Source organism: Vibrio sp. D173a, assembly GCF_030248475.1.
The window spans coordinates 57672-109143 of sequence record NZ_JAHGAH010000007.1; the positions used below are offsets into that span (position 1 = coordinate 57672).

49 protein-coding genes and 1 other RNA gene (1 of these 50 running past the window's edge) are annotated in these 51472 nt (G+C 46.3%); 14 read left to right on the forward strand and 36 right to left on the reverse strand.

Annotation, left to right across the window (positions count from 1 at the left end; all coding sequences use genetic code 11):
- On the reverse strand, positions 1–1290 hold the 5' portion of the coding sequence (locus tag KIV40_RS01315) for a site-specific integrase (RefSeq protein ID WP_140272598.1). It extends 51 nt beyond the left edge of the window; 1290 of the gene's 1341 nt are visible here — the first part of the coding sequence; its start codon is at positions 1288–1290; its stop codon lies beyond the left edge, outside the window.
- A 172-nt stretch (positions 1291–1462) separates the two neighbouring features.
- Here KIV40_RS01315 and mutS point away from each other — a divergent pair, with 172 nt between their 5' ends.
- Positions 1463–4048, forward strand: a complete 2586-nt coding sequence (gene mutS / locus KIV40_RS01320) for a DNA mismatch repair protein MutS (RefSeq protein ID WP_285347765.1) — start codon at positions 1463–1465, stop codon at positions 4046–4048.
- 89 nt (positions 4049–4137) lie between these two features.
- On the opposite strand, the gene rpoS is transcribed toward mutS, so the two are convergent.
- The 13 genes from rpoS to rlmD all read right to left on the reverse strand — a co-directional run bounded on the left by rpoS (position 4138) and on the right by rlmD (position 18396).
- Entirely contained in the window at positions 4138–5121 is a 984-nt protein-coding gene (gene rpoS / locus KIV40_RS01325) for an RNA polymerase sigma factor RpoS (RefSeq protein WP_285347766.1), read from the reverse strand.
- An 80-nt stretch (positions 5122–5201) separates the two neighbouring features.
- Positions 5202–6125, reverse strand: a complete 924-nt coding sequence (locus tag KIV40_RS01330; RefSeq protein ID WP_285347767.1) for a peptidoglycan DD-metalloendopeptidase family protein — start codon at positions 6123–6125, stop codon at positions 5202–5204.
- Between the two features lie 14 nt (positions 6126–6139).
- A complete protein-coding gene (locus tag KIV40_RS01335) occupies positions 6140–6766 on the reverse strand; it encodes a protein-L-isoaspartate(D-aspartate) O-methyltransferase (RefSeq protein ID WP_134976379.1) in 627 nt (208 codons plus the stop codon).
- Complete coding sequence (gene surE, locus KIV40_RS01340) at positions 6766–7542, reverse strand: 5'/3'-nucleotidase SurE (protein ID WP_005531673.1); 777 nt, start codon at positions 7540–7542, stop codon at positions 6766–6768. The genes KIV40_RS01335 and surE overlap by 1 nt, the downstream gene beginning before the upstream one ends.
- Positions 7542–8585, reverse strand: a complete 1044-nt coding sequence (gene truD / locus KIV40_RS01345; RefSeq protein ID WP_285347768.1) for a tRNA pseudouridine(13) synthase TruD — start codon at positions 8583–8585, stop codon at positions 7542–7544. The genes surE and truD overlap by 1 nt, the downstream gene beginning before the upstream one ends.
- A 45-nt stretch (positions 8586–8630) precedes the next feature.
- Complete coding sequence (gene ispF / locus KIV40_RS01350) at positions 8631–9107, reverse strand: 2-C-methyl-D-erythritol 2,4-cyclodiphosphate synthase (RefSeq protein ID WP_005425365.1); 477 nt, start codon at positions 9105–9107, stop codon at positions 8631–8633.
- Between the two features lie 14 nt (positions 9108–9121).
- A complete protein-coding gene (gene ispD, locus KIV40_RS01355; RefSeq protein ID WP_285347769.1) occupies positions 9122–9832 on the reverse strand; it encodes a 2-C-methyl-D-erythritol 4-phosphate cytidylyltransferase in 711 nt (236 codons plus the stop codon).
- Between the two features lies 1 nt (position 9833).
- Entirely contained in the window at positions 9834–10115 is a 282-nt protein-coding gene (gene ftsB / locus KIV40_RS01360; RefSeq protein WP_005452106.1) for a cell division protein FtsB, read from the reverse strand.
- A 426-nt stretch (positions 10116–10541) separates the two neighbouring features.
- Positions 10542–11843 (reverse strand): phosphopyruvate hydratase, encoded by a 1302-nt coding sequence (gene eno / locus KIV40_RS01365; RefSeq protein ID WP_005425372.1) that lies wholly within the window; start codon positions 11841–11843, stop codon positions 10542–10544.
- Between the two features lie 78 nt (positions 11844–11921).
- On the reverse strand, positions 11922–13562 hold the full coding sequence (locus tag KIV40_RS01370; protein WP_285347770.1) for a CTP synthase: 1641 nt from the start codon (positions 13560–13562) through the stop codon (positions 11922–11924).
- A 151-nt stretch (positions 13563–13713) separates the two neighbouring features.
- Positions 13714–14511 carry a nucleoside triphosphate pyrophosphohydrolase gene (gene mazG, locus KIV40_RS01375; RefSeq protein ID WP_285347771.1) on the reverse strand — a complete coding sequence of 266 codons (798 nt, stop codon included), beginning with the start codon at positions 14509–14511 and terminating at the stop codon, positions 13714–13716.
- 218 nt (positions 14512–14729) lie between these two features.
- Complete coding sequence (gene relA / locus KIV40_RS01380; RefSeq protein WP_285347772.1) at positions 14730–16949, reverse strand: GTP diphosphokinase; 2220 nt, start codon at positions 16947–16949, stop codon at positions 14730–14732.
- Between the two features lie 127 nt (positions 16950–17076).
- Positions 17077–18396: a 23S rRNA (uracil(1939)-C(5))-methyltransferase RlmD gene (gene rlmD / locus KIV40_RS01385; protein WP_285347773.1), complete on the reverse strand. Its 1320-nt coding sequence runs from the start codon at positions 18394–18396 to the stop codon at positions 17077–17079.
- Between the two features lie 192 nt (positions 18397–18588).
- Here rlmD and barA point away from each other — a divergent pair, with 192 nt between their 5' ends.
- Positions 18589–21387: a two-component sensor histidine kinase BarA gene (gene barA, locus KIV40_RS01390; RefSeq protein ID WP_285347774.1), complete on the forward strand. Its 2799-nt coding sequence runs from the start codon at positions 18589–18591 to the stop codon at positions 21385–21387.
- A gap of 90 nt (positions 21388–21477) precedes the next feature.
- Here the strand turns inward: barA and acpS are convergent, their stop codons facing one another.
- The 11 genes from acpS to rpoE all read right to left on the reverse strand — a co-directional run bounded on the left by acpS (position 21478) and on the right by rpoE (position 30698).
- Positions 21478–21858, reverse strand: a complete 381-nt coding sequence (gene acpS, locus KIV40_RS01395; protein WP_005449797.1) for a holo-ACP synthase — start codon at positions 21856–21858, stop codon at positions 21478–21480.
- Between the two features lie 12 nt (positions 21859–21870).
- Complete coding sequence (gene pdxJ, locus KIV40_RS01400; protein WP_005426507.1) at positions 21871–22602, reverse strand: pyridoxine 5'-phosphate synthase; 732 nt, start codon at positions 22600–22602, stop codon at positions 21871–21873.
- The gene (gene recO, locus KIV40_RS01405; protein ID WP_005426504.1) at positions 22599–23330 is read right to left on the reverse strand and encodes a DNA repair protein RecO; all 732 of its coding nucleotides are present in this window, start codon (positions 23328–23330) and stop codon (positions 22599–22601) included. Before recO ends, pdxJ begins: the two co-directional genes overlap by 4 nt.
- Before the next feature lie 128 nt (positions 23331–23458).
- Complete coding sequence (era, locus tag KIV40_RS01410; protein ID WP_005531651.1) at positions 23459–24421, reverse strand: GTPase Era; 963 nt, start codon at positions 24419–24421, stop codon at positions 23459–23461.
- A complete protein-coding gene (gene rnc, locus KIV40_RS01415; protein ID WP_005449793.1) occupies positions 24414–25091 on the reverse strand; it encodes a ribonuclease III in 678 nt (225 codons plus the stop codon). The genes era and rnc overlap by 8 nt, the downstream gene beginning before the upstream one ends.
- Positions 25092–25112: 21 nt before the next feature.
- Complete coding sequence (gene lepB, locus KIV40_RS01420; RefSeq protein WP_005426502.1) at positions 25113–26012, reverse strand: signal peptidase I; 900 nt, start codon at positions 26010–26012, stop codon at positions 25113–25115.
- 104 nt (positions 26013–26116) lie between these two features.
- Complete coding sequence (gene lepA / locus KIV40_RS01425) at positions 26117–27910, reverse strand: translation elongation factor 4 (protein ID WP_285347775.1); 1794 nt, start codon at positions 27908–27910, stop codon at positions 26117–26119.
- A 127-nt stretch (positions 27911–28037) separates the two neighbouring features.
- Positions 28038–28508: a SoxR reducing system RseC family protein gene (locus KIV40_RS01430; protein ID WP_045384556.1), complete on the reverse strand. Its 471-nt coding sequence runs from the start codon at positions 28506–28508 to the stop codon at positions 28038–28040.
- A complete protein-coding gene (gene rseB, locus KIV40_RS01435; RefSeq protein WP_285347776.1) occupies positions 28505–29470 on the reverse strand; it encodes a sigma-E factor regulatory protein RseB in 966 nt (321 codons plus the stop codon). The genes KIV40_RS01430 and rseB overlap by 4 nt, the downstream gene beginning before the upstream one ends.
- Positions 29467–30093, reverse strand: coding sequence for a sigma-E factor negative regulatory protein (locus KIV40_RS01440; protein ID WP_285347778.1), 627 nt, complete (start codon positions 30091–30093; stop codon positions 29467–29469). Before KIV40_RS01440 ends, rseB begins: the two co-directional genes overlap by 4 nt.
- A gap of 26 nt (positions 30094–30119) precedes the next feature.
- Positions 30120–30698, reverse strand: coding sequence for an RNA polymerase sigma factor RpoE (rpoE, locus tag KIV40_RS01445; RefSeq protein WP_134976362.1), 579 nt, complete (start codon positions 30696–30698; stop codon positions 30120–30122).
- Between the two features lie 600 nt (positions 30699–31298).
- On the opposite strand from rpoE, the gene nadB reads away from it, so the two are divergent.
- Positions 31299–32906, forward strand: a complete 1608-nt coding sequence (nadB, locus tag KIV40_RS01450; protein ID WP_285347780.1) for an L-aspartate oxidase — start codon at positions 31299–31301, stop codon at positions 32904–32906.
- A 33-nt stretch (positions 32907–32939) separates the two neighbouring features.
- Here the strand turns inward: nadB and KIV40_RS35545 are convergent, their stop codons facing one another.
- Entirely contained in the window at positions 32940–33380 is a 441-nt protein-coding gene (locus tag KIV40_RS35545) for a protein YgfX (protein WP_309145832.1), read from the reverse strand.
- Positions 33328–33588, reverse strand: a complete 261-nt coding sequence (locus tag KIV40_RS01460) for a succinate dehydrogenase assembly factor 2 (RefSeq protein WP_005429937.1) — start codon at positions 33586–33588, stop codon at positions 33328–33330. Before KIV40_RS01460 ends, KIV40_RS35545 begins: the two co-directional genes overlap by 53 nt.
- A 236-nt stretch (positions 33589–33824) precedes the next feature.
- Between KIV40_RS01460 and ygfZ the strand changes: the two genes are divergently transcribed.
- From ygfZ to KIV40_RS01475, 3 genes are all read left to right on the forward strand, one after another.
- On the forward strand, positions 33825–34793 hold the full coding sequence (gene ygfZ, locus KIV40_RS01465) for a tRNA-modifying protein YgfZ (RefSeq protein WP_285347781.1): 969 nt from the start codon (positions 33825–33827) through the stop codon (positions 34791–34793).
- On the forward strand, positions 34786–35259 hold the full coding sequence (locus KIV40_RS01470; RefSeq protein ID WP_038891909.1) for an aminoacyl-tRNA deacylase: 474 nt from the start codon (positions 34786–34788) through the stop codon (positions 35257–35259). The genes ygfZ and KIV40_RS01470 overlap by 8 nt, the downstream gene beginning before the upstream one ends.
- 652 nt (positions 35260–35911) lie before the next feature.
- Positions 35912–36118 (forward strand): DUF1107 domain-containing protein, encoded by a 207-nt coding sequence (locus KIV40_RS01475; protein ID WP_005531630.1) that lies wholly within the window; start codon positions 35912–35914, stop codon positions 36116–36118.
- Between the two features lie 79 nt (positions 36119–36197).
- Here KIV40_RS01475 and KIV40_RS01480 read toward each other — a convergent pair whose 3' ends face one another.
- From KIV40_RS01480 to KIV40_RS01490, 3 genes are read right to left on the reverse strand one after another with little or no spacing between them, the layout of a single operon-like run.
- The gene (locus KIV40_RS01480) at positions 36198–37406 is read right to left on the reverse strand and encodes an FAD-dependent 2-octaprenylphenol hydroxylase (RefSeq protein ID WP_285347782.1); all 1209 of its coding nucleotides are present in this window, start codon (positions 37404–37406) and stop codon (positions 36198–36200) included.
- 28 nt (positions 37407–37434) lie between these two features.
- Positions 37435–38613, reverse strand: a complete 1179-nt coding sequence (gene ubiH / locus KIV40_RS01485) for a 2-octaprenyl-6-methoxyphenyl hydroxylase (protein ID WP_285347783.1) — start codon at positions 38611–38613, stop codon at positions 37435–37437.
- 40 nt (positions 38614–38653) lie between these two features.
- A complete protein-coding gene (locus KIV40_RS01490; RefSeq protein WP_010650321.1) occupies positions 38654–39232 on the reverse strand; it encodes a YecA family protein in 579 nt (192 codons plus the stop codon).
- A 250-nt stretch (positions 39233–39482) separates the two neighbouring features.
- Here KIV40_RS01490 and KIV40_RS01495 point away from each other — a divergent pair, with 250 nt between their 5' ends.
- The 5 genes from KIV40_RS01495 (at position 39483) to serA (ending at position 42787) form a co-directional block, all read left to right on the forward strand.
- Positions 39483–39791 carry a cell division protein ZapA gene (locus KIV40_RS01495; RefSeq protein ID WP_285347784.1) on the forward strand — a complete coding sequence of 103 codons (309 nt, stop codon included), beginning with the start codon at positions 39483–39485 and terminating at the stop codon, positions 39789–39791.
- 8 nt (positions 39792–39799) lie between these two features.
- A non-coding RNA gene (gene ssrS, locus KIV40_RS01500) (6S RNA) lies at positions 39800–39984 on the forward strand.
- Between the two features lie 5 nt (positions 39985–39989).
- Positions 39990–40583 (forward strand): 5-formyltetrahydrofolate cyclo-ligase, encoded by a 594-nt coding sequence (locus KIV40_RS01505; RefSeq protein WP_012128929.1) that lies wholly within the window; start codon positions 39990–39992, stop codon positions 40581–40583.
- Between the two features lie 58 nt (positions 40584–40641).
- A complete protein-coding gene (gene rpiA, locus KIV40_RS01510; protein WP_005436473.1) occupies positions 40642–41298 on the forward strand; it encodes a ribose-5-phosphate isomerase RpiA in 657 nt (218 codons plus the stop codon).
- A gap of 259 nt (positions 41299–41557) precedes the next feature.
- Entirely contained in the window at positions 41558–42787 is a 1230-nt protein-coding gene (gene serA, locus KIV40_RS01515) for a phosphoglycerate dehydrogenase (protein WP_285347786.1), read from the forward strand.
- A 75-nt stretch (positions 42788–42862) separates the two neighbouring features.
- Here serA and KIV40_RS01520 read toward each other — a convergent pair whose 3' ends face one another.
- Both KIV40_RS01520 and KIV40_RS01525 read right to left on the reverse strand, forming a co-directional pair.
- Positions 42863–43558 carry an oxidative stress defense protein gene (locus KIV40_RS01520; RefSeq protein ID WP_005429927.1) on the reverse strand — a complete coding sequence of 232 codons (696 nt, stop codon included), beginning with the start codon at positions 43556–43558 and terminating at the stop codon, positions 42863–42865.
- Positions 43559–43812: 254 nt separating this feature from the next.
- On the reverse strand, positions 43813–44709 hold the full coding sequence (locus KIV40_RS01525; protein WP_285347787.1) for a LysR family transcriptional regulator ArgP: 897 nt from the start codon (positions 44707–44709) through the stop codon (positions 43813–43815).
- 172 nt (positions 44710–44881) lie between these two features.
- On the opposite strand from KIV40_RS01525, the gene KIV40_RS01530 reads away from it, so the two are divergent.
- Together KIV40_RS01530 and KIV40_RS01535 are read left to right on the forward strand one after the other, a co-directional pair.
- Complete coding sequence (locus KIV40_RS01530; protein ID WP_005429924.1) at positions 44882–45511, forward strand: LysE/ArgO family amino acid transporter; 630 nt, start codon at positions 44882–44884, stop codon at positions 45509–45511.
- 24 nt (positions 45512–45535) lie between these two features.
- Positions 45536–46018, forward strand: coding sequence for a YbaK/EbsC family protein (locus KIV40_RS01535; protein WP_045451138.1), 483 nt, complete (start codon positions 45536–45538; stop codon positions 46016–46018).
- Between the two features lie 71 nt (positions 46019–46089).
- Here KIV40_RS01535 and mscS read toward each other — a convergent pair whose 3' ends face one another.
- The 4 genes from mscS to epd all read right to left on the reverse strand — a co-directional run bounded on the left by mscS (position 46090) and on the right by epd (position 50995).
- Positions 46090–46956, reverse strand: a complete 867-nt coding sequence (gene mscS / locus KIV40_RS01540; RefSeq protein WP_005531607.1) for a small-conductance mechanosensitive channel MscS — start codon at positions 46954–46956, stop codon at positions 46090–46092.
- Between the two features lie 458 nt (positions 46957–47414).
- On the reverse strand, positions 47415–48491 hold the full coding sequence (gene fbaA, locus KIV40_RS01545; RefSeq protein WP_012128936.1) for a class II fructose-bisphosphate aldolase: 1077 nt from the start codon (positions 48489–48491) through the stop codon (positions 47415–47417).
- 152 nt (positions 48492–48643) lie between these two features.
- Positions 48644–49804 carry a phosphoglycerate kinase gene (locus KIV40_RS01550; protein ID WP_005436484.1) on the reverse strand — a complete coding sequence of 387 codons (1161 nt, stop codon included), beginning with the start codon at positions 49802–49804 and terminating at the stop codon, positions 48644–48646.
- Positions 49805–49957: 153 nt separating this feature from the next.
- On the reverse strand, positions 49958–50995 hold the full coding sequence (gene epd / locus KIV40_RS01555) for an erythrose-4-phosphate dehydrogenase (protein WP_005531601.1): 1038 nt from the start codon (positions 50993–50995) through the stop codon (positions 49958–49960).
- 198 nt (positions 50996–51193) lie between these two features.
- On the opposite strand from epd, the gene KIV40_RS01560 reads away from it, so the two are divergent.
- Entirely contained in the window at positions 51194–51430 is a 237-nt protein-coding gene (locus KIV40_RS01560) for a hypothetical protein (RefSeq protein WP_134976350.1), read from the forward strand.
- The last annotated feature ends 42 nt before the right edge of the window (positions 51431–51472 follow it).

Here is a 51472-nt window from a genome sequence, read left to right on the forward strand (position 1 = left end):
ATCAAGAAAATTGGCCCAACGCTGAAGCCACTCTCGGCACTCATTCTCATAACGGTGCAAATTATATGTTCCCTCAATTCCCTTAGGACTGTGACCAAGAACAGCCTCCGCAACTGAAGTAGGGCAACCAAGTCTAGCAAGCTCAGTTCGAACGGTGCGCCTAAGATCATGGGCAGTCCATTGAGGGATTGAGAGCATTGTATTATTTTGTCGCATTCGCCACATATTTTCAGATAGTTGCTTTTGAGCAACATGTCGCCTTTTCCAATCACTTCTCAATGGAAAAACTAAAGGAGACTTTGATGGCAATCGCGTATGTTGCCATTGTTTCAACCAAACAAGAGCTTGAGAGACTAACTGTACATATCTTGAATTACCATTTTTGGTTTCTTCAAGAAAGATTGTACCTTTGTCAAAATCGATCTGGTTCCATTTTAATCCACACAGTTCCCCCGTTCGACAACCAGTCCATAAAGTTAACTTTAGAATTCCCTTTTGATTGTCGGTGAATCCAGACGTAGGTAACCAATGAAGGACTTTAATCAACTCAGAGTGATCCAGTACCCTTTTTCCCTTTGAACAAGTTAACTTAACTTTCCTCATTTTAAATGTATTCAATGCAAGGAGCGCAGGGTTAACAAAATCTTCAGGTAAAAAATCCATACTGATAGCAAAGTCATAAGCACTAGATAGTTCTCTAATCACTGAACCAGCTTGCACAGGAGCACCACGGTCTATAATGCCTTGAATCAGAGAAACAACATCATTCTTCTTGAAATTGCTGACAGAACAATTCCCAACAGCATTAACTACATCAACATATAGTGTCCGTCGCACCTCTTTTTGACCTTTAGGTTTTCTAGCTCCAGAAATTCTTTTTCCTACCGCATTTACCCTATCTTCAATGTATTGCTCCAAGTATAGATCAACGATATCTTTAACCTGAATTTGCTTTACTGTACCTTTTTGTTCACTTTTCCTACGCTCTTCTTCTATTCTATCAAGCTCAGCTTTAGGGCATATACCTGCATCACGCATAGCCTTAAACTCTCTTAGCTTGATCCTAGCTTGTTCTAACGACAACTCGGGAAAAACGCCTAGCTTAATTTGAGTAATCTTTCCTTCATTCTCTGGACTTCGAAAACGATAAGTAAATGTTTTCCTTCCTGTCTTACCGCAGGCGATCCTTAAGCCTCGGTTTTCGCCAACGTCAGCCACAACTCCTTTCTTAGTAGTTAATGTCTCAATTGCTCTATTAGTTAGAGGTTTGCTATTCTTACTCTCTGCCATTTCTGGCTCCCATATCGCTAGGTGATTTGACAATTCTATTCCGTTGTATAGGAAATAAAAACCTACACTTTTACCTACACTAATTGCTGCGCTTAGGTGGAATTCTTTGAAATCTAGTGGGATTTAATGGGATCTTCATAATTTTCATAACTTATTGAAAAGATAGAATTAAATGAAAAAAAACACCACAAAAAACAAAGATTTAAGCCAAACGCATACCCCTATGATGCAGCAATATCTCAAGCTAAAGGCTGAGAACCCAGAAATCTTGCTGTTTTACCGCATGGGCGACTTCTACGAACTCTTCTACGACGATGCTAAACGCGCATCTCAATTGCTTGATATTTCGTTGACCAAACGTGGTGCATCGGCAGGTGAACCTATCCCGATGGCTGGTGTTCCATTCCATGCGGTAGAAGGTTATCTGGCTAAACTTGTTCAACTAGGTGAGTCTGTTGCGATCTGTGAACAGATTGGCGATCCAGCGACAAGCAAAGGTCCAGTTGAGCGTAAAGTAGTGCGTATCGTCACCCCTGGTACGGTGACAGACGAAGCTCTACTATCTGAGCGTATCGATAACCTGATTGCATCGATTTACCATCACAACGGTAAATTCGGTTACGCGACATTGGATGTAACTTCGGGTCGTTTCCAACTAGTCGAGTCGGAAACCGAAGAAGCGATGGCCGCTGAGCTGCAACGCACCGCACCTCGTGAGTTACTCTTCCCAGAAGATTTTGAACCCGTACATTTGATGTCGAACCGCAACGGTAACCGTCGTCGCCCAATCTGGGAGTTCGAGCTAGATACCGCTAAACAGCAATTGAACCAACAATTTGGTACGCGCGATTTGGTAGGCTTTGGGGTTGAGCATGCTTCACTCGGTCTGTGTGCTGCGGGTTGTTTGATCCAATACGTAAAAGATACTCAGCGTACTGCCCTACCGCACATTCGTTCATTGACGTTTGATCGCCAAGATCACTCAGTCATTCTTGATGCTGCTACACGTCGCAACTTAGAGCTGACGCAAAACCTATCAGGCGGCACTGATAACACGCTAGCTGAAGTGCTCGATCACTGTGCGACCCCAATGGGCAGCCGTATGCTAAAACGTTGGTTGCACCAGCCAATGCGCTGTGTTGATACCCTTAACAACCGTCTTGATGCGATTGGTGAAATCAAAGATCAAAGCTTGTTCACCGACATTCAACCAATCTTCAAACAAATAGGTGATATTGAACGTATCCTTGCTCGTTTGGCACTTCGCTCGGCACGTCCGCGCGATATGGCTCGTCTGCGCCATGCGATGCAGCAACTGCCAGAGTTGGAAGCTGTGACTTCTTCTCTAGCTCACCCATACCTTAAAAAGCTGGCTCAGTTTGCTGCGCCATTAGATGTGGTATGTGATTTACTCGAGCGTGCAATCAAAGAAAACCCGCCAGTGGTTATTCGTGAAGGTGGCGTGATTGCAGAGGGCTACAATGCTGAGCTTGATGAATGGCGCAAACTTGCAGACGGTGCAACCGAGTATCTAGAAAAACTCGAAGCTGACGAACGCGAACGTCATGGTATCGACACCCTAAAAGTTGGCTACAACGCTGTACACGGTTTCTTCATTCAGGTTAGTCGTGGTCAAAGCCACTTGGTTCCACCACACTATGTACGTCGCCAAACGCTGAAAAACGCAGAACGCTACATCATTCCTGAGTTGAAAGAGCACGAAGACAAGGTGCTGAACTCTAAATCAAAAGCGCTAGCAGTAGAGAAAAAACTGTGGGAAGAGCTGTTTGATTTGTTGATGCCAAACCTTGAGAAGATGCAAAACCTTGCTTCAGCGATTTCTCAGTTAGACGTACTACAAAACCTAGCCGAGCGTGCAGATTCACTTGATTACTGCCGCCCAACTTTGGATAAAGAAGCGGGCATCAGCATTCAAGCCGGCCGTCACCCTGTCGTTGAACAAGTGACTAGCGAACCATTTATTGCCAACCCGATTGAGCTTAGTTCAAACCGTAAAATGCTGATCATCACTGGTCCAAACATGGGTGGTAAATCGACCTATATGCGCCAAACCGCGTTGATTGCTTTGATGGCTCACATTGGTTCATACGTACCTGCAGAATCGGCTCATATCGGCTCTTTGGATCGTATCTTTACTCGTATCGGTGCGTCTGATGATTTGGCCTCTGGTCGCTCAACCTTCATGGTAGAAATGACTGAAACAGCCAACATTCTTCACAACGCAACTAAGAACAGCTTGGTGCTAATGGATGAGATCGGTCGCGGAACCAGTACTTACGATGGTCTTTCTTTGGCATGGGCAAGTGCTGAATGGCTTGCAACTCAAATTGGCGCTATGACGCTGTTCGCAACCCACTACTTCGAACTGACTGAGCTACCAAACCTACTGCCAAACTTAGCCAACGTTCACCTTGATGCGGTAGAACACGGAGACAGCATTGCCTTTATGCACGCAGTTCAAGAAGGCGCGGCAAGCAAATCTTACGGTCTAGCGGTTGCTGGTTTAGCGGGTGTTCCAAAACCAGTGATTAAGAATGCGCGTAACAAGCTGTCGCAACTTGAGCAATTAGGTCAAGGCAATGATTCAGCTCGTCCTAGTACCGTCGATGTGGCAAATCAACTCAGCCTAATTCCTGAACCTAGTGATGTTGAACAAGCATTGTCGAACATCGATCCTGATGATCTAACACCGCGTCAGGCATTGGAAGAACTTTACCGCTTGAAGAAGATGCTCTAGTTTCTGAAGTGATCCTGTAAAACGCAAAAAGGCTATGGTCACCCATAGCCTTTTGTTTATTCTGAATTCGCCTCTACAGCGGTCTTTGTTTAGTCGTATTCTACGTTGAACAGGTTTTCCATATTCAGACCTTGTTTGATCAAGATCTCGCGTAGTCGACGTAAACCTTCCACCTGGATCTGACGAACACGTTCGCGTGTTAGACCAATCTCACGTCCCACTTCTTCAAGTGTTGATGGCTCATAGCCAAGCAGACCAAAACGACGCGCTAGCACTTCTTTCTGTTTTGGATTCAGCTCTTCTAACCAATGGATCAATGAAGATTTGATGTCATCGTCCTGAGTAGAAACTTCCGGATCCGAGTTGTTGGCATCAGGAATAATATCCAGTAGCGCTTTCTCGCCGTCACCACCAATCGGTGTATCGACAGAGCTAATGCGCTCATTAAGGCGAAGCATTTTGCTTACGTCTTCTACTGGGATATCTAACTGTGCAGCAATCTCTTCTGCTGTTGGTTCATGGTCGAGCTTCTGAGAAAGTTCACGAGCAGTACGCAGATAAATGTTCAGCTCTTTAACCACATGAATTGGCAGACGGATTGTACGAGTTTGATTCATCAACGCACGTTCGATCGTTTGGCGAATCCACCACGTCGCGTAAGTTGAGAAACGGAAGCCTCTTTCTGGATCAAACTTCTCTACCGCACGAATCAGACCTAAATTACCTTCTTCAATTAGATCAAGAAGTGCTAGACCACGATTGCTGTATCGACGAGAGATCTTCACTACAAGACGCAAGTTACTTTCGATCATACGTTTGCGAGCAGCTTCATCGCCACGCAGCGCACGTCGAGCATAAAGTACTTCTTCTTCTGCCGTAAGTAGAGGTGAAAAACCAATTTCGCCTAAGTAAAGTTGAGTAGCATCTAGGCTCTTGCTGCTCGCGTCGAATTCTTCGCGCGCCGCTGATTTGGTTCCAGTAGATGTTTTTGCAGGTTCGTTTGAAATGCCTTCCGATTGTGCATTGTCGTAGTCGAACTCTTCAACTTTGGTTACTGTGTTGCTGATACTCATAACGCCTCCCCCTGGCGAGTTAGCAAGACATGACAACTCAATATGCCGCTAAATGATGTCGCAAGTTGTTATTCAAAGTTTTACGGTAAATAGCGCTTTGGATTCACTGACTTACCTTGGTAGCGAATTTCAAAGTGAAGTTTGACGGATTTAGAACCTGAACTACCCATGGTCGCAATTTTTTGTCCGCTCTTAACACTTTGTCCTTCTGAAACCAGCAATCTGTCATTGTGTGCGTATGCGCTTAAATAATTGTCGTTATGCTTCACTATAATTAGGTTGCCATAACCTCGTAGCGCGTTACCTGAGTACACAACTGTGCCGGCTGCGGTTGAAACGATAGGCTGACCACGCTGTCCTGCGATGTCGATGCCTTTATTTCCCTGTTCTCCCGCTGAGAAGTTCTTGATTACTCTCCCTTTTGTTGGCCATAACCACTTAGATACTTTGTCGTTTTTCGCCGTAGTTACTGGTGGTTTTGGTTTAACATTTTGGTTACCTTTTGACCCAACATACTCCTTTGGTTTGGATTGTTCAACCTTCTTTGGCGGCTGTTTGTGTGCAACTTGAGTCGTAGTTGGCTTAGGCTGTTGAGTAGAGCTTTTACTTGAATTTGACGACTTTGACGCTGTTGATGTTTTAGTCACTGGAGCAGGTTTCGCCGCAACTACCGGAGCGACAACGGGTTCCACTTTGTGACCATATTTAGGTGCGACATATTTCGGGGCCCAAAGTTTTAGCTTCTGCCCCGGAAAAATCGTGTAAGGCGCAGACAATTCATTGTAACGAACAAGATCATTTACATTCTTATCTGTGACGTAGGCAATAAAATAAAGGGTATCACCTTTCTTTACTTCGTAATAACTCCCTCTATAGCTGCCACGTTCAACCGCTGAGTAATCTTTGTTTAAGCTAGAAACAGGTGCAGGTGAGTGAGCCGCGCAACCAACCAGTCCCGCAGCCAACAAACAGCTAATACCAAAACGATGTAATAACTTCTTCACCTAGTCTTTAACCCTTAAGCTAAATCACCTGCAACTAATGGCACAAATCTTACCATTTCTACCACGGTCGACAGATATTGTTCACCCTGACGTTCAATTTTTAATAGTTGTTGCTCTTCTTCACCAACAGGAATGATCATCTTACCGCCCTCTCTCAGCTGGGATAAAAGTGCTTGGGGAACACTTTCCGCTGCCGCAGTGACGATAATCGCATCAAACGGGCCTTTCGCTTCCCATCCGAGCCAACCATCTCCGTGTTTAGTAGAGACGTTATAGATATCCAGTTGTTTCAGACGACGCTTAGCATCCCATTGCAGAGACTTAATGCGTTCAACTGAATAGACATGATCAACAATTTGAGCAAGGACTGCTGTTTGGTAGCCCGAGCCCGTGCCAATCTCTAAAACATTGCTGTCCGATTTCAAATCGAGCAGCTCTGTCATTTTTGCAACGATGTAAGGCTGAGAAATGGTTTGCCCCTGACCAATCGGCAACGCATTGTTGTCGTACGCTTGGTGCATCATTGCTTGTGAGACAAAGCTCTCACGCGGCAGTCGATAAATCGCATCCAACACTCGTTGATCACTGATGCCACTGGAGATAAGAAACGCTATCAACCTGTCAGCATGTGGGTTAGTCATTAATTCTCTTCCTTTAACCAACTGTCCATTGCGCGCAGCGACTCATGAGCAGTGAGATCGACTTGCAGTGGCGTGATTGAAACAAAGCCATGTTCAATGGCATAAAAGTCCGTACCGATGCCAGCATCTTGCTCTTTACCCGGAGGACCGAGCCAATAGATATCATGTCCACGCGGATCTTTCTGCTTGATCATATTCTCAGCGTGATGACGCGCACCTAAGCGAGTCACTTCAATCTCACCAAGCTCTTCAAACGGAAGATCAGGGACGTTCACATTCAATAGACGGTTGGTTGGAATTGGGCGAATCAGATGCTGCTCAACCAACTGGCGAGCAATTTTAGCAGCCGATTCAAAATGTTGTTTACCGACTAGAGAAAAAGCGATCGCCTGCACGCCCAGGAAATGTCCTTCCATCGCAGCAGCCACCGTACCGGAGTACAACACGTCATCACCTAGGTTTGCGCCGTGATTGATGCCTGACAGCACGAGGTCTGGCAGGTCATCTTTCATCAACTCGTTCAGCGCAAAGTGCACGCAGTCTGTAGGTGTACCTTGCACAGAGAAGGTCTTCGGCGCTATCTCGGTAACACGCAGTGGTTGCTCTAATGTCAATGAGTTAGAAGCACCAGAGCGGTTTCTATCCGGCGCAACGATCGTCACTTCAGCAATGCTTCTTAGCTCATCAGCAAGCGCATGAATTCCCTGAGCATGAACACCGTCATCATTGCTGAGCAGTATTCTTAATGGCTTCGCGTTGTGTGAATCCATTTCCATTAATATTCTCTTTCTACCTTTTCTTCGATGACCAACTCACGCACGATTGAGGTCGCAAATGAACCCGCATCCAGCGAGAATGTCATCGTGATGTTATTACCATCGACCGTCCAAGCTAGGTCTTGTGGCTTGAGTGCGATATCGCGGCGGTCGTGACGCATGCGGTTACCACGAATCAGTGCCATCAAATCTGCTTCTTCATCTAAGAACGGTTGTTCTAAGGTTAGCGCATCCGCTTGAGTTGGTAGCGCGTTATCACCCGCCAGTGCAGCAGTAATCGTCACTTCGCCTTGAGCAAATTGCGCTTGTAGAGCAGCCATGTTGCTTGCGTCAACTAACTGAGTACCAGAAGCTGTCTGTGCCACATCACCATCGATGAACTTGTCAAACACACCATTCTCCAGGCGAGCGGAAACAATGCGGTTGAAGATCCATGAACGAGCTGCTGACAGGTACATGCTACGCTTGTTTTGATTACGGGTACGAACGTTCTCGCGCCCCCATCGACGTGCTTCTTCAAGGTTGTTGCCATCGTTACCAAAACGCTGACTACCAAAGTAGTTCGGCACACCCACTTGTTTCACTTTTTCAAGGCGTTGCTCAACATCCGCTACATCTGTCACTTCAGACAAAGTCACCACGAACTCGTTCCCTACTAGGTCCCCAGGACACAGTTTTTTATTGTGACGATCCGTTGCAAGGATTTCGATGCTTGGGTGTTGCGCCAAAAATGCTGAAAAATCTGGAGTTTCACCTTTTGGTAAATGCACACTTAGCCATTGTTCGGTCACAGCATGACGGTCTTTAAGGCCCGCCCAGCTAACGTCTTTCGACTTAACACCACAGGCTTTTGCTAGTTCGTTAGCAACAAAACTGGTGTTCTCACCTGTTTTACGGATACGAACCATTAAGTGCTCGCCCTCACCTGTAAAGGCAAAACCTAAATCTTCGCGAACCTGAAAGTGCTCTGGTTGCGCTTTGATTTTTGCAGATGCAACTGGCTTACCTGTTAGGTAAGCCAATGAAGATAAAATGTCTGACATGATGTATTTCCGCTGATATCACAGCTTAGAGGAGCAAATTGCTAATTATTGCTTAAACAGAAGTACAACTGCTTCCGTTGCAATGCCTTCTTTGCGTCCAGTAAAACCAAGACGTTCTGTCGTCGTTGCTTTTACGTTAATGTTGCTAATGTCGGTTTCGAGGTCTTCGGCAATGGCAGCACACATTGCGTCAATGTGCGGTGCCATCTTCGGTGCTTGAGCCATGATAGTGACATCTGCATTACCAAGACGGTAGCCTTGCTCTTTGACTCGACGGTAAACGTCTTTCAGTAGTTCACGACTATCTGCGCCTTTCCATTTGTCATCCGTATCTGGGAAGTGACGACCAATGTCGCCCGCAGCAATCGCGCCAAGCAGGGCATCCGTTAACGCATGCAGCGCTACATCACCATCTGAGTGTGCAATCAAACCTTGTTCGTAAGGGATCGCTACACCACCAATAATTACCGGACCTTCACCACCGAATTTATGTACGTCGAAACCATGACCAATTCGAATCATTTTTTATCCTTTCTTTATTCGCCGCGCTCACGGCTGAGATAAAACTCGGCTAACGCAAGATCTTCTGGCTGAGTAATTTTAATATTGTTCGCATTCCCTTGAACCAAGGCCGGCTTTTCGCCTAACCATTCCAAAGCCGAAGCTTCATCAGTAATGGTGGCACCTTGTTCTAATGCGTCAGCCAGTGCTTGAGTAAGCTGCTGAGTTTTAAACATTTGTGGAGTTAATGCATGCCACAATGCTTCTCTATCTACCGTATGAACGATATCTTGTGCCACGTTTGCTCGCTTCATCGTGTCTCTTACTGGAGAAGCGAGAATGCCACCCGTAGGATGAGCGCAGCAAACATCAATCAAATGGTCAATGTCAGATGTTAATACACACGGTCTTGCCGCGTCGTGGACTAATACCCACTCGCTTTCCAGATGTGTACTTACATAGTTTAGCCCTGATAACACAGAGCCTGCCCTTTCTTTGCCACCAGCCACACGAATCACATCAGGATGTTGAGCAATGGACAGTTCAGGGTAGTATGGGTCGCCGTCGGTAATAGCCACGACAACCTTAGAAATTTTTGGGTGAGAAAGCAGTTTCTCTACGGTATGTTCCAGTACCGCCTTGCCGTCAATCAACAGGTATTGTTTTGGGCGATCTGCCTTCATGCGGCTGCCAACACCAGCTGCTGGCACAATGGCAATATGGGTTGGAGTGTTCGTTTCCAACATATTAATGCTCTTCCTCATCGACAATTCGGTAGAAGGTTTCGCCATCTTTAACCAAACCAAGTTCATGACGCGCACGTTCTTCGATTGCATCAAGACCTTGTCGTAAGTCATCAATCTCAGCGAACATCTCGTTATTACGAGCTTGCAGCTTGCTGTTTACTTGTTGCTGCACTTCAATTTCATCTTCTACTGTGTAGTAGTCAGACACCCCGTTTTTGCCAAACCAGAGGGTATATTGAAGCCAGCCAAACAGTAACGTAAGGGCTATAACAAAGATTCGCATATCGTTGCTAACATTCTGTACCGGAAGGGATTAGATAAGGTGACATATATAGCATAAATGCGTGATTGGCTCTAGGGCATAAAAAGAGACTCACACGCTCCTTACAGGAAAAAAGCAGCAAAATGAAACAAAGAGATTCCCGACTCTCTCCTTCGTTGTTCTAGAGAGTGCCAAATGGAACGTGAGCGAAAGAGATCAAAGTGCAAAGTTAGCCCCCATCTATCTAAGCGAAGCGTTACCGGAGGGCGAAGCCCGATCTCACCTCTCGAAGCGAAGCGTTACCGAAGGGCGAAGCCCGATCTCACCTCTCGAAGCGAAGCGTTCCTAAAGGGCGAAGCCCGTTCTCATATGTCAGATACAAAAAACGCCCCGCAAGTGCGAGGCGTTTTCAAAAGCTTTAAGTTAAGCTGTTAATTCAGTTAAGAATTAAGCTTGACCTTTAACTTCTTTAAGACCGTTGAAAGGAGCGCGCTCACCTAGAGCTTCCTCGATACGGATAAGTTGGTTGTACTTAGCAACACGGTCAGAACGGCTCATAGAACCAGTCTTGATTTGACCTGCAGCTGTACCTACCGCTAGATCAGCGATAGTTGCATCTTCAGTTTCGCCAGAACGGTGAGAGATTACTGCTGTGTAACCTGCGTCTTTAGCCATCTTGATTGCAGCTAGAGTCTCAGTTAGAGAACCGATTTGGTTGAACTTGATAAGGATAGAGTTAGCTACGCCTTTCTCGATACCTTCAGCAAGGATCTTAGTGTTAGTAACGAATAGATCGTCACCTACTAGTTGAAGCTTGTCACCTAGTAGTTCAGTTTGGTGCTTGAAGCCAGCCCAATCAGACTCGTCTAGACCGTCTTCGATAGAAACGATTGGGAATTGGTTAGCTAGCTCAGCTAGGTAGTGGTTGAACTCTTCAGAAGTGAAAGTTTTACCTTCGCCTTTCATGTTGTAGATGCCAGCTTCTTTGTCGAAGAACTCAGATGCTGCACAGTCCATAGCTAGAGTAACGTCTTTACCTAGTTCGTAACCAGCAGCTGCAACAGCTTCTGCGATAACTTCTAGAGCTTCAGCGTTAGACTTAAGGTTTGGAGCGAAACCACCTTCGTCACCAACTGCAGTGCTGTAGCCTTTAGACTTAAGAACTTTAGCTAGGTTGTGGAATACTTCTGCACCGATACGTAGACCTTCTTTAAGAGTCTTAGCGCCAACTGGTTGGATCATGAACTCTTGGATGTCAACGTTGTTGTCTGCGTGCTCACCACCGTTGATGATGTTCATCATTGGTAGAGGCATAGAGAACTGACCAGCTGTGCCGTTTAGCTCAGCGATGTGCTCGTATAAAGGCATGCCTTTAGCTGCTGCAGCAGCTTTAGCGTTTGCTAGAGAAACAGCTAGGATAGCGTTCGCACCGAACTTAGATTTGTTTTCAGTGCCGTCTAGTTCGATCATTACTGCGTCGATTGCAGCTTGGTCTTTAGCGTCTTTGCCAACTAGAGCTTCAGCGATTGCGCCGTTTACAGCTTCAACAGCTTTAAGAACACCTTTACCTAGGAAACGTGCTTTGTCACCGTCACGTAGCTCAAGAGCTTCGCGAGAACCAGTAGATGCGCCAGATGGAGCTGCTGCCATACCTACGAAACCGCCTTCTAGGTGTACTTCAGCTTCTACAGTTGGGTTACCACGTGAGTCGATGATTTCACGACCTAGAACTTTAACGATCTTAGACATTAATGTTTCCTCTCGTTTCAAATATAAATGTCAATTTTAAAGGGCAGCAGCACAACCTTCGCCGCTGCCCGTATCCTTTTACTTCTCGAATTCGCCGCGAGCGTTTTGGCCAGCAGCTTTAACGAAACCTGCGAATAGTGGGTGACCATCGCGAGGCGTCGAGGTGAATTCTGGGTGGAATTGAGCCGCTACAAACCATGGGTGAGCTGGGTTCTCAATCATTTCCACTAGTTTCTTATCCGCTGATAGGCCAGATACTTTCAGACCTGCTTTTTCGATTTGCGGACGAAGATTGTTGTTTACTTCGTAACGGTGACGGTGACGCTCATGAATTGTCGCGTTGCCGTATAGTTCACGAGCTTTCGTACCTTTTTCTAGGTGACATAGCTGTGAACCAAGACGCATCGTACCACCTAGGTCAGACGTTTCAGTACGTTCTTCAACTTTACCTTCGCCGTCTACCCATTCAGTGATCAAACCTACCACAGGGTACTTAGTGTCTTTGTTAAATTCTGTTGAATGTGCACCTTCCATACCCGCTACGTTACGCGCGTATTCGATCAGTGCTACTTGCATGCCTAGACAGATACCTAGGTAAGGTACTTTGTTTTCACGAGCGTATTGTGCTGCGCGAATCTTACCTTCGATACCACGGTCACCGAAGCCGCCAGGTACTAGGATTGCATCTAGACCTTCAAGTACTTCTACGCCTTTCGTCTCAACATCTTGAGAGTCTACGTATCTAATTGTGACGTTTAGACGGTTTTTCAAGCCTGCGTGTTTAAGTGCTTCGTTTACTGACTTGTAAGCATCTGGTAGTTCGATGTATTTACCGACCATACCGATAGTTACTTCACCAGTTGGGTTCGCTTCTTCGTAGATAACCTGTTCCCATTCAGACAGGTCAGCTTCTGGTGCGTTGATACCAAAGCGAGCACAAACTAGGTCATCTAGACCTTGAGACTTAACAAGTTGAGGGATCTTGTAGATAGAATCTACGTCCTTCATTGAGATAACTGCTTTTTCTTGTACGTTACAGAAAAGAGCAATTTTCTTACGCTCGTTCGCTGGGATCATACGATCAGAGCGACAAACTAGAATATCTGGTTGGATACCGATAGAAAGCAGCTCTTTAACAGAGTGCTGAGTTGGCTTAGTTTTCACTTCACCTGCAGCTGCTAGGTAAGGAACTAGCGTTAGGTGCATGAACATTGCGCGTTCACGGCCTAGTTCTACAGCAAGCTGACGGATAGCTTCCATAAATGGTAGTGATTCGATATCACCTACCGTACCACCGACTTCAACGATAGCAACATCATGGCCTTCAGAACCTGCGATTACGCGGTCTTTGATAGCATTAGTGATGTGAGGGATAACCTGAATGGTTGCACCTAGGTAATCACCGCGACGTTCTTTACGTAGTACGTCTGCATAAACACGACCAGCAGTGAAGTTGTTACGCTTAGTCATCTTGGTGCGGATGAAACGCTCGTAGTGACCAAGGTCAAGGTCAGTCTCTGCGCCATCTTCCGTAACGAACACTTCACCGTGTTGAGTTGGGCTCATTGTGCCTGGATCAACGTTGATGTAAGGGTCAAGCTTCATCATAGTCACTTTAAGACCACGAGCTTCTAGAATAGCGGCAAGAGATGCTGCTGCAATACCTTTACCTAGAGAGGATACAACCCCGCCAGTAACAAAAATGTAATTTGTCGTCATGTTTAACCTGAAATTGGTTGAATGAGGGAAATGGAGTGCTTCTGGACGGGACGTAAATATACCAGAAGCTCCTAACCGCCACAACGTGAAATCTATCACACCGTAATTTTTTATTTTTTGCTTCAAATCAAATTCGAGTATTCATGCAATTTCAGCTTCGCTCTTCCCGTTTCACCTCATCCCACATGGAATCGAGTTCATCTAGAGTAAAGTCTGTGAGCTGCTTACCGTGCGCTGAAACTTTAGTTTCCACGCCTTTAAAGCGTTTCGAGAACTTTAAGTTGGCTTTTGCCAGTGCTACTTCTGGGTCTTTCCCTAAGTGACGCGACAGGTTCACGGTAGCAAATAAAAGATCGCCTAATTCAAGTTCGACTTTTTCCTCATCCGGCCTAATTTGAAGCGCTTCTTCCATTACCTCTTCAATTTCTTCCTGCACTTTGCCTACAACCGGGCCAAGCGAATCCCAATCGAAGCCAAATTTTGCGCACTTTTTCTGGATCTTTGTAGCACGCGAAAGCGCAGGTAGAGAGTTTGGTATTGAGTCTAGAATACTTTCTTCAGCTTTGCCTACTTGTGCTTTCTCTTTCGCTTTTTCCGCTTCCCAGTTTGCGTTAATCGCTTCTTCAGAATCGAACTCTACTTCTGAAAAAACATGAGGATGGCGACGCGTCAGCTTCTCGTTAACGGTTTCCACCACATCAGAAAACTCAAACAATCCCTGCTCTTTCGCCATTTGGCTGTAGAAAATCACTTGGAACAATAAGTCACCCAACTCTTCTTGCAAGTTAGGCCAATCACGGTTTTGAATCGCATCCACCACTTCGTAGGTTTCTTCGATAGTGTGCGGAACAATGGTGTCGAAGGTCTGCTTTAAATCCCAAGGGCAACCGCTTTCTGGGTCACGCAGCTTCGACATGATTTGTTCTAACTGTTCAATTGGATGACTCATTCTCTGTTCCTTTAAAACTTTCTATCTAAAGAAAAAGGTGAGTAGCCAAAACCACTCACCTTTGTTATATGTTGATCAATTCTCTAAATAATTGAAGCTGTAGCTAGGCGGCAAGCGAGCGGACTCCATCACATAGCCTGCCTATGTGATGAGCCTGGGCCGGCACTCCGGAGTGAGCGTAGGCAACAACGCTATCAGCTTCAAGTATGACGAGAATTTTAGCCTAAGCGCTTCACCGACATTACATCCTTAATCTGCTCAACACGTTTCGAGACGCGTGAGAACACTTCAAGGTTGGTCACTTCAAGATCAAAGTCCATGATCGACATTTGCGTGCGGTAATCGACACGGCTCTTCATGCTGGTGACTTTAATTTTCTCGTTCGCAAATAGCGTTGTGATGTCTTTCAGTAGACCACCACGTTCCATCGCTTCAACACGAACCGTCAAGATGTAAGAACCGACAAAGCCGCTACCCCAAACGGTATCAATGATACGTTCTGGTGCGTGATGACGAAGTTCTTCTAGTTGCTCACAGTCACTACGGTGCACCGAAATACCACGACCTTGAGTGATGTAACCTGAGATCTCATCACCTGGGATCGGCTGACAACAGCGCGCTAGGTGCGTCATTAAGTTATCGACACCTTCTACCACAACCGCATCTTTCTTCGGACGGCTTTGCGCTGGCGCGCGATTTTCTGCTTCTTGCAGTTTTTCTAGCGCTTGCTGGTCTTCCTCTTCCGCGGTTGGTTTGTTTACCAACGCGTTGATGTGGTTGATGATCTGGTTGATGCGCAAGTCACCACTACCAATACCAACATACAACTCATCGGCGCTGTTGACGTTAAAGCGTTTCAGCGCGTACTGGTCTGCGTCTTTCAATGTCGCGCCAATTTTCGCCAATTCGTGTTCTAGGATTTCACGACCCGCTTCTAAGTTCTTCTCACGACTTTGTTTGCGGAACCATGCGTTGATCTTCGCACGTGCTCGGCTCGACGTCACAAAGCCCAGCGTCGGGTTCAACCAATCACGTGAAGGGTTTGGCTCTTTCTGAGTGATGATTTCAACCTGATCGCCCATTTGCAGTTTATGAGTGAACGGAACGATACGACCCGCCACTTTGGCACCGATACAACGGTGACCCACTTCTGAGTGAATGTGGTAAGCGAAATCGAGCGGGGTTGCGCCCATTGGTAGGTCGACAACATCGCCACGTGGGGTAAAGGCATACACGCGGTCATCAAATACCTGACTACGTAGCTCATCCAGCATCTCACCAGAGTCGGACATCTCTTCTTGCCAATCGAGTAGCTTACGTAGCCACGTGATCTTCTCATCGTAACCGCTGCGGCTGCTTGCGCCTTCTTTGTATTTCCAGTGCGCGGCAACACCGAGCTCAGAATCTTCGTGCATTTCTTTAGTACGAATCTGGATCTCGATAGTCTTACCTTCAGGGCCAAGAATCACGGTATGGATAGACTGGTAACCGTTTGGTTTCGGGTTTGCTACGTAATCGTCGAACTCGCTTGGTAAGTGTTTGTATTTGGTGTGAACCACACCCAGAGCGGCATAACAGTCTTGAAGTTTGTCAGCGATGATACGTACCGCACGTACGTCAAACAATTCATCAAACGCCAGACTCTTCTTCTGCATTTTGCGCCAGATACTGTAGATGTGCTTTGGACGACCACTGACTTCTGCGTTGATGCCGCATACCGTCATTTCTTGTGTGAGGTCATCGACAAAGTCTTTGATGTACTGTTCACGGACAATACGACGCTCAGCCAATTGCTTCGCGATTTGCTTGTAGGTTTCTGGCTGTTGGTAGCGGAAAGCGTAATCTTCGATTTCCCATTTCAACTGACCAATGCCAAGGCGGTTTGCCAGAGGCGCGTAGATATTTGCACACTCTTTTGCCGCTGCACGACGAACTTCGTCCGGCGCTTTTTTTACTTCAATCAGGTTACAGATACGTTCTGCCAGCTTGATAACCACGCAACGGAAATCATCCACCATTGCCAACAGCATGCGACGAACGTTATCGACTTGAGACGAGGCAGCTCCACCATCCATTGTTACATTCAACTGGCCGATTGCCGCCATTTCGTCGACGCCATCGATCAGCTTAATGATTTCTTTGCTGTATTTTTCCTCAAGGAGTTCTCTATCAAAAGCACCACTTGAGACCAAAGGGAACAGCTGCGCAGCGACGAGTGTCGCTTTATCCATCGACAAGGTGATCAAGATTTCGATCATCTCTCGTCCACGCCACAACAAAAGCTCCGCCTGCTCGTTATCCGCCAATACAGATTGGCAGTCACGATACACTTCGGTTAAGCGTTTCGCTGTGTTCTTCTCTTGAACTAGGCTAGCCACCCAGTTTTCAAGTTCAAACTGTTCATCTTGGTTTAAATGCGCGCTTCTTACCGCAACCATCTCATCATCCTAATTATTATATTTGTGTGGTTTGACTAACACCATCCAGGTTAGTTCTTGTGCCAAGCTTTAAGCGTTGGCTTATTGACCACCCTCCACGAGTAAGTGATCAATAAAGTCCCAATTATCAGGACTTTTCAAACAGTGCCATCGACTCTAGATGGCTGGTATGAGGGAACATGTCCAGCATACCTAATTTGGTTAATTGGTAGCCTTGCTCCAGCAAGCTCTGGCTATCCCTTGCAAGGGTAGCAGGATTACAAGAAACATAAACTATACGGCGTGCGCCAAGCACAGAAACTTGATCAATGATCCCACTCGCACCCGCACGTGCTGGATCGAGCAGCACTTTGTCGAATTGTTCAGCCGCCCAAACTTGCCCTTCAAAATCTTGCTCAAGGTTAGCGTGATAAAATCGAGCGTTATTGATTTGGTTCAAAGATGCATTGTTTGCTGCCTTTTCCACCATTTCTGCCACACCTTCTACGCCAACCACGTGTTTTGCACGTTTCGCGATAGGCAAACTGAAGTTACCTAAACCACAGAACAAATCTAACACTCGCTCGTCACTTTGTGGGTCTAACCACTCCACTGCCTGAGCAACCATTTTCTGGTTTACCGCTTGGTTCACTTGAATAAAGTTATTTGGCGTAAATGGCACGGTGACACCCGCTTCTTGATAGAAAGGCACTTCACCTTCAATCAAATCAAGCTGATCGGTTTCTGGCATCAAGTAGAGCGATGCATTGTGACGCTTCGCTAATTCCACCAACGAGCTGGTTTCTTTTTCCGTCAGTTTGCTCAGATGACGCAATGTGATGCATGGACCTTTGTCGCCTAGCACCAACTCTACGTGACCAAGTTGCTCTGGCTTCTTAAACACTTTTAACGTCGAGTAGATTTCTGGCAATAGCATATTCAACTCAGGGGCGAGCACAGGACAATCCGTCACTTGTGCAATTTGCTTACTCTGCTTTTTACGGAAACCAAAGTGCAACTGACGAGTCTTTTTATCTACGAACAAGCTCACACGAGCACGACGACGGTAGCCAAGAGACTCACCCAACACAGGCGCATCCAACTCGATATCACTGCCGGCAAATTTTCTCATCAACTGGCGAAGCGTTTGCTGCTTGTGCGTCAATTGTTGGTCATAGTTCAAATGCTGCAGATCACAGCCACCACACTCATGGTAATGGGGACAAAATGGCTCCACGCGAGCTTCACTCGGTTTAAGGATTTTAATCAACTTACCGCGAGCGAACTTGCTCTTTTCTTCCACCAATTGGGTTACCACTTCCTCACCCGGTAGGGCACCATCAATAAATAATGGTTTCTTCTTAAGGTAAGCAATGCCTGCGCCGTGGTGATCCAAACGCTCTACTTGCACCGCTTGGTGACGGGTATTCAATTGCGTTTTCTTTTTAGGTTGAAAGATACGTGCCATGCTCTGTGCCTGATTTGTGTCTAATTGCTCTACTGCTTCACTATTCTTGCTTGCAGCCGTTGTGTGATTCGAGTGACTTGATTATGCTTACCGTTTATCCGGTGACGTCACTTTTTTGCTCAAGGCTTTATCGTGCGCTTGAGAAATAATGCGTTATTTTCCCATATCCAGACTCCGATGTAATTAGATAACATGACCAGATATGGCTTAAGAGCACGTGTAATTACACTAACTCTCGCTCCCACTCTTATTATTGGTTTATTACTGAGCGGCTTTTTCTCATTCAACCGCTACCAAGACCTAGAGAAACAAGTTATCACCACAGGTAATAGCATTATCGAACCGCTTGCGATTGCCAGTGAAACTCACCTGCTTTCCGAAAGCCGCGAGGCCGTTCGTCGCCTTATCAGTTACGCTCACCGTAAGAATTCGAAACTGGTTCGTAGTATCGCGGTGTTCGATGAAAATCATGAGCTTTTCGTCACTTCTAACTTCCATCCCAATTTTGAAGCTCTGATGTTCCCGAAGGATAAGCCGATCCCTCAGTTAGGGGACTCAGAAATCTTCGATAACTCGCTTATTCTGCGCGTGCCGATTCTATCTGAAGGTCACTATCTTTCGGAGCTCTCAAATGAGAATCAGGGCACAAAAGCCATCGGCTACATTGCCGTAGAAATGGATCTTTCGTCACTTCGCTTGCAGCAATATCAAGAAGTCTTCTCTGCCTTCTTGGTGTTGATCCTTGGTCTTGGTCTCGCGAGTGTGTTCGCCTCTCGCCTCATGCATGATGTAACCCAGCCGATCACCCACATGAAGAACGTTGTGGACCGCATTCGTCGTGGTCACCTTGATGTGCGTATCGAAGGCAAAATGCACGGTGAGTTGGACCAACTGAAAAACGGTATCAACGCCATGGCGGTCTCGCTTTCGGAATACCACGTTGAGATGCAGCACAGTATAGACCAAGCGACATCAGACTTGCGTGAGACTCTGGAACAGCTAGAGATTCAGAACGTGGAGTTGGACATCGCCAAGAAGCGTGCCCAAGAAGCAGCCCGAGTGAAGTCTGAATTCTTGGCGAACATGTCTCACGAGCTTCGTACCCCATTGAATGGCGTAATTGGCTTTACCCGCCAGATGCTGAAAACACAGCTATCGAACAGTCAAACGGATTACTTGCAGACGATTGAGAAGTCGGCGAACAACCTACTGAACATCATCAATGACATCCTCGACTTCTCGAAACTGGAAGCCGGTAAGCTAGCACTGGAAAACATTCCGTTTGAATTCCGTGAAAGCTTAGAAGAAGTAATCAACCTACAAGCCACCAGCGCGCACGAGAAAGGTTTGGAGATCACCTTGAAAGTGGATCCGAAGATCCCGCAAGGTTTGGTAGGTGACCCACTTCGTATCCAACAAATTCTCACCAACTTGGTCGGCAACTCCATCAAGTTTACTGAGCGGGGTAATATCGACATCAGCGTTGAGATGCGCTCACAATCTGGTGATTCGGTCGAACTGCAATTCATGGTGCGCGATACGGGTATTGGTATCTCCGAACGTCAGCAAGCGCAGTTATTCCAAGCATTTAGCCAAGCAGATGCGAGTATCTCACGTCGCTACGGCGGTACAGGTCTTGGTCTGGTTATCACCCAGAAACTGGTAAGCCAGATGGGCGGCGAAATCAGTCTAACCAGTCGCCTACACCAAGGTTCTACCTTCTGGTTTACGGTTCGCTTGCACTCAACTGAAATGCCAATGAGCGATCTAATTGAAGTCGAACTACTAACAGGTAAGCAATTGCTGTTGGTTGAACCAAACATGCAAGCGGCGTCAGTGACACAGCAGATCCTGAGCCAAGAAGGCATTCTGGTGACCTACCGCTCTTCTCTGCCAGAAAACGACGAGAACTACGATTACGTCTTGTTGAACTTGGCTGCCAACCAAACCTACGATGATCAATCGGTAGCGGCTTGGATTGAGCAAGCCAAACGCATGGCTCCGAGTGTGATCATGGGTACGCCAAGTACCGAACTGGCACTGGCAGACCAAGTGATGAACGATCATCAGATCCAATGTCTGACCAAGCCATTATCGCGTCGTAAGCTTCTACAAAGCCTAATCACGGATCACGTCGAAACACCACAAGCGGTGATTGCACCAATTGAGCCAGTGATGAACGAACGCTTACCACTGACGGTGCTTGCGGTTGATGATAACCCTGCCAACTTGAAACTGATCTCTGCGCTACTAAAAGAGCGTGTAGAAACGGTAACGGCATGTAGTAATGGTCAACAAGCGGTGAATCTTGCAACTGAAAAGAAATACGATCTGATCTTCATGGACATTCAAATGCCATTGATGGACGGCGTGACCGCTTGTCAGCACATTAAAGAGCTAGAGCTGAACAAAGACACCCCAGTGATTGCGGTAACCGCGCATGCCATGGCGGGTGAGCGTGACCGACTACTGGCTGCGGGGATGGATGACTACCTAACCAAGCCAATTGAAGAACATGTTCTGCAACAGGTTTTGGTTCATTGGAACCCAAATACCTGTACTGAGAGTGTCGACAAAATCGCGCCATCCTATGTCGAACCAATTGTGGAGACTACGCCATCAGCGCCAGAAAAGCCACAGCAAGATGTCATCATCGACTGGCAAGCAGCGTTAAAGCAGGGTGCCAACAAAGAAGACTTAGCCAAAGACATGCTGCGCATGCTGATTGATTTTATTCCTGAGGTGGAAGAAGTGGTCGATCAAGCATTAGAGCAAGAAGGCTTCTCGCGTGATGACCTTATCCATGTGGTGCATAAACTTCACGGCAGCAGCTCTTACTGCGGTGTGCCGAGATTAAAGTCTCTGTGTGCAACCTTGGAACAAGCGCTGCGCTCGGGTGCTGACATCGAAGACATCGAACCAGAAATGTTCGAACTGCAAGATGAGATGATTAAAGTCACCACGACGGCGAAACTCTATCTTGAGCAGTAGAGAATAACCGAGTAAATCATAGACATAAAAAAGCCAGAGCATCGACTCTGGCTTTTTTGTATTCGGTTGTTAATCCGTAATCAGGTTAAGTTAGGATTCAAAAATCACCGTCGCAACGGCGTAATGACGTTCATCCGAAATCGACAGATGAACATGATTAACGCCCATCGACTCGGCGATTTGCTTCGCCACACCAGATAAGGTCAATATCGGTTTACCGAACTCATCATTCGAAACCGTAAAATCATGGAAGGTCACGCCTTTTGCGATGCCAGTTCCTAACGCTTTTGAGGCCGCCTCTTTTACTGCGAAACGCTTCGCAAGGTAGCGCCCTTTTTGCTTCAATTCAGCAAACTTAACCATTTCATCTTGCGACAAAATGCGCTTTGCGAAGGGCTCACCCGTACGACCGAGCGCTTTTTCAATGCGCTCAATCTCTGCGATGTCAGTGCCTAGTCCTAAAATTGCCATGCTTTAATCTGATTACTTGCGAGCCGCAACCATGATGGCTTTCATTTCTGCCACAGATTTTTCTAGACCATCGAAAACCGCACGGCCAATGATCGAGTGACCGATGTTCAGCTCGTAGATTTCTGGCAGTGCTGCGATTGGTGCAACGTTGTGGTAAGTCAGACCGTGACCTGCGTTTACGATGATACCTAGGTCATCAGCATAGCTCGCGCCTGCTGCGATCTTCTTCAGCTCATCTTGCTGATCTTCTTCTGTTGTCGCGTCTGCGTAGTGACCAGTGTGAAGCTCAATGTAAGGTGCGCCACAAGCTTTTGCCGCATCGATCTGTTGACGGTCTGCATCGATAAACAGAGATACTTTGATGCCCGCTTCGGTAAGTTTTTGCGTTGCCGCTTTCACTTTCTCAAGTTGGCCTACAACATCCAGACCACCTTCTGTTGTCAACTCTTCACGTTTTTCAGGAACCAGACAAACGAACTCAGGCTTAGTTTGTAGCGCAATCTCAACCATCTCGTCCGTTACTGCCATTTCAAGGTTCATACGAGTTTGAATGGTTTCACGTAGGATACGTACGTCACGATCTAGAATGTGGCGACGGTCTTCACGTAGGTGGATGGTAATACCGTCAGCACCGGCACGCTCTGCGATCTCAGCAGCATGAACTGGATCTGGGTATTTAGTACCACGTGCATTACGTAGAGTGGCAATATGGTCGATATTAACGCCTAAGTAGATTGAGCTCATTTTCCGTTACTCCGTGCTCGATATGTCTGAATGAATAATTCGCGACTTTTTAAAGGTTTGCCGCCAAGATACGGCTTTAATGCCATACGTGTAAAGCGTTTCGCCGCTTTTAATTGCTCTTTAGTGACGAACCGCCGTTCACTAATCGCAATCAATTCATTACCTAAAAATGTCAGGTTATCGCGCCTCACTGAGGCTATGAATCCCTTTTGCTCACGATAGCGGTAAGTCATCTCAGGATCGACTGGCTCCCCCGTCCCGGCGCAGTGTAAGAAATCGACGCCATAACCCATTGAAGACAGCAGGGCCAATTCAAAACGACGCAACCCCGGTTCAGGGTTATCACTCTGAGCCAATTCCGTTAGTGCATGCAGATAATCATGAAACAGCGCAGGCATCGGCACTTCCGCCATTAACACGCGCCCGACTAATTCATTTACGTACATTGCGGAGTAAAGGTTTATCCCGAACAACGGCAAACCCAAACTGATTGGCTCAGCCTGACGTAAGGTTTTCATCGAACCTTTGCCAGACCATTTCAGCAATAGTGGCGTGAAGGGCTGTAATGCCCCTTTAAGATTAGAGCGTTTGCTGCGCGCGCCTTTCGCCATCAGTGTGATACGACCATACTCCTCGCTGAATACATCAAGGATCAAGCTCGATTCACTGTAAGGGCGTCGGTGCAATACAAAGCAGCGCTGGAAGCCTTCTGAAGACTGGTTGCTCATTTCAATCAGTGTGCCTAAGTCGGTAATAAAAAATAAGGAGCCAAGCGGCTCCTTATTTTAATCGATATTATATTTTAGTCGATGTTGGAACGAAGTGTCTTCGTTACCAAACTTACAAGCAACCAAACTTACAGGTCGTCGATGTAACCTAGTGAGCGCAGAGCACGTTCGTCATCTGCCCAACCAGATTTCACTTTTACCCAAGTCTCTAGGTAAACCTTACGACCAAATAGCTCTTCCATATCTAGACGCGCTTCACGACCAATTGTCTTGATCTTCTCGCCGCCTTTACCAATCACCATTTTCTTCTGACCATTACGTTCAACAAGAATTAGGGCGTTGATATGGAAACCATCGGTTTCTGGGTTGTAGTCGAAGCGCTCAATCTCAACTGTTACTGAGTATGGCAGCTCATCACCCGTGAAGCGCATTAACTTCTCACGTACGATTTCTGATGCCATGAAACGCTGAGAGCGGTCCGTCACGTATTCTTCTGGGAAGTGGTGCGTTGCTTTCGGTAGGTGATCGCGTACGTGCTTGCGCAGTACTTCAATGTTCTTACCGTGTTTTGCAGAGATTGGCACAACGTCAACGAAGTCCATCTTCTTCGACATGTCCATCATATGCAGCATCACTTCGTTACGATCTTGCACGTTGTCTACTTTGTTCACACAAAGCACAACTGGGAAGTTCGACTTCTGAAGCTTAGTCAACACCATCTCGTCGTCGTTCGTCCAGTGCGTACCATCCACCAAGAAGAACACTAGGTTCACATCACTTAGAGATGAGTTTGCCGCACGGTTCATCAAGCGGTTAATCGCGCGCTTTTCTTCAATGTGAAGTCCTGGTGTATCTACGTAGATCGCTTGGTAATCGCCGTCTGTGTCCACACCCATGATGCGGTGACGCGTCGTCTGCGGTTTACGAGACGTGATCGAAATCTTCTGACCCAAGATTTTGTTCAGAAGTGTCGACTTACCTACGTTTGGACGACCAACAATCGCAATGAAGCCACAGTGTTGGTTTTCTGGTGAACTTACTTCACCGTGTGATGCGAAAAACGCATCGATATCGAATTCGTTATCAGCCATTCGTTAATTGCTCAAGTGCCGTTTCTGCAGCCGCTTGTTCTGCCTTGCGGCGGCTGGTGCCTTTACCGATTACAGGCTTATCCACACCTGCTACGTCACACTCAACCGTGAACTCTTGGTTGTGCGCTTCACCTTTAATATTAGTCACTGTGTAGACAGGCAGCGGTTTTCTTCTGCCTTGCAGGAACTCTTGTAGGCGAGTTTTTGGATCTTTTTGTGATACGCCAGGCTTGATCGCCTCAAGACGCGAGTTGTACCAACTCAGTACAATACCGCGAACTTGTTCAATATCACTATCAAGGTAAATCGCACCAATAATGGCTTCTACCGCATCGGCTAGAATAGAGTCTCGGCGGAAACCGCCACTCTTCAATTCACCTGGACCTAATTTTAAATAATCTCCTAGATCGAATTCACGACCCAGTTCCGCCAATGTGTGCCCACGAACCAAGGTCGCGCGCATACGGCTCATGTCACCTTCGTTCACTTTCGGGAAACGATGGTACAGATCATCAGCGATGACAAAACTTAAAATTGAATCGCCCAGAAACTCAAGACGTTCATTGTGCTTACTGTTGGCGCTGCGGTGAGTCAGCGCCAAGTTGATAAGCCCAGCATCCTTAAATTGGTAGCCGAGCTTTCTCTCTAGTTTCTCAATTGGAGAATTCATACTCTCTCGATATTTGAATGGTTAGTGAATACCACCGATGCGATTGAAACGCACACCAGTTGGAATCCATGAAGGTAGAACGCTGTCTGCGCCACGATCAAACTCGAAGCTGATCCAGATCGCTACAGCTTTACCGACTAAGTTTGCTTCTGGAACAAAGCCCCAGTAACGGCTGTCTGCACTGTTGTCACGGTTATCACCCATAACAAAGTACTGACCTTGTGGTACAACCCACTCGTTAACACCTGGACGTGGCTGGTAGTTCTGCACACGATCACGAGCGAGTGGATTCACCAGAATTTGGTGTTCAACCTCACCCAATTTTTCATTCATCTGAATCAGAGGAATGCCATTTTGGATGAATGGGCTCTCTTCAACATTGCTCAACTTAACTGGCTTACAAGTTGATTCACCTTTCGACTGAATACATACCTGCTTATCCGCAGAGTAACGAACAGTATCACCTGGCAAACCAACCACACGCTTAATGTAGTCAATGTTTGGCTGAGGTGGGTATTTGAATACTACGATGTCGCCACGTTCTGGCTTACCAGTTTCCACTAGCTGAGTGCGCCATACAGGATCTTTCAATCCGTACGCGTATTTCTCCACCAAAATGAAGTCACCCACTAGTAGGGTTGGCATCATTGAGCCTGAAGGGATTTGGAACGGTTCATAGATAAAAGAACGTAATACTAATACGAATGCAATCACAGGGAAGATAGACACACTGTTCTCTACCCACCACGGTTGGCTTTCTACTTTTTGTAGCGTCACCGCATCCAGACCATTTGCTGTTTGCGCTTGGATCTCCGCTACTTTCGCTTGACGTTTTTTCGCAAACACGAGCTTTTCTAGTAGCCAAACTACGCCAGTTACCAAAGTCACGATAACTAGAATCAGTGAGAATGTATTCGCCATTAAATTCCCTTATCTAAAAATACGAAAGTGAAAGAGCCGAAACCCTTTCACTTATTTTACTATCTAACGTCTTATGACAGACAAGAGTACGAGATAGTTCAACTCTAGTCTTTACCAACGTGAAGAATTGCTAGGAACGCTTCTTGAGGCAGCTCTACGTTACCGATCTGCTTCATACGTTTCTTACCTTCTTTCTGTTTCTTCAGAAGTTTCTTCTTACGGCTCACGTCACCACCGTAACATTTCGCGATTACGTTCTTACGTAGCTGTTTCACTGTAGAACGCGCGATGATGTGGTTACCGATAGCCGCTTGGATCGCGATGTCGAACATCTGACGAGGAATGAACTCTTTCATTTTCTCAACAAGCTGACGACCACGAGTCTGAGACTGATCTTTGTGCGTAATCAGCGCTAGCGCATCCACTTTGTCGCCGTTCAGTAGTACGTCTACACGTACCATGTTCGATGCTTCAAAGCGTTGGAAGTTGTAATCCAGAGACGCGTAGCCACGTGATGTCGATTTCAAACGGTCGAAGAAGTCCAGTACCACTTCAGCCATTGGGATGTCGTAAGTGATCGCAACTTGGTTACCGTGGTAAACCATGTCCACCTGAACACCACGCTTCTCAACACATAGTGTGATTACGTTACCTAGGTAGTCCGCTGGTACTAGGATGTTACAGCGCGCGATAGGCTCACGGATCTCTTCGATGTCGTTAACCGCTGGCAGTTTTGCTGGGCTATCAACGTACATTGTCTCACCGTTAGTTTGCTCTACTTCGTAAACTACGGTTGGTGCCGTTGTAATTAGGTCTAGGTCGTATTCACGTTCTAGACGCTCTTGGATGATTTCCATGTGCAGCATGCCTAGGAAACCACAACGGAAACCAAAGCCTAGTGCTGCTGAGTTTTCTGGCTCGTAGAATAGCGATGCATCGTTTAAGCTAAGTTTACCTAGTGCGTCACGGAAGTTTTCGTAATCATCAGAAGATACAGGGAATAGACCCGCGTATACCTGAGGTTTGACTTTCTTAAAACCAGGAAGTGGCTCCTCACTGCCGTTTTTAGCCAGTGTCAGCGTATCACCTACTGGTGCGCCTAGGATGTCCTTGATGCCACAAACTACCCAGCCTACTTCGCCAGTACGCAGAACATCAGTGTCCACTTGCTTAGGTGTGAAGATACCTAGACGGTCTACACCCCAAGTTTGGCCAGTGCTCATAACTTTGATCTTGTCGTTTTTCTTCAGTGAGCCGTTTTTAATACGAACCAAAGAAACAACACCAAGGTAGTTATCGAACCATGAGTCGATGATCAGCGCTTGAAGTGGCGCATCTGGATCACCTTCTGGTGCTGGAATTGCTGATACGATGTTTTCTAGAACATCATCTACACCGATACCTGTCTTTGCAGAACAGCGGGTAGCTTCCATTGCATCAATACCAACGATTTCTTCAATTTCTTCCGCAACACGCTCAGGGTCTGCAGCTGGTAGGTCAATCTTGTTTAGGATTGGCACAACCTCAAGATCCATTTCGATCGCGGTATAACAGTTAGCTAGCGTTTGAGCCTCTACACCCTGACCTGCGTCAACCACCAGTAGCGCACCTTCACAAGCGGCTAGAGAACGTGATACTTCGTACGCAAAGTCAACGTGTCCCGGAGTATCGATGAAGTTCAACTGGTAAGTTTCGCCGTCTTTAGCGGTGTAGTTCAGCGTCACACTCTGAGATTTGATGGTGATACCGCGCTCACGTTCAAGATCCATTGAATCCAGAACCTGTGCGGCCATTTCACGATCGCTTAATCCACCACAAACTTGGATTAGACGGTCAGATAGGGTCGACTTACCATGGTCGATGTGGGCGATAATCGAAAAGTTACGAATGTGCTTCATAGATTTAGGGTGACTAACTCTTTACAAATAGGGACAGTAAGAAAGCCGTCAGTTGACGGCATTTCAATCAAGTTGGCAGATTCTACCCAATTTCGTTAACGGGCGCACCTTATTTAAAGTCTAGAACTTATTGAATAGGTTCACCGAGAACTCGAATAAGGGTAACTTGGCGCTTTGACTCATCTTCAAGCGGGCGTGACACACGTTTTGCGAGCCACATACCACCAGCCGCAAACAACACCGAGGATAGGATAGTAATACCCTCACCACCTGCCGTTAAAGGTGCGAGCAGGAAGTTGCCAATCACGGCACCGAGAATCAAACCAAACAAAGGAAGAAGGTAGACCGCCATAGCAGATTTGATCAGGCTTGATTCAGGAAAACCGATTTCCACGACTTGACCAACTTTGACGGATTTTGGAGTACGCAAATGCCACGACAGCGTTTTGTTACCAATCGCTTTAGTAACCACGCCTGTGCCGCAACTTTTTTGCGATGAACAGCTGCTGCAACTGGTTTGTTGCTCACAGCTGAGATCGACATCGTATTGCTGACCGTGACGGTGAACACCCGTCACGGTAGCCAATGCAGTCATCATTGCACTTCACTCTTTGTTACATTAAAAGTGACCGATTGTGCGATACGCTGAGCCGTTGTCGGTGGAATATCACCAACGACGGAAATTTCGTGATTGCCGCTTATAAAGCTATGCAACGTGCGACGACCTTGACGAACCAGCTGGCCTTTCAACGAGTGCTCGTCTTTGTTCGCTACGTACACAGAGAAACTAAATAGTCCATCAGAGTACAGTTGGCTTTCTACCATTTGGTCGGTCACTGCCATACGGTAGCGATTCAGTTCATTTGGATGGAAACCTTCAGGCGTCCAACCTACATTCCAGTTACTCGTTCCAATATCACCTTTTGGCATTGTCAGAACCGCCGGCAACTGAACTTCTTCTAAGCCACTCATCAACTCAGCAATCTTAGGGTTTACTGAGTAAGAGATAGTACGGTATTGCTCAAGCATTTCACCATCGCGGTCAACTAGGTCAGCACGCAGTGGCAAATGGCTCTTCTCATCAATCCACAACACATATGAATAACGCAAGCCATCTTTTGGCACAATACGCAGTACTTGTGTTGGTACGCCAGCTTCACGCGCACGCCCCACTTTTACGTAGTCGTAGTACAAGTTTAGCTCGTCAATATTGGCATTCAGCATTGGCATGATGGGAGCGACCATTTTACCCGATTCAATGGTAAACGGTTCTGCGCCAGTTTCGATGTAGCTTACTTCAGTGCCGCGACGGATCACTTCACGTACGGGACCACTTAAGTACACAAGGTGTGCGTACTGGTCTTTGTCGTGAGTCGCATGACGATACAGCAAAGGTTCAATGCTGTTCTTTTTGATAAGGATATAAGAGAGCTCGTAGCTTAAATTCTTGCTCGCCTCGCTCATTTGATGCAATAAAGCCTCCGCTGGCTTATCACCAGCAAAGGCTTGCGAACACATCAGACTGAACAGAGCGCAAGCGCTGATCAGAAATTTTTTCATTCAATATCCGGAGTCAGATGTGCATCTTGCTGAGACGCATCACTGTTAATTCTTAGCTGCAATTCGTAGTCACGAAGCATAGCATGAACGCGTTTGCGTTGCTCTTGCATATTTGCTTCACCAACTGAACGCTCTACGGATTCACGCGTCAAGCTTACTGGTTCAGCACTGCCCGCGAATGGCACAGTCTGAAGTACAGGAAGTTGGTCTGCTTGCGGCGACATTGGGTCGCTACCACCATACTGCTGTACGCCTAGTATCACAACAAGTGACACACACGCAGCAACGGCTACTTGACCAAACTGAGTCAACCATGCAGGCAACTGGCGTTTCGCTTTTTGTGGCTCTGGTTGCGACTCTTTTGACGCGTCGTTAATTGAAATTACGTTAGCACTGCGCGAATCGATAGCACGATGCACAGGCTCGTCTTCTAACGCTAACGCTACGCTTTCAGCAATATTCCACTCAGGCTTTGCTGGCGCTTCGCCTCGCATCACATCACCAATTAGGTGATAGTTCTGCCAAGCATCACGGCTCTCTTGGTCTTGCTCTAATTCTTGAATTAAAGCCTTATCGACCAATTCTCCATCCATGAGAGCTGAAAGTTTTTCTTTGTCAGCCATTATTTTCACCATAGTTATCACTTGTACTAGCGCTGCAAAAGAGGTTTGATTTTCTTTTCCACCGCCTCACGAGCACGGAAGATACGCGATCGTACCGTTCCCACCGGGCAATCCATTACTTCAGCAATTTCCTCGTAGCTTAAGCCATCAAGCTCACGAAGAGTCATTGCGGTTTTTAAATCTTCAGGTAAGGCTTCGATTGCACTGAACACTACCCGTTGCAATTCTTTGGACAACGTTAAGTTCTCAGGGTTCGAAATTTCTTTAAGTGCATTACCTGTTTCGTAAAATTCAGCTTCTTCAGCATCCACGTCTGTTGCTGGCGGTCTACGACCTTGGGCAACAATGTGATTTTTCGCAGTATTCACAGCAATGCGATACAGCCACGTATAAAACGCACTTTCCCCACGAAAACTAGGGATAGCTCGGTAAGCCTTGATAAACGCTTCTTGTGCTACATCTGGAACATCGCCAGGATTACTTACGTATCTGGCGATAAGGTTACATACCTTGTTCTGGTACTTTGTTACCAGCAGGTTGAATGCTTGCTTATCGCCATTCTGAACTCGCTCAATCAATACTTGATCGGTCAGCTGCTCGTTCATTCGAGCGGATACTCCTATTTGTTATGCCCCTACTCTTCTCAGATATGGGTACTAATTATGCAAAACGTAGTATTGACACCACTGCTTGGACACCACTGCTTGGACACCACTGCTTGGACACCACTGCTTGCTTGAGCACTATTGTGACTCCGACGTGAATGAGAAAGTTCCATGGTTTCTCAAATTTTTTGTCATTGCTTTTTCACAGTGTGATGTCATTAGCCAAATCCCGCTCCTCGTCCGACTTAAGTCTCGTTTTGACAAGCGAGCATACTGATGGGGAAATGGGTATAATGGATGATCTCTGTCCCAGATTGTGCTGGGTAGAGCATAGAAAAGCAATGGCATTGACAAACTATTACTTTTCATTTGCATGGCTAATGGCTATCAGAACATCGCGTTGCAAACAAAACTCAGGAAGCATCCTCATGCCCAAAGCATGGAAAAACAAGAGTGGCTGAAGTCACCAAAGTAACGCCGATTTCGATACGTCTCCCAACTTAGCCCTTAGCGACGGATGTCGCGTTAATGGAATGCACATGGTGTGCAAAATATACACAAGGTAGCCTTGTTACCTTAGCTTGGGATTGTAAAAGTAATATGAACACAAATCGTAAACATGAATGTGATGTGTTAGTGGTAGGGAGTGGCGCCGCAGGCTTGTCGTTAGCTTTGCGTGTCGCAAACCACTGTAAGGTGATGGTTCTAAGTAAAGGACCACGCAGCGAAGGCGCGACGTTTTACGCGCAAGGTGGTATCGCTGCTGTATTTGATGAGTCAGACACGATTGAGTCTCACGTTGAAGATACGCAAATTGCCGGGGATGGTATCTGTGATGAAGAGACCGTTAAATTCATCGCGGAAAACTCAAAAGAGTGCGTGCAATGGTTGATTGATGGCGGTGTACCATTTGATCGTGAAGACGATGATTCTGACGATGAACCACGCTATCACTTAACTCGCGAAGGCGGTCACAGCCGTCGCCGTATATTGCACGCTGCCGATGCAACTGGCATGGCAATGCAAACCTCTCTGCAAGACAACGCACACTGCCACCCAAACATTCATGTTCTTGAACGTCATAATGCTCTGGATTTGATCACCGAAGATAAAATCGGCGGCGACAAAAACAAGATCATTGGTGCTTATATTTGGAACCGCAACGAAGAGCAGGTAGAAACTGTTCGCGCTAAATTTGTTGTACTGGCAACGGGCGGCGCTTCCAAAGTTTACCAATACACGTCTAACCCAGACGTATCATCCGGCGATGGTATTGCAATTGCCTGGCGCGCAGGTTGTCGCGTTGCGAACATGGAATTCAACCAATTCCACCCGACCTGTCTGTTCCACCCAGAAGCGCGCAACTTCTTACTGACAGAAGCATTGCGTGGAGAAGGCGCGTATTTACGTCGTCCTGATGGTTCACGTTTTATGCCGGATTTCGACGAGCGTAAAGAGCTTGCTCCACGTGACGTCGTGGCTCGCGCGATCGACTTCGAAATGAAGCGCTTAGGTGCTGACTGCATGTACCTCGACATCAGCCACAAGCCAGCGGATTTCATTACTAAGCATTTCCCAACCATCTACTCTCGTTTGATGGATTTGGGTATCGACATGACTAAAGAGCCGATCCCAATTGTACCAGCAGCGCACTACACATGCGGTGGCGTCATGGTCGATCAAAACGGTCATACCGACCTGAAGAACCTCTACGCGATTGGTGAAGTGAGCTACACTGGCTTGCACGGTGCGAACCGTATGGCATCGAACTCACTACTTGAGTGTGTGGTTTACGCATGGTCGGCAGCCAAAGACATTCTTAAACATCACAACGAAGTAGAACTAGCACCGCAAGTTCCATGTTGGGATGAAAGCCAAGTGACCAACAGTGATGAAGAAGTGATCATCCAACATAACTGGCATGAGCTGCGCCTGTTTATGTGGGATTACATGGGCATCGTTCGTACCGATAAGCGCCTTGAACGAGCACTGCGTCGTATCCAGATGCTGCAACAAGAAACGCACGAGTACTACAGCCACTTCCGCGTATCGAACAACTTGCTAGAGCTACGTAACCTGCTGCAAGTCGCAGAGTTGATGGTACGTTGTGCGATGCAGCGTAAAGAGAGTCGCGGTCTGCACTACACCTTGGATTATCCAAACCAGCTAGAAAACAGCGGCCCAACGATTCTTACGCCAAACAAATAGCTCTGGTACTAAAAGTAACCGTCAGATACAAGATCAAATGGGGGCTTCGGCTCCCATTTTCCATTGACGTAATATCAAACACAGTTGGCGATAAGCCACATCCTCACAACTGTCTCGCCAGATTGTCGCACTTTCCCCCGACGTTAATTCAAACGTCACTTTGAACGCCGTAGCCGAAACATCAACGCTAGATAATGTAGAGGTTTGCTTGTCATTACGTACCGTGCCATCACGATGTAAATACCAACCGCCACAGGCTGAAGGCACGACAAAGCCGCCTTGCATTTGGCTGCGAAGAATCAGTAATAACAGATAAGTTGATAAGACGAGTGGGATGTCAGAACAGATAAGCGCCCAAACGCAACCTAGGAGAAGAAGTTGGTTGGCAATTTGGGCGTATAGAGACGTGTTAACCTTGAGATTAACGAACCTTGCTGAGGTTGTGCGCGACAATTTTATCAACCATCGATGCATGACCTAGGTTTTCGCTGCGACCGTGTCCCATTACCCAAGTAAACAGATCGGGATCATCACATTCTAATAGTGAGACAAAATCACGCTGCTCTTGCTCATTCAGTGCATCAAAGCACTCTTCAAAAAACGGCATAATCACCACGTCAAGCTCAAGCATGCCACGACGACAAGCCCATTTAATACGCGCCTTTTCTTCCGCAGTGTACATTCAGTATTCCTTCATAGATGTCTTGTTCTTAGTGCGGAGTGTAACAAGGGATGTGCAACGTCACTAGTGTGCGGGTCACAATATGTAGCCAAGTCGCTGCAAATCCTGAACGCATTTAATAAACAAACGTTCAGCTGCGCCAAACACCTCAAAATCGCGTGGATATATTGAGTGCTGACAAATACCGATTCTGCATTTAACATAGCTGAAAAATATCTTCAAAAGGCATTGTAATCATGGAATGGCAAACTCGCTTTTCACCACTGAACCTATCGACACAAGACGCACTACCTGAGCTGTCTATCTCGCTATTGGATAACCTGGGCATGATCACCATGGTCGGGGATGACAAAAAGTCATACCTACACGGTCAAGTTACTTGTGATGTGGTTTCTCTTGAGAAAGACCAATCAATGTTGGGGGCCCATTGTGATGCGAAAGGTAAAGTGTGGAGCGTCTTCCGCCTATTCCACCATAACGATGGCTACGCAATGGTTCAGCCGAAATCAGCGATTGAAGTGGAACTGAAAGAAATCAAAAAGTACGCGGTGTTCTCTAAAGTGACCATCGAAAAGTCTAGCGACGTTGTGCTAGGTGTCGCTGGTGAGAATGCCGATGCGTTCATCTCAACATTAAATGCTGATTCTGGCGAAGTGCGTACTGTTGAAGGTGGCACTGCAGTCAAAGTGGCTTCAAACCGCTGGTTACTTGCGCTTACAGCAGAAGCAGCACAATCGTTAGTGGAAGGTAGCCAAGCAACGCTGCCTACTCATGAGCTTTGGACCCGTTTCGATATTGAAGCAGCACTACCATACGTGGCAGCAGACGCGCAAAACGAGCACATTCCACAAGCGCTAAACGTACAAGCGCTCGGTGGCATCAGCTTTACGAAAGGCTGCTACACAGGCCAAGAAACCGTAGCACGCGCGAAATACCGCGGCACCAACAAACGTGCAATGTACATTGTTAAAGGTGCAACCGCTGAAGCCTTAGGTAAGGGTGCGATCGAATTGGAACGTAGTGTCGGTGAAAACTGGCGTTCAGTAGGTGCATTGCTCACACATTACCAATTCAGCGACAACCAAGCGATGGGGCTCATTGTGTTACCAAACAACCTAGACGATGACACTCGTCTGCGCTTGGTTGCTCAGCCAGAGTGCGAATGGGAAATCGCAGCACTGCCGTACAGTCTTGACGATGAGTAATACCATTCATACCCCTTTGATGCAGTTTTTGGCGGACCAGAACATCGAGTTTCGCCTTCTTCCTCATCAAAGGCCAGCAACAACCATTGAGGATGCCGCGCAACAACGCGGCATTCGCCCTTCTCAAATGGTCAAAGCGATTCTTTTGCGCGATATGGGGAACCAATATGCGCTTGCCTGTGCTCCAGGTGATCGTAGCGTTGATCCAAAGAAGGTACGCGCATTACTGCAGTGCCGTCGTATGACGTGTGTTGATCAAGCGGACGTAGAAGCGATTACCGGATACAAGATTGGTACTGTCACGCCACTACTTTTAAAACGCTACATGCCGATCGTGTTTGACCCAAGTTTGCTTGAAGAAAAAGAAATCACCATTAGCAGCGGTGATCGCATGGCAGGCTTAGCGCTGTCCATCGATGATCTCATCCAATTGTGCCAACCAACCATGGCTGATATCTGCCGCTAACATGTAATCGAGCGCAGGATTCTCACTCCTGCGTGATCTCACTCATATCTCGCCGATTACATTAAAGAATTTTTAATCATTTTAAAAACATAAATAGTCACACATAAAAAACTCGTATATGCTGAATTTGTTGGTTAAGTTTTCAACAACGACTTAATCAACATAAAGTGAATCAGCTGACTTGTATGACAGCGTTCATTAAGTCAGTCGTCCACTTTTGTGTAATGCATCTGTGACTATTCGCCCGCCGAAGCGGGCTTTTTTTTGCGTGGAACTTTTTCCTTTTTACTTCCTCTAACTCAATGAAAGCAATGCATTTGAGGTTTCAACCTCATCAAAACGAACAAAATGCAACCCATTGAGTAAAAACATTTCGCAAACAATCATTTTCCTTCTATTCTTAATTCTGTAACAAAGCTGTTGCTTAATGCACCAAATAAGAACAGGAGGACTCAAGGACAGGTTCCTTCGACAATGATTTTTTGAGGTAATCCTCACGCTATTTGAGATATGACTCTGTCAATTTGTCTAAGGCAGCACAAATCTCTAAAGCAAAGGAGCTCAACTGCACTTAATACTATTGCTGTCACAATAATTTTTACGTGAGAAACGTAGAATGACTGGGCTAGGTAAGAGATAAGGAAGAGTAAATATGAGACTGTTTAAGCGCTATACACCAGGTATGATTGCTAAACACATAAGTCGTCTTTTTAAGGGAAGAATTTATATTTACGGAGTCGGTAAGTTCGAGTTTGATAACGGAAAATTGATACTGCCAGAGAAAGCTGAGAAGCGTCACTTTCAGGCAGTAAAAGAGATTAACCAAGAGATTATGAAGCTCAGATGCGCATACGCTTAGCTTAAAACATCGATGTAATAAGAAAGGCTGGATTAACCAGCCTTTTTTGTGTCTTTTATTCGCCAAGCGAGAGAGGCGTTTATTGACGCGCCAGTTCCGGCAAGTTGCCTTTCAAACCTAATGCACGTTTCATGATTTCGTCTTTTGCCCCCGGCAACTGTCCTGCTAGGCTCAAACCAATACCTCGGACCAGCTTCTTGGCAGGATTCTCACCAGAGAACAGATCACGGAAGCCTTGCATTGCTGCGATCATCTTCGCCGCTTCAGCTTTACGCCAACGCTCGTAACCACGTAGGTTACGTTTGGTGCCAATGTCCTGCCCTTGTTTCCACAGCGCCAATACTTCTTGCGCTAAGCTCGCAGCATCCAGTAAGCCAAGGTTCACACCCTGCCCCGCCAGCGGATGAATGGTATGGGCAGCATCGCCAACTAACGCCACGCGTTCGACTACAAAGTCTCGTGCATAACGCATCTTAAGTGGGAATGCAGCACGTTCACCAACCACTTCACACAAACCTAAGCGCACATCAAATTCGCTAGTCAGTGATTTATTGAATTCTTGCTCGTTCATCGCCAGCAGTTGCTCTGCGCGATTTGGTTCGGTAGACCAAACAATCGAACACATGTGTGGATCAGACATTGGCAGGAAAGCCAATGGACCTTGCGGTGTAAAGATCTGACGAGCAACGCTATTGTGTGGGTCTGCAGTTTTCACGTTCGCAACAAGGGCACTATGACCGTAATCCCAATGCGTTAGTGGGATATCCATTTGGTTACGCAGCCAAGAGTTTGCACCATCTGCGCCAACAACCAACTTAGCTGTCATAGCTTGACCATTGTCGAGCGTTAGCCAGCTTTCTTGCTCACCCACCGCAAGCGTTGCACAACGAGCAGGCATAAACAGCGTCACGTTATCGAGCTTTTGAACTTGCTCTAACAGCGCTAATTGAATCACACGGTTTTCAACGATATGACCGAGATCAGGCTGAGCCATTCTCTGCGCATCAAATGCGATATTCGCGAAACTGTCTTGCTCCCAGACTTCCATCGCATAGTATGGTGAGGCACGACGCTGCTCGATACCTTGCCACGCACCAAGGTTGCGAAGGATGGTTTCACTTGAACGACTTAACGCCGATACGCGAACATCTGGTAGTTCGTTGAGTGTGTCGTTTGGTACTGCTCCTTCAATAACGGCCACACGCAGGTCACTGTCCTTAAAAGCGGCCGCTAATGCTAAACCGACCATTCCACCGCCGATGATGGCGATATCTACACTTTGCATCATTGCTATTTGTTACCTAATTCGTTGCCGTTTATCGTTTCACTAAACCAAGTGTATGGCGTAGCAGCGGCTGCTTAAAAGTAGAAAGGTTATCCATCGTTGCGAGGGCAAGATTACGCCCAATTCGCATCGCCGGTAAATCATTTGAGAAAATATGCACGAGAGAGCTGGTTAGCCAAATCGTCTCGCTGCGATCGTCTTCACGGCGCTGGCTAAATCGCATTAAGCCTTGGTAACGACCCACGTCTTCAGCTTGCTTAACAACCTCTTCCGCTAAAGATGCCACATCACGAATACCAAGATTGAAGCCTTGCCCTGCAATCGGGTGAAGCGTCTGTGCGGCATTGCCGACAATAGCAAAACGGTGCGAAATGTTTTGCTTGCGATGACGAAGAAGAAGCGGATAGCTCGCGCGTTGTCCAACTTTCTCCATCGCACCTAGTCGCCAGCCAAAATCGTTCTGCAAGCGCTCAAGAAACTCTGCATCGGACAAGTTCACCACGGTTTGCGCTTCTTCAGGACGAAGGCACCATACTAACGACATACGGTTGTCACTCATCGGCAGCAGTGCGACTGGACCATTTTCAGTAAAACGTTCAAAAGCACGACCTTGATGAGGCTCTTGCGTCACAATGTTCGCAATCACTGCCACTTGGTCGAAATCATGTTCAGACAACTCTAGGCCGATTTGCTGACAACATTGCGATACTGCCCCATCGGCAGCCACCAGCAGTTTAGCTTCAAGCTTTTCACCGCTGCTCAGTTCAATGTGTACTTTGTCTTGCTCACGCTCGATGTTCGCAACCGAATCAGGGCAAAGCAGAGTGATCGCCTCACTCTTATCCAAAAGCTCTTGGTAGACACGGCCAACATCGGCGAGTTCCACTACGTAGCCAAGCGCTTCAACGCCAACTTCATGCTTGGTAATTTCGGTCATGCCCGCATGAGAGCGGTCAGAAACATGAATATGTTCAATTGGGGTAGCACAAGGCTCGATGGCAGACCACAACTGTAAGTGACGCAGGATGTTGACCGTACCGTAGGACAGAGCAATCGAGCGAGAGTCAAACCCAGGATGTTGGTCCGATTGGGCTTTAAAAGGCTCGACAACCGCAATTTGCAGTGCGCCTTTGGATAAACGGTCGATTGCCAGCGCCAGTGTGGCCCCTGCCATGGCACCACCAGCAATTACAACATCATATTGCCTCATGCTAACCTCTAGAAGCTATTCGATAATGGAGAACGAGTGATTAATGAATCGTTGGTTTGTTTTCGTTGCTTTCAGGACGAGCACCAAACTCTGCATGAATAGTTAATACGCAGGCTTTTACGTGTTCGATTACTTGCTCTAGCAATAGTGCTTGCTCGCCTAGGTCATCATCTTCATCAATGCCCAGCTTAGCGATTTCTTCTAGATCAGTTAATGCTTCTTTCGCATCGTCTGAGGCTTTATCAATTGCAATCCCCGCTAACCCCATACCAGAAATAAAGTGGTTCACAAAGTCAGACACGCCATCAGCTAGAGCAAACAAACCTTCTTCACCCGCTTCATCAGGAAGCAGCAGCGACAATTCCATAGAAGTGCCAGTTAGCTCGTTTACCGTTACTTGGAACACACTTTGTGCCAACCCTAATGCACTTGATGGCCAGCCCATGCCTTCGTTGGTGTAATCAAACAGAATCGGTTGCCAGGTTTGGTCGTTAATCGCCAATCCACCACTTAGCATGCCAACAAGTAGACCGTGCAACTCTGCTGGCGTCACAGCAAGACTTGCGGATTTCAGTTCGGCAGCAATAGATTGGTATTCAGGAAGGGTGATTTCACTCATAATCTTGGCTCATTCTTGCGTAATAATGTATCGACATATCCTACCATCAAGCCTAGTCGGCTGAAACGGCTATCAAATTCAATTTTGGACAGCATTTAGACAATTTGCCCAATTCCTGTGTGATCACTTCACCATTTTTCTTTCTGTGATGGGAAATGCTTGAATCTTAATAGCGCTTTTCCTATAGTTTCCTCCTCGGTAGTTGTATAACGCAACGCCTTAGATAGCGCGAATATAGAGTTTATTCATCATGAGCAATCAAGCGATCGACGTTGAAATCCTTGGCAAAATGACACGAGTCAATTGTCCAGCAGGGCAAGAAGAGTCACTAATTACAGCGGCTAAAGATCTTGATCGTCGATTGAAAGAGATGAGCGAGCGTATTAAGGTAACCAATGAAATTCAGCTACTGACTTTTGCTGCGTTGAACATTTGTTATGAATTGCACACCAAGTCATACGAATCTAACGGTCAGCAACAAGAAATGACTGAGCGAATGGAAAAGCTCACCGCGTCTTTAGAAAGCGCGCTTAGTAAAGTTACGCAAGGACAGCAGTAGATACCAAATTTACCCTGGGGTGTGCGTCAGTTGGATTTAAGTCCCTGAGCCGATAAGCAATACCTAAGGGTTAGTACTTGATAGCTATTGAGCAAGCTTGGCATGCACCGAGAAGCCTACGGTTATCATTGCTGATCCGCCTTGAACCAGCTGGTTCAAGGGCCACAATCCTCAACGGCACCCTGGGGTATCCTCTCTATGTCAGACCTATCTCGACAAGAATTCCGCAAACTTATCCGTGAAAAACGCAATGCGCTGTGTAGTGACACTCAGTTTCAAGCAGGGCTCGATCTGATTCACCAATTTTCACAATTACCGGAAATCAAAACCGCACAACACATTGCCATCTACCTCTCCGCCGATGGCGAGTTAGACACCAAACCTCTAATAGAGTCACTATGGCAGCAAGGTAAGTCGATTTACCTGCCCGTCATCCACCCTTTCTCGAAAGGTCAGTTACTCTTTTTGCAGTATCTCAATGATGATCAGTTGGTGTACAACAAATACGGAATCTTAGAACCTGCGCTGGATATTCGTCACCTCAAACCAGTGCGTGAGCTGGATGTCATTTGTACGCCGTTAGTCGGGTTTGACAGTGTCGGCCATCGCTTAGGTATGGGCGGAGGCTACTACGACCGTACGCTCTCACGCTGGTTTAGTACTGGCGAAGGCGCCAAACCTATCGGTATTGCCCACGATTGTCAGCACGTTGAACGTCTACCTATTGAAAATTGGGATATTCCATTGCCTAAGATCGTGACTCCAAGCCAAATCTGGCAATGGGAAAAGTAACACTTACCCGCTATAATCACGCCGCAAACGTTAACGAACATCTATTCAGGAGATTGGCATGACTCAAGATGAAATGAAGAAAGCGGCTGGTTGGGCAGCACTTAAGTATGTTGAGAAAGGCAGCATTGTCGGTGTTGGTACTGGCTCTACCGTGAATCACTTCATCGATGCCCTAGGCAGTATCAAAGATGATATCAAGGGTGCAGTGTCTAGCTCTGTTGCTTCAACTGAGCGTCTAAAAGAGCTTGGTATTGAGGTTTATGAGTGTAACGACGTAGCAATGCTAGATATCTACGTTGATGGTGCAGATGAAATCAACGCAGCACGTGAAATGATCAAAGGCGGCGGTGCTGCACTGACTCGTGAAAAGATCGTTGCGGCTATTTCAGAAAAATTCGTATGTATCGTTGACGGCACAAAAGCAGTTGACGTACTTGGCCAGTTCCCACTTCCTGTAGAAGTTATCCCAATGGCGCGTTCTTACGTGGCTCGTGAATTGGTAAAACTGGGCGGTGACCCTGCATACCGTGAAGGCGTAACAACGGACAACGGTAACGTAATCCTAGACGTACACAACATGCAAATCACTAACCCGAAAGAGCTTGAAGACAAGATCAACGGCATTGCAGGTGTGGTAACTGTGGGTCTATTCGCTCACCGTGGTGCTGACGTGGTTATCACTGGCACACCAGAAGGTGCGAAAATAGAAGAATAAATCATTAGATGATTTAAATTTTCTGTTGTTTCATTACAGACGGCGCCCTAGGACGCCGTTTTTTCTTCCTTTTTCTAAGAAAAGCATGCCTTATTCCGTAATTTTCTTACCCAAAGCAAAAATTTTTTGTTACTTTATTGAGCAGAAGACGCACAGGGAAACGTTTGTCTTCCGACAAAACTGTTAATTATCCCCTTTTTAATGGTTTTGCTTTATGTGCGCCACATTAGCCCACCTTTCCATTTTAAGGACGAGAAAAATGGCCAAAGTTTCACTGGAAAAAGAAAAGATTAAGATCCTCTTGCTCGAGGGACTTCACCCTTCTTCAGTTGAAGTTCTTCAAGCAGCTGGCTACAGCAACATTGAATATCACAAAGGTTCCCTTTCAGAAGAAGAGCTGATTGAAGCAGTAAAAGACGTGCACTTCATCGGTATCCGTTCCCGAACGAACCTATCGGAAGAAGTGATCAATGCGGCGAACAAGCTAGTTGCAATTGGCTGTTTTTGTATCGGTACCAACCAAGTTGACCTAAGTGCTGCCGCTCGACGCGGTGTCCCTGTATTTAATGCACCATTCTCAAACACGCGCAGCGTTGCCGAGTTGGTGTTAGGGCAAGTTCTACTGCTTCTTCGTGGTATCCCTGAGAAAAACGCACTCGCACACCGTGGTATTTGGAAGAAGAGTGCAGACAGCTCTTACGAAGCACGTGGTAAGCGTCTGGGTATCATCGGTTACGGTCATATCGGCACTCAGTTGGGTATCATCGCAGAAAACTTGGGCATGCGTGTCTACTACTACGATATCGAAAACAAGCTTTCTCTAGGTAATGCAACGCAAGTGTTCACTATGAGTGAGCTACTGAACAAGTGTGACGTGATCTCTTTGCACGTACCTGAAACACCAGAAACTAAGAACATGATGGGTGAAGCAGAGTTTGCACGCATGAAGCCCGGTGCAATCTTTATCAACGCTGCACGTGGTACCGTGGTCGACATCCCTGCGCTATGCCATAGCCTAGAATCCGGCCATATCTCGGGGGCTGCGATTGATGTATTCCCTGTAGAACCGAAAACCAATGCGGATGCATTTGAGTCTCCATTGCAGAAGTTCGACAACGTCATCCTAACTCCACACGTCGGTGGCTCAACGCAAGAAGCGCAAGAGAATATCGGTGTTGAAGTAGCAGGTAAACTGGCGAAATACTCAGATAACGGCTCAACCCTATCAAGCATGAACTTCCCAGAAGTATCACTGCCTGAACACCGTGAATGCTCGCGTCTACTGCACATCCACAAAAACCGCCCAGGTATCCTGACGCAAATCAACACCATCTTCGCAGAAGAAGGCATTAACATCGCGGGTCAGTACCTACAAACGGCAGCAGAGATCGGCTACGTAGTTATCGACGTTGAGACGTCTCGCTCAGAAGAAGCACTCGTGAAACTAAAAGGCATCGAAGGCACAATTCGTGCTCGTATCCTTCACTAAGCGCGGATTAATGAACATAAAAAAGGCAGGGACTTCCCTGCCTTTTCTGTTTCTATTCATCGTGTTTAACCGGGCTTATTTAAGCTTGTAAACCACATCAACTTGGTCACGAATCACGAGTGTAGAGTCTTGGTAGCTGTTAGAGCTCTCTCTCGCATCCATTGCCATCGAGCGCATCAGTACAGGGCGAGCGTGCATTTGGTTATAATTGATCTGCCACACATCACCTAGCTTCTTATCAAACCCCGTCGCTAAAGAGGCCGCTTTGCTTTGCGCGTCTTTAATCGCTGCCATACGTGCCTTTTGCTGGTACTCAGATTGGTTACTCACTTTAAGCTGAATGTTGTCGACTTGGTTGATGCCCGCCTTAAGCGCCATGTCCAAGTATTCATTCAAATTCGCTAAATCACTGACGGTTACATCAATGCTGCGTGACGCTCGGTAACCAACCAGTTCCGCTTTCCCAGATTTCGGGTAGTGGTACTGTGGCGCTAAGTACAAGTTTGAGCTGGTAATATTGTCTTTCGATAAACCAGCATCGGCTAGGCTCTTCAGAAACTCATCAACCGTATTATCGACCGATTGTTTCGCCTGCTCAGCTGTCATTGTCGTATCAACAACCTTTACAGAGAAGGTTGCCATATCTGGTGTTGCAACCACTTCACCGTAACCCGTGGTTGATACATGGGCAAAATTCGGCACATCATTCGCAAAAACAGAAATGCTGGTAAGGCTGAGTGCTGAGGCCAATAAACATGAAGACAGTTTCATTCGATAAATCCATCCGTTTTGAAAGATTGAAGTCACTCCACATGCCGGAGTTCAGGCGAGATACTCGATGAATGCCTTGGCGAATGAATTGGCGTCTAAACTCGAATAATAAGAGACACCAATGAACTGGAGTGTATATAGACTAATCATAGAAACTTCTGCCAATTATCCAAGCGCCCTACGCGACTTCTAACACAACTTTGACTGTGTTACTTCGCAGTGATTTCCCTTTAATACGCGAGTCAGTTGGGAACTTATTGCGGAAGGTGCTGTTGCGCGTAACCTACAATCGCTTGTGAGATCTCTTGAAGCACACCCGTTTCTAACTGCCAGTGATGCCAGTAAATTCGATAAGACATTAAAAAGCCAGGCGTAATATCGATTAACTCGCCATTCTCTAATTCATCAGTGATCTGCAACCTAGGAATCAAACAATAAGCGACTCCAGCTAATGCCATTTTAAGAAAAGCTTCAGAACTACTGATGTTGTGATGAATCACGCGGTCTGGCCTAACGTTGAAGTGTTCAGTCAAAAACTTCTTATGTAAATCATCGTATTGATCATAAGAGACTGCTGGCGCTTTAGCCAGTGTTTGATTATTCACGCCTTCTGTAAAATATCGCTGATAAAACTCAGGGTTGGCGACACAAACATAATCAATGCGACCAAGGTAATCCGCTCGACAGCCCGGGATGGCTTGAGATTCCAAACTGATTGCCCCAGCGACCTCACCACTTCTGAGTTTTTCAATTGAGCGCGACTCACCGTAGATGGTTAACTTAAGCTCTACTTGACGATGCTTCATTACATCCTGCAGCGCAGGTAGCAGCCATGTCGCAAGACTATCTGCATTGGTTGCTAATGAAAGCTGTACAGGCCGTGTTGTGGTGTCGTTTTTGAGTTCTGGTAGGATTTCATGTTCAAGGAGCCTGACACGACGATAAAGCCCGAGCAGCTTCTTACCTATCGGGGTTGGCTTGGGTGGTTGCTCACGAATAAGAACCGGCTGAGCGAGATATTTCTCGAGTTGCTTGATACGCTGGGAAATAGCTGATTGCGAAACAAAAAGGTGCTCCGCTGCTCGGTCAAAACTGCCTTGGTGTACCACCGCATCCAAAGCCTCTATCCACTTATAATCCAATCCTCGCACGTGTTTTTCCTCCCTAATAAACGCCAAAGCCAAAGCCAAAGCCAAAGCCAAAGCCAAAGCCAAAAGATAAGCAAAGCTAATAATATATTAAAATCATTAATTATACTTATTTAAATAAAAGCTTTATCTTCCACTCCTCTGTTGTTCTATTGCTAAATTTTTGAGGTGTGTTGTGAGCTTTTGGGTGTTATTACAAGGATTCGGTTTAGGTGCGACGATGATCATTCCAATCGGTGCGCAGAATGCGTACGTCCTTAACCAAGGTATTAAGCGCCAACATCACCTGACGACCGCGACCATCTGTAGCATCCTAGATATGCTCTTCATTTCGCTCGGCATTTTCGGTGGCGGTGCAATTCTGTCGCAAAATGAAATCCTACTGACATCGGTGACATTAGGTGGCATTGCTTTCTTGAGCGTTTACGGCTTACTGTCATTAAAGAGTGCATTCAAACCCGCAGACGCTTCAGAGTCGAAAGGTGAAGTGGTTGCGCGCGGGCGCCGCACCGTGATTCTCGGCGCACTGGCGGTTACCGTTTTGAACCCGCACCTCTACTTGGATACTGTGGTGATCTTAGGTTCTATCGGTGGTCAGTTCGAAGGCAACGATCGTATCGCATTTGCAATGGGCACCATCATGGCGTCATTTGTATGGTTCTACACGTTGTCATTAGGCGCAGCGAAGTTGGGCCCGACACTCTCAAAACCGAAAGTGAAGAAAGGCATCGATATTGCGGTTGCCGCTATGATGTTTACTATCGCTTTTGTACTTGCGAATGAGTTAGTCACCAAATACTGGTAAAGACAAATAGGAAAGAAACACGACATGGAGTCACTGGAAAAAATCTATCAACTCAATCGAGAGCGATTTAATGCGCTCTCCATCCCCTTTCGAGAGTGGCAACATGAAGCCATTCTCGACTTCGAAACCGACCTCAAAGTCGCCGCACAACTCGGTTGGACCGGCACGCATACTAAGAGTCTTTTTCTCAAGCTAAAAGGGCAAGGTTATGCCGTATACCTAACCGACAAGGATTCACGTTTAGACTCCAAGCAAATCAAAGCCATGACTGGTAAACGACCTTCAATTTGCAGCGACGATGAAATGGTTGAGCAGCTAGGCTGTATACCCGGTGCAGTTTGTCCTATTGGCTTACCTGAGCATGTCACTATTATCGTCGATACGGCACTCTACCAACACGATGAGTTGCTCTATACACCAGGTTTACCCGAGTTAACCTTTGGCTTTGCAGGTAGCGAACTTAAACGTCTGCTCCTTGCTGGCAGTAACACTCTGCTAGAACTTTAGAACTTTAGAACATTGGGATATAAAAAAAGCGAGGCCATTGCCTCGCTTTTTCATGTTCTCAATCGAAGGGATTAAGCTTCTACTTTGTTCAAGTGAACGTCCATTTGTGGGAATGGAATTTCGATACCAGCTGCATCCAACGCTTCTTTGATTGCTAGAGTAGAATCGAAGTAAACGTCCCAGTAATCAGCTGTTTTACACCATGGACGAACTACGAAGTTAACTGAAGAATCTGCTAGTGCTAACACACCAATCGTCATGTCTGGATCTTTCAGGATACGAGGGTCTTTTTCTAGCGTTTCACGAATCACTTGTTTAGTTTGCTTAAGATCCGCTTTGTAAGAAACACCAATCACTAGATCTACACGACGCGTCGCGTGGCGAGAGTAGTTAGTGATTGCGCCGCCAATAACTGACGAGTTAGGTACAACAACCATTTTGTTGTCTGGTGTTTTTAGTACTGTTTGGAAGATTTGAATTGCTTCAACGCTACCTGCCACACCGCCGATTTCTACGTAGTCACCAGACTTGAATGGACGGAATGCAACAATCAATACACCCGCAGCGAAGTTAGATAGTGAGCCTTGTAGAGCAAGACCAACAGCAAGACCTGCCGCACCGATTACCGCAACTACAGATGCAGTTTGAACACCTACACGACCTAGTGCCGCGATAAGTACGATAACAAATAGAAGGTAACGAACTAGACCGTTGACGAATTCAACAACCGCTTTGTCCATCTTTTTCTTTTCAAGCACTTTTGAAACGCTGTTTGCTACCGCTTTAACGATAATGTTACCGATAAATAGGATCAGCAGTGCAGATATGATGTTTACACCGTACTGAATAAGAAGATCTGAGTTGTTATTTAGCCATGTTTCAGCTTTGCTCAAACCATCCGTTAAAGAGGTATCGATACCCATCGATTCACCTGCCATATTCGTATCCTCAAAATAAAGATATATAAATCTAATTGCCGTTAACTTATGAACCGTGTTTTTTATAGGTTCTTATTCACAACAACATCCCTATTGTTTTCCTGAACACTGTCAGATTTTTGGCACAATATCTCAAAACTGAAATTTTGCAAAGTCAGAGTTTCGCAAAGACCTACAAAACAAAGTGTTATCAGAGTTTTCTGATATCGGCATATTACAGAGTACGCAATGGATTTACATTTCGCCACATTTTTTACTTGGTTTTATGCCACTTGGTGCTGAAATGCGCTTGGTTTCGAAATTTGCGCCAAAAACAGAAGGGATATGAAGTAAGGTGATCATATAGCAGTTGACCGAGTTATCAATTGCCACAAGAGAGAGAATCCGAATTGTCTCATTGTCTAGACATAAAAAAACCCGCTCTGAGAGCGGGTTTTTAAAAACTCAGGTAAGACGAATTATAGTACGTCTACTGCGTTTAGGTCAGCAAATGCTTTCTCTAGACGAGCTACCATTGAAGCTTGACCAGCACGTAGCCATACGCGTGGATCGTAGTACTTCTTGTTTGGCGCGTCTTCGCCAGTTGGGTTACCGATTTGGCCTTGTAGGTAATCGCGGTTGTCAGCTTCGTACTGACGGATACCATCCCATGTAGCCCACTGTGTATCAGTATCGATGTTCATTTTGATAACACCGTAGCCGATAGACTCTTGGATTTCTGCTTCAGTAGAACCAGAACCACCGTGGAATACGAAGTTTAGAGCGTTTGGTGCAATACCGAACTTCTCTGCACAGTATGCTTGAGAGTCACGTAGGATAGTTGGAGTTAGAACAACGTTACCTGGCTTGTATACACCGTGTACGTTACCGAAAGATGCTGCGATAGTGAAACGTGGGCTAACAGCACTTAGTTTCTCGTATGCGTATGCAACGTCTTCTGGAGAAGTGTAAAGCTCAGATGCGTCCATATCAGAGTTATCAACGCCGTCTTCTTCACCACCAGTACAACCAAGTTCGATCTCGATTGTCATGTTCATTTTAGCCATGCGCTCTAGGTACTTAGCACATGTTTCGATGTTCTCTTCTAGAGACTCTTCAGAAAGGTCTAGCATGTGAGAAGAGAATAGAGGCTTACCAGTTTGAGCGAAGAACTCTTCACCAGCGTCTAGTAGACCGTCGATCCATGGTAGAAGTTTCTTAGCAGCGTGGTCAGTGTGTAGGATTACTGGCACACCGTAAGCTTCAGCTACAGCGTGAACGTATTTAGCACCAGCTACAGCGCCAAGGATTTGAGCACCTTGACCTTCAAGTTTAACGCCTTTACCAGCGAAGAAAGCTGCGCCGCCGTTAGAGAACTGAACAACAACTGGAGCTTTAACTTTTGCAGCTGCTTCAAGTACTGCGTTTACAGAATCAGTACCAACAACGTTTACTGCTGGAAGTGCAAAGTTGTTCTCTTTTGCTACTTCAAATACTTTCTGAACGTCATCGCCAGAGATAACACCTGGTTTTACGAAGTCGAAGATCTTAGACATGGATGTAATCCTATTTATCTGTCGTTTTATAAACAAAACTTGTTAAATTGAAAATCTTGCAAACGTTTGCTCACAACTGGGGCTATTTTAGCAGAGTTCCACTCTCGTTGCAGCAAACAAGAAAGCGGGAGAGGACTCCCGCTTTACTAATATTACTTAGCGCGTGCTTCTAGCATTTCAACTGCTGGAAGTACTTTACCTTCTACGAACTCAAGGAAAGCACCGCCGCCAGTAGAGATGTAAGATACGTCAGCTTTGATACCGAACTTGTCGATAGCTGCTAGCGTGTCACCACCACCTGCAACAGAGAAACCTTCAGAAGCTGCGATAGCTTCAGAGATACCTTTAGTACCTGCTTCGAAGTTCTTGAATTCGAATACGCCTACTGGACCGTTCCATAGGATAGTCTTAGCATTCTTAAGGATTTCTGCTAGTTCAGCAGTTGAATCTGGACCAAGGTCGAAGATCATGTCGTCGTCTTGTACTTCAGAAACGTGCTTGATTTCAGCTTCTGCGTTCTCGTCGAATGCTTTCGCACATGCAACGTCAGTTGCTACTGGAATTGCACACTCGTCCATTAGCTTCTTAGCTGTTTCAACTAGGTCTGCTTCGTATAGAGACTTACCAACGTTGTGGCCAGCAGCTGCGATGAATGTGTTAGCAATACCACCGCCAACAACTAGTTGGTCAGCGATTTTAGATAGAGACTCAAGAACAGTTAGCTTAGTAGAAACTTTTGAACCACCTACGATAGCAACCATTGGACGAGCTGGCTTGTCCATTGCTTTGCCTAGCGCTTCTAGTTCGTTCGCTAGTAGAGGACCAGCACATGCTACGTCTGCGTGCATGCCTACACCGTGAGTAGATGCTTGTGCACGGTGAGCTGTACCGAATGCGTCCATTACGAAGATGTCACATAGAGAAGCGTATTGCTTAGATAATTCTTCCTCGTTTTTCTTCTCGCCTTTGTTAAAGCGAACGTTTTCTAGAACAACGAGTTCACCAGCGTTTAGTTCTAGACCGTTTAGGTAGTCTTTCGCTAGTTTAACTTCGCAGTCTAGTGCGTCGTTTAGGTAGTTAACTACTGGTTGTAGAGAGAACTCTTCAGCGTATTCACCTTCAGTTGGGCGACCTAGGTGAGAAGTAACCATAACTTTAGCGCCTGCTTCTAGACAGTGCTTGATAGTTGGAAGAGATGCGATGATACGTGCATCTGAAGTTACTTTACCGTCTTTTACTGGCACGTTTAGGTCAGCACGGATAAATACACGTTTACCTGCAAGATCCAGGTCAGTCATCTTGATTACAGACATGATGTGTCCTCTCAAATATTAAATAATTAAAGTTTTTAAAAACTCGGCAATCCTGCCAAGCCCGTTAATTCTTCAAACTGGTTACAGATATGGAGATACGTCAGATTTATTTCAAGGCTTAAAATAAAAAATTTCTCCATCGCCTCTTCACCATTATTGCTCCACTTGTGAAGAAGCTTGCATTGCTAAGGCGGTATCCAGCATCCGGTTAGCAAAGCCCCATTCGTTATCGCACCAAACGAGCATTTTAACGAGTTGCCCGTTACTCACTCTTGTCTGAGTTCCATCCACAATTGCACTATGGGGATCGTGGTTAAAGTCGATGGAAACGAGCGGCGATTCAGTATAGTCAACAATGTCACGTAATGTACACTGAGATGCGTTAACAATGGTTTGATTTACGTCATTAACTTTCACATTTGTACTAATTGTGACACTTAAATCCATCGCAGTGACGTTAACTGTCGGAACTCGAACCGAAATTGCTTCGAATTTGTTGGAAAATTTCGGGAAGATTCTTTCAATACCCTTATGCAACTTAGTATCGACAGGAATGATGGATTGACTGGCTGCACGCGTACGACGTAAATCATTGTGGTAAGCGTCGATAACTTGCTGATCGTTCATTGAAGAGTGAATCGTGGTGATGGTGCCAGACTCAATGCCAAAGGCCTCATCTAATACTTTGATGATAGGAACGATACAGTTGGTGGTACATGAACCGTTGGACACCACGCGGTGTTCATCTTTGAGGGTTTCGTGGTTCACACCGTAGATAATGGTGTTATCGAGATCGCTTGCGCCAGGATGTGAAAACAGAACTTTTTGCGCGCCAGCTTCAATATGAGCTTGGCCGTCTGCTTGTGAGCCAAAAACACCAGTGCAATCGAGCACGATGTCGACTTCTAAGTCACGCCATGGCAAGAGTTCAATTTCAGCAAGGTGAAGGATTCTAATGGGATCGTATTCACTACTGTCGTGGTGAACATAGAGGTGCTCTTGGTCGTGCGAGATTTTCTTTCCGAAGCGGCCATGACTGGTGTCATATTGAAGAAGATGTGCCATCGCTTCGGGTTGCGCGAGTTCATTAACCGCCACAACTTTTATCTGCTGATGCTTACCGCTCTCATATACTGCACGCAGTACATTACGACCGATACGTCCAAATCCATTGATCGCAACTTTTAGCATTTATCCTTCGCCTCACCAAAAATTCGTGTCACAGATAGTACCTGATACGGAGGCTGAGCGCATTAAGTAAGTGATCTACCTCGCGGTAAACTATCTTTTCACTTCACAATACATTCACACCAGAAATATATTAATTTCTGACCTCGCGTATTTCACTTGGCACTTTAGCTCCTTGTTTGACCACCAAAGGAAATGCGTATGTCAGGTGTTCCCGCAGCTCACTTTTGTAAGCGATGCAATAGAGAAACACCACACTCTGAAGTGCTAGTCCGTAAACCAAGCAGTTATGATACGGATAAATCGATTCTTGGAATGTTAAAGCTTTGGGCTCACACCCTGATAAATGGCGGTCACTATTACGATATGGATCGCTATGTCACCTGCAAGGAATGTGGACACAAAGAGAAAGACAATTGGGGAAAAGAATTTGAGTAGGCACAAAAAAACCGAGCATTAACGCTCTAATGCCGATCAGTT

What these genes read in the sequence shown, in the direction of transcription:
- mutS (WP_285347765.1), top strand. Translation starts at nt 1,463, where the DNA reads ATGAAAAAAAACACCACAAAAAACAAAGATTTAAGCCAAACGCATACC.
- rpoS (WP_285347766.1), bottom strand. Translation starts at nt 5,121, where the DNA reads ATGAGTATCAGCAACACAGTAACCAAAGTTGAAGAGTTCGACTACGAC.
- KIV40_RS01335 (WP_134976379.1), bottom strand. Translation starts at nt 6,766, where the DNA reads ATGACTAACCCACATGCTGACAGGTTGATAGCGTTTCTTATCTCCAGT.
- surE (WP_005531673.1), bottom strand. Translation starts at nt 7,542, where the DNA reads ATGGAAATGGATTCACACAACGCGAAGCCATTAAGAATACTGCTCAGC.
- truD (WP_285347768.1), bottom strand. Translation starts at nt 8,585, where the DNA reads ATGTCAGACATTTTATCTTCATTGGCTTACCTAACAGGTAAGCCAGTT.
- ispF (WP_005425365.1), bottom strand. Translation starts at nt 9,107, where the DNA reads ATGATTCGAATTGGTCATGGTTTCGACGTACATAAATTCGGTGGTGAA.
- ispD (WP_285347769.1), bottom strand. Translation starts at nt 9,832, where the DNA reads ATGTTGGAAACGAACACTCCAACCCATATTGCCATTGTGCCAGCAGCT.
- ftsB (WP_005452106.1), bottom strand. Translation starts at nt 10,115, where the DNA reads ATGCGAATCTTTGTTATAGCCCTTACGTTACTGTTTGGCTGGCTTCAA.
- eno (WP_005425372.1), bottom strand. Translation starts at nt 11,843, where the DNA reads ATGTCTAAGATCGTTAAAGTTCTAGGTCGTGAAATCATCGACTCACGT.
- KIV40_RS01370 (WP_285347770.1), bottom strand. Translation starts at nt 13,562, where the DNA reads ATGACGACAAATTACATTTTTGTTACTGGCGGGGTTGTATCCTCTCTA.
- mazG (WP_285347771.1), bottom strand. Translation starts at nt 14,511, where the DNA reads ATGAGTCATCCAATTGAACAGTTAGAACAAATCATGTCGAAGCTGCGT.
- relA (WP_285347772.1), bottom strand. Translation starts at nt 16,949, where the DNA reads ATGGTTGCGGTAAGAAGCGCGCATTTAAACCAAGATGAACAGTTTGAA.
- rlmD (WP_285347773.1), bottom strand. Translation starts at nt 18,396, where the DNA reads ATGGCACGTATCTTTCAACCTAAAAAGAAAACGCAATTGAATACCCGT.
- barA (WP_285347774.1), top strand. Translation starts at nt 18,589, where the DNA reads ATGACCAGATATGGCTTAAGAGCACGTGTAATTACACTAACTCTCGCT.
- acpS (WP_005449797.1), bottom strand. Translation starts at nt 21,858, where the DNA reads ATGGCAATTTTAGGACTAGGCACTGACATCGCAGAGATTGAGCGCATT.
- pdxJ (WP_005426507.1), bottom strand. Translation starts at nt 22,602, where the DNA reads ATGAGCTCAATCTACTTAGGCGTTAATATCGACCATATTGCCACTCTA.
- recO (WP_005426504.1), bottom strand. Translation starts at nt 23,330, where the DNA reads ATGAGCAACCAGTCTTCAGAAGGCTTCCAGCGCTGCTTTGTATTGCAC.
- era (WP_005531651.1), bottom strand. Translation starts at nt 24,421, where the DNA reads ATGGCTGATAACGAATTCGATATCGATGCGTTTTTCGCATCACACGGT.
- rnc (WP_005449793.1), bottom strand. Translation starts at nt 25,091, where the DNA reads ATGAATTCTCCAATTGAGAAACTAGAGAGAAAGCTCGGCTACCAATTT.
- lepB (WP_005426502.1), bottom strand. Translation starts at nt 26,012, where the DNA reads ATGGCGAATACATTCTCACTGATTCTAGTTATCGTGACTTTGGTAACT.
- lepA (WP_285347775.1), bottom strand. Translation starts at nt 27,910, where the DNA reads ATGAAGCACATTCGTAACTTTTCGATTATCGCCCACATCGACCATGGT.
- KIV40_RS01430 (WP_045384556.1), bottom strand. Translation starts at nt 28,508, where the DNA reads ATGATGACTGCATTGGCTACCGTGACGGGTGTTCACCGTCACGGTCAG.
- rseB (WP_285347776.1), bottom strand. Translation starts at nt 29,470, where the DNA reads ATGAAAAAATTTCTGATCAGCGCTTGCGCTCTGTTCAGTCTGATGTGT.
- KIV40_RS01440 (WP_285347778.1), bottom strand. Translation starts at nt 30,093, where the DNA reads ATGGCTGACAAAGAAAAACTTTCAGCTCTCATGGATGGAGAATTGGTC.
- rpoE (WP_134976362.1), bottom strand. Translation starts at nt 30,698, where the DNA reads ATGAACGAGCAGCTGACCGATCAAGTATTGATTGAGCGAGTTCAGAAT.
- nadB (WP_285347780.1), top strand. Translation starts at nt 31,299, where the DNA reads ATGAACACAAATCGTAAACATGAATGTGATGTGTTAGTGGTAGGGAGT.
- KIV40_RS35545 (WP_309145832.1), bottom strand. Translation starts at nt 33,380, where the DNA reads ATGCATCGATGGTTGATAAAATTGTCGCGCACAACCTCAGCAAGGTTC.
- KIV40_RS01460 (WP_005429937.1), bottom strand. Translation starts at nt 33,588, where the DNA reads ATGTACACTGCGGAAGAAAAGGCGCGTATTAAATGGGCTTGTCGTCGT.
- ygfZ (WP_285347781.1), top strand. Translation starts at nt 33,825, where the DNA reads ATGGAATGGCAAACTCGCTTTTCACCACTGAACCTATCGACACAAGAC.
- KIV40_RS01470 (WP_038891909.1), top strand. Translation starts at nt 34,786, where the DNA reads ATGAGTAATACCATTCATACCCCTTTGATGCAGTTTTTGGCGGACCAG.
- KIV40_RS01475 (WP_005531630.1), top strand. Translation starts at nt 35,912, where the DNA reads ATGAGACTGTTTAAGCGCTATACACCAGGTATGATTGCTAAACACATA.
- KIV40_RS01480 (WP_285347782.1), bottom strand. Translation starts at nt 37,406, where the DNA reads ATGATGCAAAGTGTAGATATCGCCATCATCGGCGGTGGAATGGTCGGT.
- ubiH (WP_285347783.1), bottom strand. Translation starts at nt 38,613, where the DNA reads ATGAGGCAATATGATGTTGTAATTGCTGGTGGTGCCATGGCAGGGGCC.
- KIV40_RS01490 (WP_010650321.1), bottom strand. Translation starts at nt 39,232, where the DNA reads ATGAGTGAAATCACCCTTCCTGAATACCAATCTATTGCTGCCGAACTG.
- KIV40_RS01495 (WP_285347784.1), top strand. Translation starts at nt 39,483, where the DNA reads ATGAGCAATCAAGCGATCGACGTTGAAATCCTTGGCAAAATGACACGA.
- KIV40_RS01505 (WP_012128929.1), top strand. Translation starts at nt 39,990, where the DNA reads ATGTCAGACCTATCTCGACAAGAATTCCGCAAACTTATCCGTGAAAAA.
- rpiA (WP_005436473.1), top strand. Translation starts at nt 40,642, where the DNA reads ATGACTCAAGATGAAATGAAGAAAGCGGCTGGTTGGGCAGCACTTAAG.
- serA (WP_285347786.1), top strand. Translation starts at nt 41,558, where the DNA reads ATGGCCAAAGTTTCACTGGAAAAAGAAAAGATTAAGATCCTCTTGCTC.
- KIV40_RS01520 (WP_005429927.1), bottom strand. Translation starts at nt 43,558, where the DNA reads ATGAAACTGTCTTCATGTTTATTGGCCTCAGCACTCAGCCTTACCAGC.
- KIV40_RS01535 (WP_045451138.1), top strand. Translation starts at nt 45,536, where the DNA reads ATGGAGTCACTGGAAAAAATCTATCAACTCAATCGAGAGCGATTTAAT.
- mscS (WP_005531607.1), bottom strand. Translation starts at nt 46,956, where the DNA reads ATGGCAGGTGAATCGATGGGTATCGATACCTCTTTAACGGATGGTTTG.
- fbaA (WP_012128936.1), bottom strand. Translation starts at nt 48,491, where the DNA reads ATGTCTAAGATCTTCGACTTCGTAAAACCAGGTGTTATCTCTGGCGAT.
- KIV40_RS01550 (WP_005436484.1), bottom strand. Translation starts at nt 49,804, where the DNA reads ATGTCTGTAATCAAGATGACTGACCTGGATCTTGCAGGTAAACGTGTA.
- epd (WP_005531601.1), bottom strand. Translation starts at nt 50,995, where the DNA reads ATGCTAAAAGTTGCGATCAATGGATTTGGACGTATCGGTCGTAATGTA.
- KIV40_RS01560 (WP_134976350.1), top strand. Translation starts at nt 51,194, where the DNA reads ATGTCAGGTGTTCCCGCAGCTCACTTTTGTAAGCGATGCAATAGAGAA.